The 55469-nt window shown below is 51.9% G+C and carries 50 protein-coding genes, 1 tRNA gene, 2 rRNA genes and 1 pseudogene (1 of these 54 only partly in view); 24 read left to right on the top strand and 30 right to left on the bottom strand.

Annotated features, from left to right (window positions below):
- Positions 1 to 103: 103 nt before the first annotated feature.
- The 7 genes and pseudogenes from GE278_21415 to mnmE all read left to right on the top strand — a co-directional run bounded on the left by GE278_21415 (position 104) and on the right by mnmE (position 4539).
- A complete protein-coding gene (locus GE278_21415) occupies positions 104 to 352 on the top strand; it encodes a hypothetical protein (protein ID QLK63152.1) in 249 nt (82 codons plus the stop codon).
- Positions 349 to 651, top strand: a pseudogene (locus GE278_21410) (hypothetical protein). The gene GE278_21415 and the pseudogene GE278_21410 overlap by 4 nt, the downstream one beginning before the upstream one ends.
- A 33-nt stretch (positions 652 to 684) precedes the next feature.
- Positions 685 to 828: a 50S ribosomal protein L34 gene (gene rpmH / locus GE278_21405; GenBank protein ID QLK63151.1), complete on the top strand. Its 144-nt coding sequence runs from the start codon at positions 685 to 687 to the stop codon at positions 826 to 828.
- A 17-nt stretch (positions 829 to 845) separates the two neighbouring features.
- Positions 846 to 1205, top strand: a complete 360-nt coding sequence (gene rnpA / locus GE278_21400; GenBank protein QLK63150.1) for a ribonuclease P protein component — start codon at positions 846 to 848, stop codon at positions 1203 to 1205.
- A complete protein-coding gene (gene yidD, locus GE278_21395; protein QLK63149.1) occupies positions 1169 to 1426 on the top strand; it encodes a membrane protein insertion efficiency factor YidD in 258 nt (85 codons plus the stop codon). Before rnpA ends, yidD begins: the two co-directional genes overlap by 37 nt.
- A 2-nt stretch (positions 1427 to 1428) precedes the next feature.
- Positions 1429 to 3063 (top strand): membrane protein insertase YidC, encoded by a 1635-nt coding sequence (gene yidC, locus GE278_21390; GenBank protein ID QLK63148.1) that lies wholly within the window; start codon positions 1429 to 1431, stop codon positions 3061 to 3063.
- A gap of 111 nt (positions 3064 to 3174) precedes the next feature.
- Positions 3175 to 4539 carry a tRNA uridine-5-carboxymethylaminomethyl(34) synthesis GTPase MnmE gene (gene mnmE, locus GE278_21385; GenBank protein QLK63147.1) on the top strand — a complete coding sequence of 455 codons (1365 nt, stop codon included), beginning with the start codon at positions 3175 to 3177 and terminating at the stop codon, positions 4537 to 4539.
- A 70-nt stretch (positions 4540 to 4609) separates the two neighbouring features.
- Here mnmE and GE278_21380 read toward each other — a convergent pair whose 3' ends face one another.
- On the bottom strand, positions 4610 to 5209 hold the full coding sequence (locus GE278_21380; GenBank protein ID QLK63371.1) for a short chain dehydrogenase: 600 nt from the start codon (positions 5207 to 5209) through the stop codon (positions 4610 to 4612).
- A gap of 98 nt (positions 5210 to 5307) precedes the next feature.
- Here GE278_21380 and GE278_21375 point away from each other — a divergent pair, with 98 nt between their 5' ends.
- Complete coding sequence (locus GE278_21375; protein QLK63146.1) at positions 5308 to 6195, top strand: LysR family transcriptional regulator; 888 nt, start codon at positions 5308 to 5310, stop codon at positions 6193 to 6195.
- Between the two features lie 65 nt (positions 6196 to 6260).
- Here the strand turns inward: GE278_21375 and GE278_21370 are convergent, their stop codons facing one another.
- Positions 6261 to 8156, bottom strand: coding sequence for a methyl-accepting chemotaxis protein (locus GE278_21370; GenBank protein QLK63145.1), 1896 nt, complete (start codon positions 8154 to 8156; stop codon positions 6261 to 6263).
- Between the two features lie 323 nt (positions 8157 to 8479).
- Between GE278_21370 and GE278_21365 the strand changes: the two genes are divergently transcribed.
- Positions 8480 to 9205: a hypothetical protein gene (locus tag GE278_21365; protein QLK63144.1), complete on the top strand. Its 726-nt coding sequence runs from the start codon at positions 8480 to 8482 to the stop codon at positions 9203 to 9205.
- Between the two features lie 91 nt (positions 9206 to 9296).
- Positions 9297 to 9866, top strand: a complete 570-nt coding sequence (locus GE278_21360) for a hypothetical protein (protein ID QLK63143.1) — start codon at positions 9297 to 9299, stop codon at positions 9864 to 9866.
- Between the two features lie 86 nt (positions 9867 to 9952).
- Here GE278_21360 and GE278_21355 read toward each other — a convergent pair whose 3' ends face one another.
- The gene (locus GE278_21355) at positions 9953 to 11290 is read right to left on the bottom strand and encodes an NCS2 family permease (GenBank protein ID QLK63142.1); all 1338 of its coding nucleotides are present in this window, start codon (positions 11288 to 11290) and stop codon (positions 9953 to 9955) included.
- A gap of 125 nt (positions 11291 to 11415) precedes the next feature.
- Positions 11416 to 12249, bottom strand: a complete 834-nt coding sequence (locus tag GE278_21350; GenBank protein ID QLK63141.1) for a TIM barrel protein — start codon at positions 12247 to 12249, stop codon at positions 11416 to 11418.
- Between the two features lie 124 nt (positions 12250 to 12373).
- Here GE278_21350 and GE278_21345 point away from each other — a divergent pair, with 124 nt between their 5' ends.
- Entirely contained in the window at positions 12374 to 13066 is a 693-nt protein-coding gene (locus tag GE278_21345; GenBank protein QLK63140.1) for a TetR family transcriptional regulator, read from the top strand.
- Positions 13067 to 13131: 65 nt separating this feature from the next.
- Here the strand turns inward: GE278_21345 and phoU are convergent, their stop codons facing one another.
- From phoU to GE278_21315, 6 genes are all read right to left on the bottom strand, one after another.
- Complete coding sequence (phoU, locus tag GE278_21340; GenBank protein ID QLK63139.1) at positions 13132 to 13860, bottom strand: phosphate signaling complex protein PhoU; 729 nt, start codon at positions 13858 to 13860, stop codon at positions 13132 to 13134.
- Between the two features lie 10 nt (positions 13861 to 13870).
- The gene (pstB, locus tag GE278_21335; GenBank protein QLK63138.1) at positions 13871 to 14638 is read right to left on the bottom strand and encodes a phosphate ABC transporter ATP-binding protein PstB; all 768 of its coding nucleotides are present in this window, start codon (positions 14636 to 14638) and stop codon (positions 13871 to 13873) included.
- A gap of 87 nt (positions 14639 to 14725) precedes the next feature.
- Positions 14726 to 15613 (bottom strand): phosphate ABC transporter permease PstA, encoded by an 888-nt coding sequence (gene pstA, locus GE278_21330; protein QLK63137.1) that lies wholly within the window; start codon positions 15611 to 15613, stop codon positions 14726 to 14728.
- 1 nt (position 15614) lies between these two features.
- Positions 15615 to 16571, bottom strand: a complete 957-nt coding sequence (gene pstC / locus GE278_21325) for a phosphate ABC transporter permease PstC (protein QLK63136.1) — start codon at positions 16569 to 16571, stop codon at positions 15615 to 15617.
- Between the two features lie 192 nt (positions 16572 to 16763).
- Complete coding sequence (gene pstS / locus GE278_21320) at positions 16764 to 17804, bottom strand: phosphate ABC transporter substrate-binding protein PstS (protein ID QLK63135.1); 1041 nt, start codon at positions 17802 to 17804, stop codon at positions 16764 to 16766.
- 146 nt (positions 17805 to 17950) lie between these two features.
- Positions 17951 to 19423, bottom strand: a complete 1473-nt coding sequence (locus GE278_21315) for an aminotransferase class I/II-fold pyridoxal phosphate-dependent enzyme (GenBank protein QLK63134.1) — start codon at positions 19421 to 19423, stop codon at positions 17951 to 17953.
- A 138-nt stretch (positions 19424 to 19561) separates the two neighbouring features.
- On the opposite strand from GE278_21315, the gene GE278_21310 reads away from it, so the two are divergent.
- The 3 genes from GE278_21310 to GE278_21300 all read left to right on the top strand — a co-directional run bounded on the left by GE278_21310 (position 19562) and on the right by GE278_21300 (position 24749).
- Positions 19562 to 21211, top strand: coding sequence for an amidohydrolase family protein (locus GE278_21310; GenBank protein ID QLK63133.1), 1650 nt, complete (start codon positions 19562 to 19564; stop codon positions 21209 to 21211).
- Positions 21212 to 21339: 128 nt separating this feature from the next.
- Positions 21340 to 23010 (top strand): MFS transporter, encoded by a 1671-nt coding sequence (locus tag GE278_21305; protein ID QLK63132.1) that lies wholly within the window; start codon positions 21340 to 21342, stop codon positions 23008 to 23010.
- A gap of 107 nt (positions 23011 to 23117) precedes the next feature.
- A complete protein-coding gene (locus tag GE278_21300) occupies positions 23118 to 24749 on the top strand; it encodes an MFS transporter (protein QLK63131.1) in 1632 nt (543 codons plus the stop codon).
- A 10-nt stretch (positions 24750 to 24759) separates the two neighbouring features.
- On the opposite strand, the gene rluF is transcribed toward GE278_21300, so the two are convergent.
- The 19 genes from rluF to ravA form a co-directional block, all read right to left on the bottom strand.
- Positions 24760 to 25488 (bottom strand): 23S rRNA pseudouridine(2604) synthase RluF, encoded by a 729-nt coding sequence (gene rluF, locus GE278_21295; GenBank protein ID QLK63130.1) that lies wholly within the window; start codon positions 25486 to 25488, stop codon positions 24760 to 24762.
- A 99-nt stretch (positions 25489 to 25587) separates the two neighbouring features.
- Complete coding sequence (gene glmS, locus GE278_21290) at positions 25588 to 27417, bottom strand: glutamine--fructose-6-phosphate transaminase (isomerizing) (protein ID QLK63129.1); 1830 nt, start codon at positions 27415 to 27417, stop codon at positions 25588 to 25590.
- 133 nt (positions 27418 to 27550) lie between these two features.
- On the bottom strand, positions 27551 to 28918 hold the full coding sequence (gene glmU / locus GE278_21285; protein ID QLK63128.1) for a bifunctional UDP-N-acetylglucosamine diphosphorylase/glucosamine-1-phosphate N-acetyltransferase GlmU: 1368 nt from the start codon (positions 28916 to 28918) through the stop codon (positions 27551 to 27553).
- Positions 28919 to 29189: 271 nt separating this feature from the next.
- Complete coding sequence (atpC, locus tag GE278_21280) at positions 29190 to 29612, bottom strand: F0F1 ATP synthase subunit epsilon (protein ID QLK63127.1); 423 nt, start codon at positions 29610 to 29612, stop codon at positions 29190 to 29192.
- A gap of 33 nt (positions 29613 to 29645) precedes the next feature.
- Positions 29646 to 31028 carry a F0F1 ATP synthase subunit beta gene (gene atpD, locus GE278_21275; protein QLK63126.1) on the bottom strand — a complete coding sequence of 461 codons (1383 nt, stop codon included), beginning with the start codon at positions 31026 to 31028 and terminating at the stop codon, positions 29646 to 29648.
- A 32-nt stretch (positions 31029 to 31060) separates the two neighbouring features.
- Positions 31061 to 31924 (bottom strand): F0F1 ATP synthase subunit gamma, encoded by an 864-nt coding sequence (gene atpG / locus GE278_21270; protein ID QLK63125.1) that lies wholly within the window; start codon positions 31922 to 31924, stop codon positions 31061 to 31063.
- A 71-nt stretch (positions 31925 to 31995) separates the two neighbouring features.
- Entirely contained in the window at positions 31996 to 33537 is a 1542-nt protein-coding gene (gene atpA / locus GE278_21265) for a F0F1 ATP synthase subunit alpha (GenBank protein QLK63124.1), read from the bottom strand.
- Positions 33538 to 33549: 12 nt separating this feature from the next.
- On the bottom strand, positions 33550 to 34083 hold the full coding sequence (gene atpH, locus GE278_21260) for a F0F1 ATP synthase subunit delta (protein ID QLK63123.1): 534 nt from the start codon (positions 34081 to 34083) through the stop codon (positions 33550 to 33552).
- A gap of 14 nt (positions 34084 to 34097) precedes the next feature.
- Positions 34098 to 34568 (bottom strand): F0F1 ATP synthase subunit B, encoded by a 471-nt coding sequence (gene atpF, locus GE278_21255; protein QLK63122.1) that lies wholly within the window; start codon positions 34566 to 34568, stop codon positions 34098 to 34100.
- A gap of 65 nt (positions 34569 to 34633) precedes the next feature.
- Positions 34634 to 34873: a F0F1 ATP synthase subunit C gene (gene atpE / locus GE278_21250; GenBank protein ID QLK63121.1), complete on the bottom strand. Its 240-nt coding sequence runs from the start codon at positions 34871 to 34873 to the stop codon at positions 34634 to 34636.
- 50 nt (positions 34874 to 34923) lie between these two features.
- Positions 34924 to 35706: a F0F1 ATP synthase subunit A gene (gene atpB / locus GE278_21245; GenBank protein ID QLK63120.1), complete on the bottom strand. Its 783-nt coding sequence runs from the start codon at positions 35704 to 35706 to the stop codon at positions 34924 to 34926.
- 22 nt (positions 35707 to 35728) lie between these two features.
- A complete protein-coding gene (gene atpI / locus GE278_21240; GenBank protein ID QLK63119.1) occupies positions 35729 to 36127 on the bottom strand; it encodes a F0F1 ATP synthase subunit I in 399 nt (132 codons plus the stop codon).
- Positions 36128 to 36774: 647 nt separating this feature from the next.
- A complete protein-coding gene (rsmG, locus tag GE278_21235; GenBank protein ID QLK63118.1) occupies positions 36775 to 37395 on the bottom strand; it encodes a 16S rRNA (guanine(527)-N(7))-methyltransferase RsmG in 621 nt (206 codons plus the stop codon).
- Positions 37396 to 37526: 131 nt separating this feature from the next.
- On the bottom strand, positions 37527 to 39416 hold the full coding sequence (gene mnmG / locus GE278_21230) for a tRNA uridine-5-carboxymethylaminomethyl(34) synthesis enzyme MnmG (GenBank protein ID QLK63117.1): 1890 nt from the start codon (positions 39414 to 39416) through the stop codon (positions 37527 to 37529).
- A 197-nt stretch (positions 39417 to 39613) separates the two neighbouring features.
- Positions 39614 to 39799 carry a hypothetical protein gene (locus GE278_21225; GenBank protein ID QLK63370.1) on the bottom strand — a complete coding sequence of 62 codons (186 nt, stop codon included), beginning with the start codon at positions 39797 to 39799 and terminating at the stop codon, positions 39614 to 39616.
- A complete protein-coding gene (gene mioC, locus GE278_21220; protein QLK63116.1) occupies positions 39796 to 40239 on the bottom strand; it encodes an FMN-binding protein MioC in 444 nt (147 codons plus the stop codon). Before mioC ends, GE278_21225 begins: the two co-directional genes overlap by 4 nt.
- Positions 40240 to 40327: 88 nt before the next feature.
- Positions 40328 to 40789 (bottom strand): transcriptional regulator AsnC, encoded by a 462-nt coding sequence (gene asnC / locus GE278_21215; GenBank protein QLK63115.1) that lies wholly within the window; start codon positions 40787 to 40789, stop codon positions 40328 to 40330.
- A gap of 20 nt (positions 40790 to 40809) precedes the next feature.
- On the bottom strand, positions 40810 to 42279 hold the full coding sequence (gene viaA / locus GE278_21210) for an ATPase RavA stimulator ViaA (protein ID QLK63114.1): 1470 nt from the start codon (positions 42277 to 42279) through the stop codon (positions 40810 to 40812).
- A gap of 2 nt (positions 42280 to 42281) precedes the next feature.
- A complete protein-coding gene (gene ravA / locus GE278_21205) occupies positions 42282 to 43790 on the bottom strand; it encodes an ATPase RavA (GenBank protein QLK63113.1) in 1509 nt (502 codons plus the stop codon).
- A 267-nt stretch (positions 43791 to 44057) separates the two neighbouring features.
- On the opposite strand from ravA, the gene GE278_21200 reads away from it, so the two are divergent.
- The 7 genes from GE278_21200 (at position 44058) to rbsR (ending at position 51974) form a co-directional block, all read left to right on the top strand.
- Positions 44058 to 45926, top strand: a complete 1869-nt coding sequence (locus GE278_21200) for a low affinity potassium transporter Kup (GenBank protein ID QLK63112.1) — start codon at positions 44058 to 44060, stop codon at positions 45924 to 45926.
- 214 nt (positions 45927 to 46140) lie between these two features.
- The gene (gene rbsD, locus GE278_21195; protein QLK63111.1) at positions 46141 to 46560 is read left to right on the top strand and encodes a D-ribose pyranase; all 420 of its coding nucleotides are present in this window, start codon (positions 46141 to 46143) and stop codon (positions 46558 to 46560) included.
- Between the two features lie 7 nt (positions 46561 to 46567).
- Positions 46568 to 48073, top strand: coding sequence for a ribose ABC transporter ATP-binding protein RbsA (gene rbsA / locus GE278_21190; protein QLK63110.1), 1506 nt, complete (start codon positions 46568 to 46570; stop codon positions 48071 to 48073).
- Positions 48074 to 48079: 6 nt separating this feature from the next.
- Positions 48080 to 49051, top strand: a complete 972-nt coding sequence (gene rbsC / locus GE278_21185; GenBank protein QLK63109.1) for a ribose ABC transporter permease — start codon at positions 48080 to 48082, stop codon at positions 49049 to 49051.
- Between the two features lie 23 nt (positions 49052 to 49074).
- Positions 49075 to 49965, top strand: a complete 891-nt coding sequence (rbsB, locus tag GE278_21180) for a ribose ABC transporter substrate-binding protein RbsB (GenBank protein QLK63108.1) — start codon at positions 49075 to 49077, stop codon at positions 49963 to 49965.
- Positions 49966 to 50033: 68 nt separating this feature from the next.
- The gene (gene rbsK / locus GE278_21175) at positions 50034 to 50963 is read left to right on the top strand and encodes a ribokinase (protein ID QLK63107.1); all 930 of its coding nucleotides are present in this window, start codon (positions 50034 to 50036) and stop codon (positions 50961 to 50963) included.
- Positions 50964 to 51974, top strand: a complete 1011-nt coding sequence (rbsR, locus tag GE278_21170) for a ribose operon transcriptional repressor RbsR (GenBank protein ID QLK63106.1) — start codon at positions 50964 to 50966, stop codon at positions 51972 to 51974.
- Here rbsR and GE278_21165 read toward each other — a convergent pair.
- Positions 51957 to 52646: an FCD domain-containing protein gene (locus GE278_21165; protein QLK63105.1), complete on the bottom strand. Its 690-nt coding sequence runs from the start codon at positions 52644 to 52646 to the stop codon at positions 51957 to 51959. The two genes, rbsR and GE278_21165, sit on opposite strands and share 18 nt — an antisense overlap.
- A 531-nt stretch (positions 52647 to 53177) precedes the next feature.
- Between GE278_21165 and GE278_21160 the strand changes: the two genes are divergently transcribed.
- The 3 genes from GE278_21160 to GE278_21150 form a co-directional block, all read left to right on the top strand.
- Positions 53178 to 54729 (top strand): 16S ribosomal RNA (locus GE278_21160).
- A 135-nt stretch (positions 54730 to 54864) separates the two neighbouring features.
- Positions 54865 to 54940 (top strand) — tRNA-Glu (locus tag GE278_21155).
- Positions 54941 to 55155: 215 nt separating this feature from the next.
- Positions 55156 to 55469 (top strand): 23S ribosomal RNA (locus tag GE278_21150) (it continues 2622 nt past the right edge of the window).
- Together the 16S and 23S rRNA genes with 1 tRNA gene alongside form the textbook arrangement of a ribosomal RNA operon.

Here is a 55469-nt window from a genome sequence, read left to right as displayed (position 1 = left end):
GGCGGACTCCACTCGAACAAGATCAAAAAAGAAAAGGATCAGGATATTTTTTAAATCATGATTTTTGACACACGTCCCGCCCGGTGAATGGGGGAAATTTCTTTTGCCACCCTGTCAGCGGCATAAAGTCACGTGCGAACCGCTTTTTGCGATTTTTGTCGACAGCATCCCGGCTGGGATCGCGATCGGAATGGCGGATCATAACGCAATCCGGCACAGAGATCCTCCCCTTCCTGACAGTTTAGATCCTTTTTATCCACAGGCAGTAGTCGGCAAGTGGGTAAGCTTAGCCGATCCTTTTAAAATTAGGCGATGTAATCATCACTCTGGTGAAAAAATAGGACTCCGCTGAGACATTTTTCAGCAGATCGCACACAAGATCTCAGGCCTGTGGATAAGGATCAGACAAGGATCCTTGCGATTTGCCTCAGAGTCCGTATAATTCTCAGCCCTATGTGTCAAGCCTGTGTTCCTGATGGTCATAACCAGATGGATTTGCGGTGTGACCACGGGCCATTCTGGTAAACATTTGGACCCTTTCTGGCAATGTAAATTGACTCAGGACTGTACAGTTATTACAATCCCGCTTCTTTATATGTTGCGACAAGGGCATCGGTCGTATTTTCGCCGAAATGTCTTCGCGTTTACTGATCAGTAATAATTTAAGTTTAGGTAGAAATCGCTATGAAACGCACTTTCCAACCGTCCGTATTGAAGCGCAACCGCACCCACGGTTTCCGTGCTCGTATGGCAACCAAAAATGGTCGTCTGGTTCTGGCCCGCCGTCGTGCGAAAGGCCGTACTCGTCTGTCAGCTGCTTCCAAGTAATAAAGCTAATCGAATTAGTGGTTAAGCTCGCTTTTCCCAGGGAGTTACGTTTGTTAACTCCCCGTCATTTCACTTTCGTCTTCCAGCAGCCACAACGGGCTGGCACGCCGCAAATTACGATACTCGGCCGCCTGAACGAGCTGGGGCATCCCCGCATCGGTCTTACCGTCGCTAAAAAACACGTCAAACGCGCTCATGAACGCAATCGGATCAAACGCCTTACCCGCGAAAGTTTCCGACTGAATCAGCACACGCTGCCGGCGATGGATTTTGTAGTGGTAGCCAAAAAGGGTGTCGCCGATTTAGATAATCGCGCGCTGACGGAAGCGTTGGAGAAATTATGGCGTCGACATTGCCGACAGGCACCCGCATCCTGATTAAACTGATACGTGGTTATCAGTTGTTCATCAGTCCCTTGCTCGGGCCGCATTGCCGCTTTCGACCAACCTGCTCTCAATACGGTATTGAAGCAATTGGTCGTTTTGGCGTGTTAAAAGGCAGTTGGTTGACTTTGAAACGCGTATTAAAATGCCATCCTTTGAACCCAGGTGGTGATGACCCCGTACCGCCGAAAACCGACAATAACAGAGAACTCTAACGATGGATTCGCAACGCAATCTTTTCCTCATCGCTCTGCTGTTCGTGTCTTTCATGATCTGGCAGGCATGGCAAACGGACCACGCTCCGCAACCGGCCAACCAGACCACGCAACAGACTGCGAATACCGCAAACGGTGATGCTGCTAACCAGGCTGTTCCTGGCAGCGGTCAGGGTAAATTAATTACAGTTAACAGTGATGTTCTGTCATTAACTATCAACACTCGTGGTGGCGACATTGAGCAGGCTCTGCTGACTGCTTACCCTACGACTCTGGGTTCTAACCAGCCATTCCAGTTACTGGAAACCACTCCTAATTTCGTCTATCAGGCGCAAAGCGGTCTGACAGGCAAAAATGGTCCAGACAATCCGGCGAACGGCGAACGTCCTCTATTCCAGGCAAGCTCGGATACTTTCACATTGGCTGAAGGCCAGTCTGAACTGCGCATCCCGATGACCTATACGGCTCAGAACGGTGCGGTCTACACCAAAACCTTCGTGATCAAACGTGGTTCTTACGCGGTGAACGTTGAATACAACATCAACAACACCTCGCCAGCTCCGCTTGAACTGACCTTATTTGGCCAGTTGAAACAAACCACCGATTTACCTAAGCACCGTGATACTGGCAGCAATAATTTTGCTCTGCACACGTTCCGCGGCGCAGCATACTCCTCAAGCGATGACAAATATCAGAAGTACGCGTTCGATAAGAGCGAAGCGCTGAATGTCACCACGCAGGGCGGCTGGGTTGCGATGTTGCAGCAGTACTTTGCGACAGCGTGGATCCCGTCTGCGAAAGACACCAACACCTTCTTCACCACCACCAACAACGGTATCTCAACGATTGGCTTTAAAGGCACACCGTTTACCGTGGCACAGGGCGCACAGCAACAAGTTGCGTCCACCCTGTGGGTTGGCCCTGAAATTCAGGACAAGATGGCCGCTATCGCGCCTCACCTTGACCTGACAGTGGATTACGGTTGGTTATGGTTCATCTCTCAGCCACTGTTCAAACTGTTGAAATTCATTCACGGTTTTGTCGGCAACTGGGGCTTCTCGATCATCGTTATCACCTTTATTGTCCGCGGTATCATGTATCCCCTGACCCGCGCTCAGTACACATCGATGGCGAAAATGCGTATGTTGCAGCCGAAACTGGCGGCCATGCGTGAACGTATCGGTGATGACAAACAGCGCATGAGTCAGGAAATGATGGCGCTGTACAAGTCGGAGAAAGTGAATCCATTGGGTGGCTGTCTGCCGCTGGTCATTCAGATGCCAATCTTCCTGGCACTGTATTACATGCTGTCTGGCTCCATTGAATTGCGCCATGCGCCATTCATCCTGTGGATCCATGACTTGTCAGCGCAAGACCCGTACTACATTCTGCCGGTTCTGATGGGTATCACGATGTTCTTCATTCAGAAGATGTCGCCGACTACCGTGACCGACCCAATGCAGCAGAAGATCATGACCTTCATGCCGGTCATTTTCACCGTGTTCTTCCTGTGGTTCCCGTCCGGTCTGGTGGTGTACTACATCGTCAGTAACCTGGTGACCATTCTCCAGCAGCAGCTGATTTATCGCGGGCTGGAAAAACGTGGCCTGCACAGCCGCGACAAGAAAAAGTCATAAGTGATTGTCAGGGCGGCTTCCGTCCTGACAGCTAAACTTGATGATAAAAAGACAAAGGCGGTCATTTGACCGCCTTTTGCACATCCATAATTACCCGTTGGGAAAAACGCTATGAGTACCTCAGATACCATCATTGCCCAGGCAACACCTCCCGGTCGGGGGGGCGTTGGCATTTTGCGCATTTCAGGCCGTGCGGCACGGGATGTGGCACTGGCTGTCTTAGGTAAGCTGCCCAAACCACGTTATGCCGATTATCTGCCGTTTCAGGATGCAGACGGTAGCACGCTGGATCAGGGCATCGCGCTGTGGTTCCCCGGCCCGAACTCCTTTACCGGTGAAGACGTGCTGGAGCTGCAGGGACACGGCGGCCCGGTGATCCTCGATTTACTGCTCCGTCGCATCATCGCGCTGGAAAATGTGCGCATCGCGCGTCCCGGCGAATTCTCTGAACGAGCCTTCCTTAACGATAAACTCGACCTGGCGCAGGCAGAAGCGATCGCCGATCTCATCGATGCCAGCTCCGAACAGGCCGCGCGTTCGGCAGTCAACTCCTTGCAGGGCGCGTTCTCTCAGCGGATCCATCATCTGGTGGAAGCACTCACTCACCTGCGGATCTTTGTAGAAGCAGCGATTGATTTCCCGGATGAGGAAATCGACTTCCTGTCCGATGGTAAAATCGAAGCGAAACTTAATACCGTGATGGGCGATCTCGACGCCGTGCGTGCCGAAGCACGTCAGGGCAGCCTGCTACGCGAAGGGATGAAAGTGGTGATTGCCGGACGCCCTAACGCCGGTAAATCCAGCTTGCTCAACGCCTTAGCGGGGCGCGAAGCGGCAATCGTCACAGATATCGCCGGTACCACCCGCGACGTACTGCGTGAACATATTCATCTTGATGGCATGCCTCTTCATATCATCGATACTGCCGGTCTTCGCGAAGCCAGTGACGAAGTTGAGCGCATCGGTATCGAACGTGCATGGAATGAGATTGAACAGGCTGACTTAGTACTGTTTATGGTGGACGGCACGACAACCACCGCCACAGAGCCTGCTGACATCTGGCCAGAGTTTATGGCGCGCCTGCCAGCAACGTTGCCTATTGTCGTTGTACGTAACAAAGCTGATATAACCGGCGAAGCACTGGGTCAAAGAGAAGTGAATGGTCACTCACTTATCCGTCTTTCCGCCCGTACCGGCGACGGCGTCGATTTGCTGCGCGATCATCTTAAACAGGTCATGGGCTTCAACCACAATATGGAAGGCGGATTCCTCGCCCGACGCCGCCACCTGCATGCGCTGGAAGACGCAGCACAGCATCTGGTTCAGGGTAAAGACCAGCTGTTAGGTGCCTGGGCGGGTGAATTACTGGCAGAAGAGTTACGTCTGGCGCAGCAGTCGCTGAGCGAAATCACCGGTGAATTCACATCCGATGATTTGCTGGGACGTATTTTCTCAAGTTTCTGTATTGGTAAGTGATTTAGCCGCCTCAAAGCAAAAACCCACATCGTGAAATGTGGGTTTTTTATTATCTTACGCTCACCACGCCTTACCACACCTTATAAACACGCCCGGTCTGCGAGCCTTCGACGCTACGGCGGTAAGCTTTCGCCACGCGGGCGGCGGGTGCGGCTTCGAACCCTGGGAAGAACGGACCGTAACTTTGCAGCGATTCCTCAACCACCGTCGGGCTGACGACGTTGATGCGGATCCCACGCGGTAATTCGATGGCAGCTCCGCGAACAAAACCTTCGACGGCCGCATTCACCGTGGTGGCGTTAGCGCCCTGGCGAATAGGCTCTTCAGCGATAATGCCGCTGGTCAGAGTGATCGAACCATTATCATTGAGAAATTTCTGGCCGATCAGCGCAATGCGCACCTGACCAAGCAGTTTATCCTGCAAGCCGGTATTGAATTGTTCTGAAGTCATCTCTTCTAACGGACCAAAATGCAGACTGCCTGTCGTCGCGATGATCGCATCAATTTTCCCAGTGCGTTGAAAAAGCGCCTTTACGCTGCTTTCGTCGGTGATATTTACCTGAAAATCGCCATGGGTCTTACCCGCAGTGATCACCTCATGATTTCCCGTAAACTCGCTGACGACTGCTTTACCTAAAGTGCCTGTCCCGCCAATCACTAAAATTTTCATCATTTACTCCTCAGTTGCTGACCGTAACATCATTGACCAAACTTCAGGTTAGATATATAGAACAGTTATTCGCTCTGAACTAACCACAGGTTAGCAATATGGATAAGTTACGGAATATGGCAGTCTTTGTGGCCGTTGTTGAAACCGGGAATTTCAGCACGGCGGCAGAGAAACTAGGCATTTCCGCCGTTATGGTCGGCAAACATATACAGCAACTGGAGCAGCATCTGAGTACGCGCCTGGTGCAGAGAACCACGCGTAAACAGAATCTGACCGAGGCAGGCGCAGTTTTCTACGAAAACAGCAAACGCGTGCTGGAGCAGGTGAAATGGGCAGAAAGTACCGTAGAGGGTCTGCAAACGACGCCGAGCGGACTGCTGCGCATAAGCGCACCGGTGTCGCTCGGCGCAAACGTGGTATCACCTTTACTTGCCCGCTATTTAGACGCTTTTCCGCAGGTTCAGGTGGAGCTGACGCTCAGTAATACCCGTGTGGATTTCATCGAGGAAGGTTATGACGCGGCGATCCGTATCGGCCCCATCGGTGATGATCGGCTGGTCGCCCGGCCAATGAAACCCTATGAAATGGTGATTTGCGCCACGCCGGCGTACTTACAAAAATACGGCACACCTAAATCGCCGGAGGATTTGAAAACGCATTCGTGCCTGATCCATGCAGTGTGGAATCACAGTGATGGCTGGAAGCTGACCAACGCCGACGGAAGCACCTCGAAATGGCCGCTGTCTGGCCGTTATATCTCCAACGATGGCAACGCCCTGCGCTGCGCGGCTTTGCAGGATGCAGGGCTGCTACTGCAACCGAAAGTTTTGCTGGCTGACGATCTGGCTGCCGGGCGAATGATATCCGTGATGGAGGAATTTGTTCCCGTGCCAAGGCCGATTAATCTGGTGTATTTACCCGATTTCCGACCACGACCGAAGCTCAGCAGTCTGATTAACTTCTTTGTGGAAAATGCGGATTACTGACCATGCAAAAAACGGCAAGTGATCGCTCACTTACCGCTCAATATTATATAGACTCAATTGATGAATCAGAGCTTGAAGCCCGCTACCACGGTTTCCAGCTGAACGGTTTGATCCTGCATCGCCTGCGCGGCAGCAGAAACCTGTTCCACCAGCGCGGCGTTTTGCTGCGTGGCGTTATCAAGCTGGGTGATGGCTATATTGACCTGCTCAATGCCGAGACTTTGTTCCTGACTGGAGGACATGATCTCGTTCATCAGAGTCGCCACGTTATTCACGCCGCCCATCACTTCATCCATCGTGGTGCCCGCCGTAGCCACCAGCTGGCTGCCGGTGGCAATATCCGCCACAGAGTCTTCGATGAGTTTTTTGATCTCGCGGGCAGACGTGGCCGAACGCTGCGCCAGACTACGAACTTCTGAGGCTACCACCGCAAAACCTCGCCCCTGTTCACCTGCGCGCGCTGCTTCTACAGCGGCATTGAGCGCCAGAATATTGGTCTGGAAGGCGATACCGTCGATCACGCTGATGATATCGACAATCTTATGGGATGAACGGGTGATCGATCCCATGGTCGTTACCACCTGTTTGACTACTTCAGATCCTTTCTCAGCAACGGCCGACGCATCGCGCGCCAGCTGATTTGCTCCTTCGGCATTAGCGGCGTTCTGTTTAACCGTACTGGTAAGTTCTTCCATCGAGGCGGCAGTTTGCACAATTGAGCTGGCCTGTTCTTCAGTTCGCGCAGAGAGATCAAGATTTCCGCTGGCTATCTGCCGCGACGCCGAAGTGATTGCCATACTGCTGTCACCGACCTGCCGCAGGATAGATTGCAGGAACGCCAGGAAGCTGTTGAAGCTCTGATTGACTGCGTTGAACTCAGGGCTGCGGCTATCCGGTAAACGACGGGTGAGATCCGCACCACCGGCAGAAAGCTGGCTGATGTTTTTTTGCAGCGCAGCCAGCTGGCGCATGAAAATTTTAATGGCGACGATCAGTACGATTAACAACAGTAATACCATCGGGATTTGCACCATGCCAAGGCTGGCAAGAATACTGTGCGTGCGCGCCAGCAACTGGCTGGTCGGCATATCCGTGACGATATACCACGGCCCCTGAATGTTGCTCATAAACATTGTGTGGGATGTGCCATTGTTATCGTAATCCGCGACCAGATTCGCCTTACCATCAATCTGATCGAGACTGGTGCGGATTTGCGCCGCAAGCGCTGACTGTTCACCTAATGACGCCAGTTTTGGCAGCTTTTCATCGCTGGCGTGGCTGGTGCCGACAATCGTGCCGTCTTTCTCCACGATATAAATCGTCGCATTGACCTTTTTCTCCATCCCGGTCACCAGCTGGTTAAAGAAGCCCAGCGTGACATCGATGGTGGCTACGCCCCACTGTTTGTCGCCTTTGTAAATCGGCATCGCACAGTTAGTTCGCGGCTGCGTGCTGGCGTCGTCGAAATAGGCCGGAGCCCAGACGCACTGTCCTTTTTCACCTTTTGACGCAGCCAGATACCATGACTGATCAAAGTAGTTTGGCGATTCAGCGCTGTTCCAGAAGGTGTTGACCGTCAGTTCATTATTATTATTACGGGCAAAGAAAGTGCTGAATTTGATTTTTGCGGGATCGCGCTGGTTTGGCAGTGGCCAGATACCACCGCCAAAGACGGCGGTATCACCATACTGATCGACCAGCGCAGGCAGCAGGCGATCAATGCTGTCGCTGTCCATCTGTGCCACGGTTTGTGTGATGGTACGCACCTGTGATTCTACTTTATTCAGACGATCGTTGATGGCGACCGCCACATCATCTACCTGATTGGCAACCAGATTACTTTCTGTTTGCTTCAGCTGGGGTGCGATAAAGACCTGGATAACAATGAGTGTAACGATGACCAGCACAATAAAAAACAAGCTGATCAATGCGATAAAGCGAGACTGTGTTGTTTTTAACATATTAGGGTACTCACCGGCAAAGCAGCGAGATCGCTGCTTAACTACTAACGGCATTTTCTGGTGTTTCTTTATGTTGCTATAGTAGATATATCTGGTGGTCAGATCATCTGGGTGAAAAGCCAGAACATCATGCGGATGATATTCTTTCTCATTACGAAGCTAACAACGTAATAGCGTTCACTAAAACGTTATGAAAAACTTTCTGAAACGTAAAAAAACTGTGGTGTATAGCGGGTCTTAAGCGGTTTTTAATGATTTCTCTTAATGTTATTCTTATCGCATGTTGAGAAAATATGGTCGAACCATTAATCATGGAGTGAACAATGGCGTGCCATTTTGCAAGATGGGCAGTAACGGATGCCGAACCTGATACACACCGGGTGCCCAGAGACATCGTATTATCCTCACGAAACCTTTCCGAAAAACAGTGCCGACGCTTTCTGAATGGTCGCGTTCTGCTGGCAGAAATGATTTTCTATTTGTACGGCATTCCCGAGTTGCCCAATGTCATCACCTTACCCAGCGGTCGTCCAAGCTTTGAATCCCCCGATTTGCCCGATTTCAGTCTGGCCTATGCTGGCAGTACGGTCGGCGTTTTGATCAGCAGCGAAGGTAAAGTCGGGCTTGATCTTGAGATCATTCACGCCCGCAGCGCGCTGGTGAATCCTCAACAGCAGGTGCAACTGTCCGCCGTCGAGAAAACCTGGATTGCCATGCAGTCCGATCCGATCGAGTCTTCCCTGCAATTGTGGTGCATCCGCCAGAGCATGCTGAAGATGTCTGGCATCAATGAGCAAAATCCACTGACGCTCAGCTTAAATCCGGCCTCCGGACGTTTACGTTCAACCGTCACGCCGGAGGCGCAGGTAATGAGCGACATAGAAGGCTCTATCACCTGGGCGTGCGCACAGTCACCGTCGATTATCCGTTTACAGTGCTGGCGCTATGAACCGGAAAATGGGTTTACCCGCACGCAAACTCTGTCAGTGGACCAGCAATCTGAATCGCCGCACTACATGAAATTCATCAGCCTGCCGCCCGCCAAATAAAACTTCACTTATGTTTTCATTAACGTTGTATATCGTGGCACAGCTTTTCGTTTATGGTAGAACCCTAAGTTAACCAAAGCAGGAGAAAGCCATGTCAGGTCAGCCACTGAAGTTTGTCACTCTGTTAGGTAGTCTTCGTAAAGGATCTTACAACGCAATGGTGGCCCGCTCGCTGCCGAAAGTCGCGCCAGCCGGTGTCACCATTGAGGCGCTGCCCTCCATCGGCTCAGTGCCACTATACGACGCCGACGTTCAACAGGAAGAAGGGTTCCCGGCAGATATCGAGGCCATTGCGGAACAAATTCGTCAGGCCGATGGCGTGATCATCGTGACGCCGGAATATAACTACTCGGTGCCGGGTGGCCTGAAGAATGCCATCGACTGGATTTCCCGTCTGCCAAACCAGCCACTGGCCGGGAAACCGGTGCTGATCCAGACCAGTTCGATGGGGCCGGTTGGCGGTGCGCGCTGCCAGTATCATCTGCGCCAGATTCTGGTGTTCCTCGATGCAATGGTCATGAACAAACCTGAGTTCATGGGCGGCGTGATCCAAAGTAAAGTCGATGAACAAACCGGCGAGGTGATCGACCAGGGCACGCTGGATTTTCTAAAGGGCCAGCTCACCGCCTTTGCTGATTACACGCATCGCGTCAGCCAATAATTTCGGTATTCCCGGATGCAAAAAGCCCGTTCACTGTTTAAAAGTGAACGGGCTTTTTTAACGCCTGAAAGCGGGTTTCTTACGAATTAATGCCCGTCAACGAACGCGATTTTCAGTACGAACAGCAATGCCACGACGACTACGCATGGGCTGATTTCTCTCCAGCGGCCTGTGCCCAGTTTCATCACAACGTATGAGATGAAGCCCAGCGCGATACCTTCGGTAATGGAGAAACTAAACGGCATCATCACTGCTGTCACAAACGCAGGAACGGCTTCGGTCAGGTCATCCCACGACACGCGTGCCAGACTTGAGGTCATCAGAACCCCGACATAAATCAGCGCGCCGGCTGCGGCGTATTCAGGAACCATGCCCGCCAGAGGTGAAATGAAGATCACCAGCAGGAACAGTAAACCAGTTACTACTGCGGTAAGGCCGGTACGGCCACCCACAGAGACGCCAGAGGTGCTTTCGATGTAAGCGCCTACTGACGATGTCCCGATGAACGCGCCTGCCACAGAGGCCACGCTGTCGACGTACAGCGCCTGCTTCATTTGCGGGAATTTACCCTGCGCATCCGCCAGCCCGGCTTTGTCGGTCACGCCAATCAGCGTGCCCGAGGAGTCAAACAGGTTGACCAGCATGAAGGAGAAAATCACGCCCGCCAGACCGATGTTCAGTGCACCCTTCAGATCCACCTGACCGACTACGGTGGTGATGCTCGGCGGCATCGACCAGAAACCAGTGTAATGCACATCCCCAATCGCCAGACCAATGAGCGTCGTAACGACGATAGACACCAGCACCGAGGCATGGAAATTACGCGACGCCAGCACGGCAATAATGAAAAAGCCCAGTACGCCAAGCAGTACGTTGTGCGAGGTCAGATTGCCGATGGTCACGATGGTGTCAGGATTCGCAACGATGATCCCGGCGTTTTTCAGCCCCATCATACCGATGAACAGTCCGATACCCGCGGTGATCCCCACGCGCAGGCTGATGGGAATATTGGCTATCATCCAGTAGCGGATGCGGAAGATGGTCAGCAGCAGTAAACCGACAGCGCCCCAGAAAATGGCGCCCATCCCGACCTGCCACGAGACCCCCATCGCACCCACGACCACAAACGCAAAGAACGCGTTCAGACCCATCGCAGGCGCCAGCGCTACCGGCAGATTAGCAATCACACCCATCAGGATGCTGCCGAAGGCGGCGATCAGGCAGGTGGTCACAAAGACAGCCTGCTTATCCATTCCCGCGACGCCCAGGATTTGCGGGTTAACAAAAACGATATAGACCATGGTCAGGAAAGTGGTTAAACCGGCGATAGTTTCAGTGCGAACCGTGGTGCCGTGCTGCGTCAGTTTAAACAGACGTTCAGCCAGCCCTTTTCCAGCGGTCGCGTTGCTGTGTGGTGTGCTCATGTGTGAGTTCCAAATGGGGGAAAAACAATCGGGGGGTATCCTAAGGATTTTAGCCGGAAAGCGCCAGCAATGGATGGAGGCAGGAAGACTGACCGCAGTAGCAGTCAGTCTACATGAGCAATAAATCAGTCTTTAAGCACCGCGAGTTCATGCGCAAGCATTCGTTTTTCCAACTCCACCAGCGAGCGCAGGCCGTCGGCCAGCGGCAAGGTTTTGTCATTAAAGATTTCCAGCGACCATGGACCGCTGAACCCTTTTTGATTCAGCGTACTGACGAAATCAACCAGCGGTAAATCACCCTGTCCGGGATAGCAGCGATAACTGCGACTCCATTGCTGGACGTTCATGTCTTTGTAGGGCGCATCGGCCAGTTGCAGGAAGCTGATTTTATCCACTGGCACTTCGTCCAGCCGGTCGAGATTATCGCCGACAGCAAGGATGTGAAAGCTGTCGAGCACGATACCGAGCGCCGGATGATTCACTTCCCGCACGCGATCCCACGCCTGCAGATAGCGGTTAACGTGTTTCCCCCACGCCAGAGCTTCATAGCCGATGCGGATGTCGTACGGCTGCGCCATATCAGCCAGTGCAGCGAGGTCAGCAATCTGCACGTCGCGATCGGCCGAGCTGTCGGTATTGGTATTGCTGCATACCAGCAGATGATCGCAGCCCAGCTCGCTCATCAGATCAAACTGTCGTCGCGCGCTGGCGAGTTTCTCCGGCCTTTTTTCCGGCGCAACACCTTCGAAGTCGCGAAAAGGTTGCAGCAGGAACAGCCGCAATCCCAGAGAATCGGCCAGATTGCGGATAGCGGCCGGTTTTAGCGGATTTTTCAGCAAGTCATCTTCGAAGATTTCCACGCCATCAAACCCCGCCGCGGCAATCGCCTTAAGTTTTTCAGGCATGGTTCCGGGTACAGAAACCGTCGCAATGGAGCGTAATCGTGAAGTGGCAGGCAAAATAGCGTCCTTTTTTTCAGGTTTCGGTCTTACAGTAGTGGACCCTGATCCCCGGTTCGTCAAGTATCACAGGCGCGTGTGAATGCACGGATTGTCGCCCGGCGGATTGTAACTGAGCGGATCAATGGTTAATCTTTGGGGCGTGAATGTGGTTAATGATGAGGGTAAGACGCTGAGCAGCCAAAGTTCCCCGGCGCCGGGACGTAAAAATGATCCGATAGGCCTGAAGCAGCGTATTTTCGACAGCGCGCTGGCTGAATTCGCCGAGTCTGGCCTGATGGGCGCACGTATGGAGAATATCGCCTCCAACGCCAACACCACAAAACGTATGGTGGTCTATCACTATAAGACCAAAGAAGCGCTGTATCTGCTGGTGCTGGAGCACGTGTATCGGGAGATCCGCCAGCATGAGCTCGATCTGGATTTATCAGCCTTTCCACCGGCAGAAGCGATCGTCAGACTGGTAGAAGCCAGTTTTGATTTCCACGTCTCACACCCGGAATTTATTCGTATTGTTTCGACCGAAAACATGCTGCGCGGGCGCTTCATCCGCCAGTCCACCAGTATCCGTGAAATCAATAAATCGGCCTTAACGTTACTGGAAGATATTCTCGAGCGAGGAAAACAGAGCCATCTGTTTAAAGACGATGCGCAGGCGCGTGATGTCCACAGGCTGATCAGCAGTCTGTGTGTGCATCAGGTCGCTAACCAGTACACCTTCGGTGCCTTGTTTGAAAATCCTGACGAAGTGGATTTTCAGGTCGCGCATTATCGCCAGCTGGCGGTGATGGTGGCGCTGCGCTATGTGATGAAATAACCGCTGATCGGACAGCAAAAAGGCCTCGTATGAGGCCTTTTCTGTTTTTACATTTCGCAGGCAGATCAGTCTTTCTTTTCTTTGCTGTCTGTCAGCAACTTGTCTAATGCGTCACCGCCAACGTGACGGAAATCCTGACCTTTCACGAAGTAGAAGATGAATTCGCAAATGTTCTGACAACGGTCACCGATACGTTCGATAGAGCGGGCGCAGAACAGCGCAGTAAGAACGCTTGGAATGGTGCGTGGATCTTCCATCATGTAGGTCATCAGTTGGCGCACTATGCCTTCATATTCCTGATCCACTTTCTTGTCTTCCCGGTAAATCCGCACCGCTTCGTCGAGATCCATGCGCGCGAACGCATCCAGCACGTCATGCAGCATCTGCACGGTGTGGCGGCCCAGCGATTCCAGACTGACCAGCAATGGCTGATGCAAATGCGAGAATTTCTCCAGCGCGGTACGGCAGATTTTATCCGCCACATCGCCGATACGCTCCAGCTCGGAAATAGTTTTGATGATCGCCATGACTAAACGCAGGTCACTGGCGGTCGGCTGGCGTTTGGCAATAATGCGCACGCAGGCTTCGTCGATCGCCACTTCCATCATGTTTACTTTGTCATCGCCTTTGATGACCTGCTGCGCCAGCTCCGCGTCCTGATTGTGCATCGCGGTGATGGCGTCCGTCAGCTGTTGTTCAACCAGCCCGCCCATCGCCAGTACCTGAGTACGGATATGCTCAAGCTCTGCGTTGAACTGGCCGGAAATATGTTTGTTTAAGTTCAGGTTATCCATTTTTCTTACCTCAACCGTAGCGGCCAGTAATGTAATCTTCAGTCTGTTTACGCGCTGGCGAAGTGAACAGCGAATCGGTGTCGCTGTATTCGATCAGTTCGCCCAGATACATAAACGCAGTGCGGTCCGAACAACGCGCAGCCTGCTGCATGTTGTGCGTCACAATCACTACCGTGTAATCAGATTTCAGTTCGGTGATCAGCTCTTCGATACGGCCGGTGGAAATCGGATCCAGCGCCGAGCAGGGTTCGTCGAGCAGCAGCACGTCAGGGCGGATCGCGATACCGCGCGCGATACACAAACGCTGTTGCTGGCCGCCGGAGAGGCTGTAACCGCTCTGATGTAATTTGTCTTTGGACTCATTCCACAGCGCCGCTTTGGTCAGCGCCCACTGCACGCGCTCGTCCATGTCGGTACGGGAAAGCTTTTCAAACAAACGCACGCCAAACGCGATGTTGTCGTATATCGACATCGGGAACGGCGTCGGCTTCTGGAAAACCATGCCGACTTTGGCGCGCAGCAGGGCGATATCTTGCTTATCGACCAGAATGTTTTCGCCGTCGAGCAGGATTTCGCCTTCCGCGTGCTGCTCAGGATACAGCTGATACATTTTGTTGAACGTGCGCAGCAGCGTGGATTTCCCACAGCCCGACGGGCCGATAAACGCGGTTACTTCATTCTTAGCAATATCCAGGGAGATATTTTTCAGCGCGTGGAATTTGCCGTAATAAAAGTTCAGATCGCGAACCTGAATCTTGCTGTTGGATGCGTCAGTCATTCTCAGACATCTCTCTTATTCGCGCGCCGCATTGCGACGCCGGGAAAACAGTGACGGCAGCCGTTATCGCCTGCCATTCATCATGAATTATTGTTTCTTCTGCGCGAAAATCACACGCGCCAGAATGTTCAGCAGCAGCACACACAGCGTTATCAGCAGCACGCCCGCCCAGGCCAGTTGTTGCCATTCGCCAAACGGGCTCATCGCAAATTTGAAGATGGTCACCGGCAGGTTGGCAATCGGCTGCATCATGTCCGTGCTCCAGAACTGGTTGGAGAGTGACGTGAACAGCAGCGGCGCAGTTTCACCGGCGATACGGGCAATCGCCAGCAAGATACCGGTGATAATGCCGGACACCGACGCTTTGAGCGTGATGGCGGAAATCATCTTCCACTTTGGTGTACCCAGTGCATAAGCCGCTTCACGCAGGCTGTCAGGCACCAGTTTGAGCATGTTCTCAGTGGTGCGGATAACGATAGGAATTTGCAGCAGCGCCAGCGCCAGAACGCCCGCCCAGCCGGAGAAGTGCCCCATTTTCGCTACCATAATGGTGTACACGAAAAGGCCGACAACGATGGAAGGCGCGGAAAGCAGAATGTCATTGATGAAACGAATGAACTCCGCCAGCCAGGATTTTCGGCCATATTCAGCCAGATAAATCCCCGCCATCACGCCCAGTGGCGTACCGATTACGGTCGCCCACAAAATCAGCAATCCGCTGCCCGCGATGGCGTTCGCCAGACCACCGCCCGCCGTATTCGGTGGCGGGGTGTTTTCGGTGAACAGCGCCAGCGACATACCGTCGACGCCTTTCACAACGGTAGTGAACAGGATCCACACCAGCCAGAACAAACCGAACGCCATCGTCATCATCGAGACCAGCAGCGCCAGACGATTTTTCTGACGACGCCATGCCTGACGTTTACGGCGCGACTCCAGCAGTTCAGGAGTGCTTTGCATTTCGAGTGTCGTCATCTTAACGGCCCTCTTTCTTAGCCAGACGCATAATCATCACTTTCGACAGCGCCAGAACGATAAAGGTAATCACGAACAGAATCAGGCCCAGTTCCATCAGCGCGGCAGTGTGCAGACCGGCTTCGGCCTCGGCGAATTCGTTGGCCAGCGCAGAGGTAATACTGTTGCCCGGCATGTACAGCGAGACGCTGTCGAGCTGGTAGGTATTCCCGATGATAAAGGTCACAGCCATGGTTTCACCCAACGCGCGGCCGAGACCTAACATCACACCGCCAATCACACCGTTTTTGGTGAACGGCAGTACGATGCGCCAGATCACTTCCCACGTCGTACAACCGATGCCGTAAGCGGACTCTTTCATCATCACCGGCGTTTGCTCGAACACATCGCGCATCACCGAGGCGATGTAAGGGATGATCATGATAGCGAGAATCACACCTGCGGCCAGAATACCGATACCAAAACCGGGGCCTGCAAACAGGGCGCCAACAATCGGGATACCGGAAAGTACGTCACCGACCGGCGTCTGGAAGTACTGCGCAAACAGTGGTGCAAAAACGAATAAACCCCACATGCCGTAAACAATGCTGGGGATAGCCGCCAGCAGTTCGATGGCAATACCCAGCGGACGTTTCAGCCAGTTGGGTGCCAGTTCGGTGAGGAATAATGCGATACCAAAGCTGACAGGTACGGCAATCAGCAAGGCGATAATCGAGGTCACGACGGTACCGTAAATAGGTACCAATGCGCCGAACTGCTCGTTCGGAGCGTCCCAGGTTTTATTCCAGAGGAAGGATAAACCGAACTTTTCGATGCTCGGTAAGGAAGCAATAAACAGCGAGACGATAATACCGCCCAGCATTAATAACACGATCAGCGCAGCCAGTTTGACCAGCGCGCCGAAGATGATGTCACCGTTTTTGCCTGGTGCCTTGATAGCCGGCTTGTATTCAGCCATACCACTCTCTTTTAATTCAGATTTAATTCCCTCCCCGGCCGGAGAGGGAATGAAGCAGAGTTACTATACCCAAAATAATTGGAGTTGCACCAAGGCAGCAAGCAAGTGAATCCCGAATCACTTACTCAATTAAGTGATTCGGGTGAACGAGCGTAGCTAACGCCGGTACAGCTTCAAGTATGACGGGTATTCCTAGTACAGTGCTTTGCCGCTGGAGTCTTTAACATTGGTTTTCCACGCTGCGCGGATCTGCTCAACCACAGAATCAGGCAGTGCGGCGTAATCCAGATCGGTCGTCAGCTTGTTACCGTTTTTGTAAGCCCAGTCGAAGAACTTCAGCACTTCAGTACCTTTGGCTGCATCTTGCTGGTCTTTATAAATCAGGATGAAGGTGGTGGAGCTGATTGGCCACGCATTGTCACCTTTCTGATTGGTCAGGTCCTGAGCGAAGGTTTTCGTCCAGTCAGCGCCTTTCGCCGCTGCGCTGAAGGATTCTTCAGTCGGGGAAATCGCTTTACCGTCGGCATCCACCAGTTTGGTGTAAGCCAGGTTGTTTTGTTTAGCGTAAGCGTATTCTACGTAACCGATTGAGCCTGGCAGACGCTGCACGAATGCCGCCACGCCGTCGTTACCTTTACCGCCCAGACCCGTAGGCCAGTTAACGGTAGAACCGGAACCGATTTTCTCTTTCCACTCGTTGTTCACTTTCGCCAGATAGCTGGTGAACACGAAAGAGGTACCGGAACCGTCAGCACGGCGAACAACCGCGATGTTGGTGTCTGGCAGTTTCACGCCCGGATTCAGCTTAGTGATCGCCGCGTCGTTCCACTTTTTGATTTTGCCGAGGTAGATATCACCCAGCGTCGCGCCGTCCAGCGTCAGCTGACCGGATTTGATGCCAGGGATGTTAACAGCCAGTACCACGCCACCGATCACGGTCGGGAACTGGAACAGGCCGTTTTTGTTCAGATCTTCTTCTTTCATCGGGGCGTCGGACGCACCGAAATCAACGGTTTTGGCGATGATTTGTTTCACGCCGCCGGAAGAACCGATGCCCTGATAGTTAACCTGATTGCCCGTGGCTTTTTGATAAGCATCAGCCCACTTAGCGTAAACAGGTGCAGGGAAGGTACCGCCAGCGCCAGTCAGGTTAGTGGCAGCGAAAGCAGACATTGCTGTGAGGGAAAAAGTCGCTGCTACAAGACCGGCGACGGTGTTACGCATCAATTTCATGTTCCACTCCTGGTGGTTTTAAACTTCCCGACTAATGTCGACGTTAATTAAAGTGTTTGGCACAGGAGGAAAATAGGACAGTTTAGTGACAGTAAAATGTACTTAATATGACAATTTTATGACAGAGGTCGCAATTTAGACAGCCGCTAATCCCAGGCGCGCTTTAGGGCTTCGACGGCCAGCACAATATCGGGGACTTTTACACAAGCAAAACCCAGCACCAACCCATAGCGACCTGTTTGTTCCTCTGAGCTATCCGGCAGCCACGAAGCGCTAAGTGGTGTGATTTCAATCCCCACAGACAGGGCTTGTGCAATTAAACGCTGTTCTGTTTCAAGATTCGCTAAACGAATGGTGACATGCAGACCGGAGGAGACCTGCGGCATGTGACCAATGTGGCTGAGATGCTGGTTCCAGGCGTCGAGCAGGGCATCACGCCGGGCCAGTGCTGCGCGCCGCATACGACGGCTGTGCTGTTGGAAATGCCCTTCGCTAAGGAAAAGTGCCATCGCCATCTGGTCATTCATCGGCGGCTGACGGCTGGCCATCGTGCGCACCAGCAAAAATTGTTCCACCAGCTGCTTCGGGGCCACCAGATAACCTAAACGCAACCCCGGATACATTACCTTAGAAAAAGAACCGATATACAGCACCCTGTTACTCTGATCGATGGCCGCCAGTGGAGTAAGAGGCGTGCCGCTGTAACGGTATTCTCCATCGTAATCATCTTCAATAATCCAGGCTTTGTTCTGTTCTGCCCATTGCAGAATCTCCATCCGGCGTGCCATAGAGAGCGTCGCCCCCGTCGGATACTGGCAAGACGGGCTGACATAGGCCATACGCGCTTTAGGGATATGTTGTAACTGCCCGGTCAGTAGCCCCTCATCATCGACGCCAATCCCATGCATTTTGACACCCAGGCAGGAGAACGCCCCGGCAGCAGCCCAGTAGCAAGGGTTTTCAATGACGACTTCATCTTCGGGACGTAACAATAGTGCCGAGCAGATCATAATCGCCTGTTGTGCGCCCAGCGTAATGACGATTTGTGAGGGATCACACTTTAAACCACGGGCATGTCGCAAATATTGCGCAATCAACTCCCGCAACTGCGGCTCGCCTGCCGGATGCCCGTAACCCATATGCGAGAGCGGTTCGCTGCGCCAGAAACGGGTTTGTAACCGGCTCCAGATATCAAAAGGAAAAAGGTCTATTGCCGGCATACCGATGCGAAACGCTTTGGGCACGCCTTCGTGGATGCGGTGCTGGTTGAACAACGACGCCATAGGCAGGCGGCAACCAATATGTAGCTGCGGTTCAGCCACCATGGTATCGCCGGGCTGCGGGGCTTTCGGCGGCGAGTGCAATTGCGCGACGTAGGTGCCATCACCCACCCGCGTTTCTATAAAACCTTCAGCGAACAGGCGTTCATAGACGTTAACCACCGTGTTACGGGAAATATCCAGCAGCTCCGCCAGCTCGCGGCTGGCCGGAAGCTTAGCTCCGCTACTCTGAGGATTCCCTATAATCAGTTCACGCAACGCATCATAGAGCTGAGCGGAAAGCTTGCGTCCAGGCTTAAGACTAAGACCTGTGAGTTCAAAAGGCAGCTTTGAAGGCAAAATTGGCACCTTTATAGAGGGTGGTTTTGGCTCTTTTATACATCCAATATCAGGAATAGCATAGCCCCATAATGTCAGCCCCTATGGATGTGCATGTTTTGCGAAACCACAGGGACTCAATCTCTGCGAGGATTATTTATGTCTGCTCCAAATACTGTGATTTACTCCGCCAAAAAAATCATCACCATGTGTCCTTCCCAACCGGTAGCCAGTCATGTGGCAGTCAAAGACGGACGGATCCTGGGTGTGGGTTCACTGGATGAGCTTAAAGAATGGGGCGACTGTGTAGTTGATGACACATTTGCCGAAAAAATCATCATTCCGGGGCTTATCGAAGCTCACTCACATGCTACCGGCGGCGGTATGTGGCAGTTCCCCTACGTCGGTTTTTATGACCGCCCCGACTATACCGGCAAAGTCTGGAAAGGTTGCCGTTCATTCGATGAAGTCGTGGAAGCGTTGCAGAAAGTCGAAAAAACCATGACTGATCCGCATGCACCACTGATTGCCTGGGGCGTTGACCCTATCTATTTCGGTAGCGAGAAACTGGGTCGTCAGCATCTGGACCGCGTTTCAACCACCCGTCCGGTGGCGGTTATCCACATGAGCATTCACCTGATGGGTGCCAACACGGCAGCGCTTAACGATTGCGGCATTTTTGCCGACAGCAAGATTGAAGGCGTCGTTAAAAACGAAGACGGCTCACTGCACGGCGAGCTGGTGGAATTCGCCGCTATGGGGCCGGTATTGCAGAAATATGGTTTCTGGGACGCATTAACTACCGAGCAGGCCATTCGCAATTTTGGCCAGGAAGCTTTTCGTGCAGGTTGCACCTCAGCGGCCGATATGGGTTTAACCGACTTTGATAATCCAGAGCTGGCGGCTAACTATATTCGTACGACGCGTGCCGAAGAGTTTCCAATCCGGCTGCTGGTGGCTTACGGCCCTCCGTTTGTGAAAAAACCTTTTATTGAAGCGGTAGAGTTTGCTGCAGATGTGATGAAACACGGCCACGATAAGATGATGTTCGGCCCGATGAAAATTTTCCTCGACGGTTCGATTCAGGGAGGATCCGGCCGGATGCTGGCGCCGGGTTATTTCAAAACAGGCCATAATGGCGCCTGGAATGCCACGCCAGCTGAAATTGATACCCAAGTGTATGAAATCATGAAGCGCGGTTATCAGGTTCATTGCCATTGTAACGGCGATGAAGCTTCAGAAGCTTTTATCCAGGCGGTAGAGAAAACCCTGAACCGCATTCCGGCAGTAAATCACCGTGCAGGCATGCAACATGCGCAAATGCTGCGCGAAGATCAATTCAAGCGCATTAAAACGCTTGGTATGTGCGTTAACTTCTTCAGTAACCACATCTACTACTGGGGCGATCAGCATTACAGCAAAACGATGGGACCGGAACGCGCCAACCGTATGAATGCCTGCGGCAGTGCCGTTCGTCATGGAATTCCTTTCGCTTTCCACAGCGACTGCGGCATAACACCCATTAACCCACTGTTCACCGGCTGGTGCGCAGTAAACCGTGTGACAGCTTTAGGCCGTGTACTTGGCGAACATGAAAAGATCAGCGTAGCAGAGGCCTTGCATGCCATGACCGTCGGCGCGGCATACACCATGAAGCTCGATCATCTGATTGGCAGCATTGAGTGCGGAAAACTGGCCGACTTCACTATTCTGGAAGAAAACCCGCTAACCGTTGAACCCATGCACCTGAAAGATATTCCGGTGTGGGGAACGGTTCTTGGCGGAAAGGTACAGCCGCTGTCCCGGTAACCTGATACCCAATCCCTGCTCGTTCAGATCAGGGATTATCCCTTTCTAAACAGGATTCTTATCCGGTGAACTTAAACCGGAGGGTTTTCTGCTGCTCATTTTCTACAAACTTTGTTGAGGTAATTTATATGGCAACTCATGCCACCCTGCCTTCTGGTGCATCATCCCCCGCCGTTTCGGTATCAGGATGGGCAAAATGGATCCCACTGCTGGTACTTTGTCTGGCCCAGCTTTCTACATCAGGTGATAACGCGACACTGAGTATTGCCACTGGTGCACTGGTTAAAGACCTGCACGCATCCATGGATTTAATCAGCATTGCTAACGCTATGTATTCTCTCGCTGCGGGCTCTCTGATGGTTGCAGCGGGTATGGTCGGGCTGATCATTGGTTGGAAGAAAACCTTCCGCATTGGTTGTGCGCTACTATTCTGCGCCGAACTGACCGCATTCTTTTCCCCCAATATGCAAATCTTCACCTACGGTGCCCGTCTGCTTTCCGGTATCGGCGGTAGCTTTATGATCCCGTCAGTTCTGGGTTTGATTGCCAGTAACTTTAAAGGCCGCGATCAGGCCGTGGCATTTGGTGCTATCGGCGCTGCCAGCGGAGTATCTTTCGCCGCCGGGCCACTTATCTGCGGCACGCTGGTCGACCAGTTTGGCTGGCGCTATGCTTTTGCGGCAATCGCCTGCCTGTGCGTGGTGATTTTCGTCGGATCCTTCATCATCCCGACACCTGCGAAACCAGAACGCAAAGTGCGTTTCGACTTACCAGGCGTTCTGCTGACTGTCATCGGTCTGTTTAGCGTCATTCTGGGTTTTTTGAAGGTTTCCAGTTGGGGTTTGCTCACGCCGTTCGCTGCACCTTTCACTGTGTTTGGTTTAAGCCCGGCACCTTTCCTGGTGCTATTTGGTTTAGTGGTTCTGGCGCTGATGCTGAAATGGGAACGTCATCGTGAAGCTTCAGTCGGCAGCGCGTTGATCCCGATGTCCTTCCTCTCTACGCCACAGGTACGTAACGGCTTATATCTGACAGCATTTATCTTCCTGGCTTATGGCTCAGGTATTTTTGTGACGGTGAGTTTTGTACAAGTTGTGGCTGGATTAAATGGTATTCAGACTGGCCTGATGATTTTACCTTTCGCTTTAGGCGTGGTGATCTTCTCGCTGGGGCTGCCCGTAGTTTGGAAAAATGCTAATCCGAAACGTATGTGTCAGTCAGCGTTATTGATAGGCACACTCGGCTCAGTACTGTGTATATTCGGTTTCGGCCCTTCCAGCTTCTCTGCGATCGTGCCTGTCGGTATGTGTTTGATCGGCGTGAGTATGGGTATCGTTTCCGCCTATTCCAGCTATATTGTAACCAGCGGATTACCCTCAAGGGATGCACAACAATCGGGTGGCGTACAGGCCACATCACGCAATGTCGGTCAGGCAATTGGCGTTGCTGTATGCGGTATGGTGATGCTGACGGCGGTAACAATGGGTGTTCAGGGCGCTGCGCGTAGCGATCCGGCGTTAAGTCCCGATACTCAGACCAAAGTGTCTGAAATGACAGTGATCCCCTACCTGAGTGATACAGGATTCTCGACCCTGATGCTCGAACACGGCATCGTTCAAAAAGACGTGCCAGCCCTGACGCAGGTGTATCAAACCTCAAGGCTTAATGCGACGCGCGCCGGGATGATTGCTACCGCGCTGATGACAGTTCTGTTCCTGTTTGGGACAAGAAACCTGCCTACAAAAACCAAAGGTGCGCAGTCAGATAAAGACTCCGACGAACGCAAGAAGAAAAATTAACATTATATTTCGGGTAATAACCGATTAATTATTATTCCGATATTTTTAGCGCGCGCCCTTTTGCAGGGTGCGCGCTTTTGCGTAGCTGAAATCATCAGGAAAATATTATGACTGAGAAAAAAAGCCTTAACAGACAGGCCATTGGCTTGCCCCTTTTGGTTCTGTGCCTCGCTCAGTTTCTGGCATCAGCAGATAACGTTACGCTGAGTATCGCCACCAGCGCACTGATACGCGATCTCGGCGCTTCGATGTCTCAAATCAGCACCGCTAACACCATGTATCCGCTGGTCGCAGGTACTTTTATGATTGCTGGAGGAATGCTCGGGCTGATTATCGGCTGGCGTAAAACTTTTCGTACCGGCTGCATTCTCTATTTTCTGGCTGAAATTATCGCGGTCTTCTCGCCGTCGATCACCGTATTTATCTGGGCAGCAAGGATCCTGGCCGGGATTGGCGGGAGTCTGATGATACCGGCGGTGTTTGGCATTATTACTGGCAGCTTTCAGGGGCGTGAGCAAGCAATTGCCTTTGGCGCGCTCGGCGCCGCCAGCGGTTTCTCTTTTGCAATGGGCCCGGTGTTGTGCGGTTTGCTGCTCGATACACTGGGCTGGCGCTGGGCTTTTGGCGTTCTGGCCGGGCTGGCGATTATAATACTGGTTTGCTCAGGCAGGGTACCCTCCCCGGCAAAGCCTGAAAGACGCGTTAACTTTGATTTTGCGGGTTTTATTCTCTCAACACTCGGCCTGTTTTTAGTCGTGTTTGGCATTTTGCAAATATCAACCTGGGGACTATTCACTCCGTTCAGACCACCTTTTACCCTTTTCGGCTTCAGCCCGGCGTTGGTATTGGTCGCAGCTGGCCTGCTAATACTCATGTTGATGCTACGCTGGGAAAAATTACGCGAAATGTCTTCAGGCTGTGCCATGATCCCGCAGTCTTTTTTACGCACGCCACAGGTCCGGGCGGGTTTATATCTGACTATGTACATTTTCTTCGCCTACAGCTCAGGGATATTTGTGGTAGTAAGCTTTGTACAAGTGGTCACCGGACTAAATGCCGTTCATACCGGTTTACTCATCATTCCCTTTGCGCTTTGCCTGGCCGTCTCATCGATGGGACTCCCCTTAATTTTCCTGAAACGAAATCCACAGCGCCAATGCAGAGTCGGTTTATTTCTCGGAATGATAGGATCAGCGCTCACTGCATTTGGGATAGAAGGAGTGAGTTTCGATATTACGATCATCACTCTGGGATTGTGTTTAATCGGGGCCAGCATGGGAACGGTCGCGGCTAATGCGCCCTTTTTAATCACCAGCGCCTTGCCAGAACGCGATGCGCAACAATCAGGCGGAATACAAGCCGCCGCAAGAGACGTCGGGCAGGCATTGGGCGTCGCGTTAGTCAGTATGGTGATGCTGACAGCCATGACATTCAGCATGAAGAAATTTACAGCCGAAGTTTCAACAATGAGTCCGCAAACTTTTCAGACGGTAAAAAATTTAACGGTTATTCCTTATCTCAGCGATGCAGGCTTTGAGTTGATGATGGTAAAAGAGGGTGCTAATCCACAGGATCTCGTCGCACTGACGTCGATTTATCAGCGTTCCCGGGCAAGGGTTACCCGCGCGGGGCTGTTTTCGATGACGATAATGACGCTGCTTTTTCTGATGGGAACAGGGAAAATTCCGGTGACGCTGGAAGGTTCTGATCTGAAAGGTGGAAGGGCACGAAATAGTTAACTACTGGTTACTATTCAGATACTGAACCTTCAAGCTGTTTAAATAATACGGTCAGTTCATCACGGGTCAGTTCCCGCGACTCACCCAACGGCAGCTTATCCAGATGAATATTCATGATCCGCACACGTTCAAGGCGGGTTACTTCATAACCAAAATACTTCGACATACGGCGGATCTGGCGATTAAGCCCTTGCACCAGGGTGATTCGAAAGACATATTCCGACTCTTTCACTACTTTGCAGGCTTTGGTTACGGTGCCAAGTATCGGAACGCCCTCGCTCAGGCCAACAATAAACGCATCGGTCACTGGCTTATTGACGGTCACTACGTACTCTTTTTCATGATCGTTACCGGCGCGCAAAATTTTGTTCACTACGTCGCCGTGATTGGTCAATAAAATCAGTCCCTGCGAGTCTTTATCAAGACGTCCGATTGGGAAGATGCGCTTGCTGTGATGGATGAGCGTAGCGATATTATCGACCAGACTTTCATCCATCGAGGTAATAATACCCACCGGTTTATTCAGCGCGAGCAACACCAGACCGTCTTCATCACGCAACCCAACCAACTGACCATCCACGGTCACTACATCGCCGGCAAAGACCTTTGCGCCAAATCCGGCCTGAGTATCGTTAATCAATACCTGCCCGTTCTCGACATAACGATCAGCATCACGCCGCGAACACATGCCGCTGTCGCTGATATATTTATTAATCCGTATGGAAGAAGGGACAGGCATTGCGCAGAGAACCTCTGTAAAAGGCGGACTATACCTTGTTGCGCCGCAGAAATAAAAAAGCGCCCACGTGGGGCGCTCGGAAGCAGAAATCTTAATGACTCATTCTACTGTCACAGACTTCGCCAGGTTACGCGGCTGATCTACGTCAGTGCCTTTAATAAGGGCGACATAATAGGACAGCAACTGGAGCGGAACGGTGTAGAAAATCGGTGCGACGATTTCTTCAACGTGTGGCAACTGAATGATCTTCATACCATCGCTGTCGGTAAAACCGGCATTCTGATCGGCGAAGACATACAGCAGGCCGCCACGGGCGCGCACTTCTTCGATGTTCGACTTCAGCTTTTCCAGCAGTTCGTTATTTGGCGCAATTACGATCACCGGCATATCGGCATCAATCAGCGCCAGCGGGCCGTGTTTCAGCTCGCCTGCTGCATAGGCTTCGGCATGAATATAAGAGATCTCTTTGAGCTTCAGCGCACCTTCCATCGCAATCGGGTATTGATCACCGCGACCGAGGAACAGAGCGTGATGCTTGTCAGAGAAACCTTCTGCCAGAGCCTCGATAGTTTTATCCAGCGACAGCATCTGTTCGATACGCGCAGGCAAGGCTTGAAGCGCATGAACGATGTCGTGCTCAACCTGCGGCGCTACACCTTTCAGACGGCCCATACGTGCCACCAGCATCAACAGAACGGTAAGCTGAGTGGTAAACGCTTTCGTTGATGCCACGCCGATTTCAGTGCCCGCTTTGGTCATCAGCGCCAGATCGGACTCACGCACCAGAGAAGAACCGGCAACGTTACACACGGCCAGAGAACCGAGATATCCCAGCTCTTTGGACAGACGCAGCGCGGCCAGCGTATCAGCAGTTTCGCCGGACTGGGACAGCGTGATGATCAGGCTGCCAGGACGTACGGCGGATTTGCGATAACGGAATTCAGAAGCAATTTCCACATCACAAGGCATACCGGCCAGTGATTCAAACCAGTAACGCGCGACCATACCGGAGTTATACGACGTACCGCAGGCTATGATCTGGATATGCTGAACGCGTGACAAAATATCATCAGCCTTTTCGCCCAGTTCGCTCAGATTCACTTCACCGTGGCTGAAACGGCCTTCCAGGGTGTTTTTGATCGCCAGAGGCTGTTCGTAGATCTCTTTTTGCATGTAGTGACGGTAAACGCCTTTATCACCCGCGTCGTACTGCACTTTGGATTCGATTTCTTCACGCTCAACCGCATGACCGTTTTTGTCATACACGCTGACCGAGCGACGTTTCACTTCCGCTACATCGCCTTCTTCCAGGAACAGGAAGCGGCGGGTGACTGGCAACAACGCCAGTTGGTCAGAAGCAATGAAGTTTTCACCCACGCCACGACCGATAACCAGCGGGCTGCCGGAACGGGCGGCGACCAGAACGGACGGATCACGGCTGTCCATCACGACGGTACCGTATGCACCACGCAGTTGCGGGATAACACGCTGAACCACTTCCAGCAGCGTGCCGCCCTGAAGTTGTTCCCAATGCACCAGATGCGCGATCACTTCGGTATCCGTTTCAGAATCAAAACGATAGCCGCGTTCGATCAATAGTTCACGCAGAGGTTCGTGGTTTTCAATGATGCCGTTATGCACCACCGCGATATAATCGGACACATGCGGGTGGGCATTCGCTTCAGAAGGTTCACCGTGAGTTGCCCAGCGGGTGTGCGCAATACCGGTACCGCCGTGCAGTGGATGTTGATCCAGCGCGTCAGCCAGCATCTGGACTTTGCCCAAACGACGCAAACGCCCCATTTTCCCTTGCGCATCAATCACAGCCAGACCGGCTGAGTCATAACCGCGGTATTCAAGACGGCGTAAACCTTCTAACAGAATTTCAGCAATATCGCGTTGCGCTACTGCGCCTACAATTCCACACATCAGTTTTATTCCTATTGAAGGTCTTTCGGGACCTTTTTTGATGCCTGACCTGATTTATCCGCGAGCCCCGTTTTCCGGTGTACTTACGGTTCCCCGAGCCTTGTAGAAGTTGGGGATTATTATGTAATGCTTATTATTTCTTCACCGGTTTTTGCCAGTCAGGTTTATGCACCTGAGGCACCCGGCTTAACAGTAAACCGTTGTCAGGAACATCGCGCGTGACGGTGGTGCCCGCCGCGATGGTCACATTGTTGCCGACGGTAACCGGCGCAATCAGCTGAGTATCGGAGCCGACAAACACGTCGTTGCCGATAATCGTTTTACTTTTGTTCACGCCATCATAGTTACAGGTGATGGTGCCCGCGCCGATATTCACATTGTCACCAATCTCAGCGTCACCGAGATAAGAAAGGTGACCCGCTTTGGAGCCTTTACCCAGACGGGATTTTTTAATTTCGACGAAGTTGCCTACGTGCGCGCCTTCGGCCAGCTCAGCGCCAGGGCGAAGACGGGCGAATGGCCCGACCGTACAACCACTTTCAAGCACAGCATCTTCGAAGACGCTGTAAGGACTGATTTCACAGTTATCGCCAATCACACAGTTTTTCAGCACACAACCCGCACCGATTTTCACGCGATCGCCCAGTTTGACCTGGCCTTCGATAATCACATTAGAGTCGATCATCACGTCAATGCCGTGAGACAGTTCGCCGCGGAGATCAAAGCGCGCCGGGTCCATCAGCATCACACCTTCCAGCAGCAGGCGTTCTGCCTGTTCGCTCTGATACACACGCTCAAGGCGGGAAAGTTGCAGGCGATTGTTCACGCCATCCACTTCACTGTTACGCGCCGGATGCACGGTGGCAATCTGGTGCCCTTCGGCATGCGCCATCGCAATGATATCGGTGATGTAGTATTCACCCTGCGCGTTGTTGTTATTCAGTTTACTCAGCCAGCGTTTGAAGGAAGCACCGTTGGCGACCAGAATGCCGGTGTTAATTTCCTGAATTTTAAGTTGTTCTTCGCTGGCATCTTTTTGTTCGATAATACCGGTGACCGCGCCATTTTCGCGTACGATGCGGCCATAGCCGGTAGGGTCGTCTAGCACGACAGTCAATAATCCGATGCCACCTTCCGGTTTGGCTTTCAGCAGCTTTTCCAGCGTATCGACGGAGATCAACGGAACGTCTCCGTACAGCATCAGCACATCTTCATCATCAGCGAAGAAAGGCGCAGCCTGCTGCATAGCATGGCCGGTACCCAGTTGCTCTGCCTGTAATACCCAGTTCAGATCACTGCCCGCCAGATTTTTCTTCAGCAAGTCCCCACCGTGGCCATAAACCAGGTGCACGTTCTTCGCACCCACTTGCGTGGCGGCATCAATGACGTGTTGCACCATTGGCTTACCCGCCAGTGAATGAAGAACTTTAGGAAGATTGGAGTACATGCGTGTTCCCTTGCCCGCGGCAAGGATCACCACACTCAGTGTGCTGTTCGACATAGGTAACCTGACAAATCCAATTTGAGTGACAAAAGTAACCCGTTCAGTGTCCGGATTACTACATATTTCGCTTCAAAAACCACCTACAGGCCGCAGCCTGTAAGGGTTGAGCACTGCATAGACTACAGCAAAAAATCTGAGGGTAAAACGTCCACTTATCTCGCAAGTATTCCATTAAAAGCGAAATTACGCCTTCGGATAAACGCTGAAAAGTGTCTTATTTAAAGGTAAAAAAAAAGCGACCCGAAGGTCGCCTTTTACACTGATGTTGTTACATCGCTTTCCTGGTCAGTTCGATAACGCGAAGTTTCGCGATCGCCTTGGCCAGTTCTGCTGACGCCTGAGCGTAGTCAACGTCGCCGTGAGAACTATTAATATGTTCTTCCGCTTTGCGCTTAGCTTCAAGCGCGCGCGCTTCGTCGAGGTCTTGCCCACGGATTGCAGTATCAGCCAACACGGTTGTTGCATTCGGCTGCACCTCAAGGATGCCGCCGGAAAGATAGATATACTCTTCTTCCCCGTGTTCTTTAACAATGCGCACCATGCCAGGCTTGATGGCGGTGAGCAGCGGAGCATGCCCCGGGAAAATACCCAGTTCGCCTTCGCTACCCGTCACCTGGATCTTTTGTACCATGCCGGAAAACATTCTCTTTTCCGCACTGACTACATCCAGATGGTAAGCTTTTTCAGCCATGTCATCCTCTCTCAATACCACAACAAACTAGCGTTACAGTTTCTTGGCTTTTTCCACTGCTTCTTCAATGGTGCCAACCATGTAGAACGCTTGTTCCGGCAGGTGATCGTAGTCGCCGTCCATAATGCCTTTGAAACCACGAATGGTATCTTTCAGCGAAACGAACTTGCCCGGAGAACCGGTGAAGACTTCGGCCACGAAGAATGGCTGGGACAGGAAACGCTGAATCTTACGCGCACGGGATACAACCAGTTTGTCATCTTCTGACAACTCGTCCATACCCAGGATCGCGATGATGTCTTTCAGTTCCTGGTAACGTTGCAGAATAGACTGCACGCCACGAGCCACATCATAGTGTTCCTGACCAACAACCAGTGGATCCAGCTGACGGCTGGTGGAATCCAGTGGGTCAACCGCCGGGTAGATACCCAGTGACGCGATCTGACGGCTCAGTACCACGGTCGCATCTAAGTGAGCGAAGGTGGTGGCTGGAGATGGGTCAGTCAAGTCATCCGCAGGGACGTAAACGGCCTGTACGGAGGTGATAGAACCACTTTTGGTCGAGGTGATACGTTCTTGCAGAACGCCCATCTCTTCCGCCAGCGTTGGCTGATAACCTACCGCAGAAGGCATACGACCCAGAAGTGCAGACACTTCGGTACCGGCCAGGGTATAACGGTAAATGTTATCGATGAACAGCAGGACGTCACGACCTTCATCACGGAATTTCTCCGCCATGGTCAGGCCGGTCAGTGCTACACGCAGACGGTTGCCTGGTGGCTCATTCATCTGGCCATAGACCAGGGAAACTTTGTCGATAACGTTGGAGTCGGTCATTTCGTGGTAGAAGTCGTTACCCTCACGAGTACGTTCACCCACGCCCGCAAACACAGAATAACCGGAGTGTTCGATCGCGATGTTACGGATCAGCTCCATCATGTTTACAGTTTTACCTACACCCGCACCACCGAACAGACCGACTTTACCGCCCTTAGCGAACGGGCACATCAGGTCCATAACTTTGATACCGGTTTCCAGCAATTCCTGGGAGTTCGCCAGCTCTTCGTAAGAAGGAGCAGGGCGGTGAATTGAACGACGTTCTTCTTCGCCGATTTCACCTTTCATGTCGATTGGTTCACCCAATACGTTCATGATGCGACCCAGAGTCGCTACACCAACCGGAACTTCAATTGGGTGTTCCAGGTTGTTCACTTTCAGATTGCGACGCAGGCCATCTGATGTACCCATTGCGATACAACGAACAACGCCGCCACCTAACTGTTGCTGTACTTCCAGCACCAGTTTGGAGGTACCGTTTTCTACCTCAAGAGCATTGTACACGTTCGGTACTGCATCCTGAGGGAACTCGACGTCCACCACGGCGCCGATTACCTGGATAATCTTTCCAGTAGCCATCTTGAATCCTCTACGTAATTCGTAAACCTAGCTTAAACCGCGGAGGCTCCCCCGACGATCTCGGTGAGTTCCTGAGTGATGCTGGCCTGACGAGCTTTGTTGTATACCAACTGCAGCTCTTTGATCAGGCTGCCGCCGTTATCGGTTGCGGCTTTCATCGCTACCATTCGCGCGGCCTGTTCGCTGGCCAGGTTTTCTACGACGCCCTGATAAACCTGAGATTCCACATAACGACGCAGGAGAGTATCCAGCAGCGCTTTAGGGTCCGGCTCATACAGGTAATCCCAGGATTTCTTCGCCAGCGCGCCGTCTTCTGCCGGAGGCAGAGGCAACAGCTGCACGATGCGTGGTTCCTGAGACATGGTATTGACGAATTTATTGCTAACAACGCATAACTTGTCTAAACGACCTTCGTCGAAAGCCTGCAACATCACTTTCACCGGTCCGATCAGTTCTGACAGAGAAGGGTTATCTCCCATGCCAGTGACTTGAGCAACAACGTTGCCACCCACGGAGCCGAAGAAAGAGGCCGCTTTGGAACCGATCAGTGCGAGATCAACTTCAACACCCTTTTCGGACCAGCCTTTCATCTCTGCCAGCAGTCTTTTGAACAAGTTAATGTTCAGACCACCACAAAGACCACGGTCGGTAGACACCACCAGATACCCGACGCGCTTAATGTCACGCTCATCCAGGTAAGGGTGCTTATATTCCAGATTACCTAACGCAAGGTGACCAATCACTTCACGAATGGTTTCTGCATAAGGACGGCTGGCCGCCATACGTTCCTGCGTTTTACGCATTTTGGAGGCGGCGACCATTTCCATCGCTTTAGTGATCTTTTGCGTGTTTTGCACGCTGCTGATCTTACTACGTATCTCTTTTCCGCCGGCCATCTCTGCTTCTCCTCATGACCAAACGGCCCGCTGCTTATCTGCCAAAAGCAGGACAGCAAGGCCGCTTAGTGTTACCAGGACTGGGTTGCTTTGAAGGTATCGAGGATATTTTTGAATTTACCCTCGATCTCATCGTTATACGCACCAGTTTGGTTGATTTGCTGCAGAAGCTCGCCGTGTTCACGGTCGGCAAACGCCAACAGTGCCGCTTCGAAGCTACCGACTTTGGACAACTCAACGTCTTCCAGATAACCACGTTCTGCTGCGAAGATGATCAGAGACTGCGCCACAATTGACATCGGAGCGTATTGTTTCTGTTTCAGCAGCTCAGTCACTTTCTGACCGTGGTTCAGCTGTTTACGGGTTGCCTCATCCAGATCGGAAGCGAACTGGGAGAACGCAGCCAGTTCACGATACTGTGCCAGCGCGGTACGAATACCACCGGACAGTTTTTTCATGATCTTGGTCTGAGCAGCACCACCAACACGGGATACCGAGATACCCGGGTTAACCGCAGGACGAATACCGGCGTTAAACAGGTTAGATTCCAGGAAGATCTGACCATCAGTAATCGAGATTACGTTGGTCGGAACAAACGCGGAAACGTCGCCCGCTTGCGTTTCGATGATCGGAAGCGCAGTCAGGGAACCCGTTTTGCCTTTCACTTCACCCTTAGTGAATGCTTCAACGTACTCGGCGTTTACACGCGCAGCACGTTCAAGCAGACGGGAGTGGAGATAGAAAACGTCGCCTGGGTAAGCTTCACGACCTGGTGGACGACGAAGCAGCAGGGAAATCTGACGGTAAGCAACAGCCTGTTTAGACAGGTCATCATAAACGATCAGTGCGTCTTCACCGCGGTCACGGAAGTATTCACCCATCGCGCAGCCGGAGTACGGTGCCAGGTATTGCAGTGCAGCAGATTCTGATGCAGTCGCAACAACAACGATGGTGTTTTCCAGTGCGCCGTGCTCTTCCAGTTTACGAACCACGTTAGAAATGGTGGACGCTTTCTGGCCGATAGCCACATAGATACATTTGATGCCGGAATCGCGCTGGTTGATGATCGCATCGATCGCCAGAGCAGTTTTACCGGTTTGACGGTCACCGATGACCAGTTCACGCTGACCACGACCGATTGGGATCATGGCATCAACGGATTTGTAACCTGTCTGCACAGGCTGGTCTACGGATTGACGTTCGATAACGCCAGGTGCGATTGCTTCGACAGCTGAGAAGCCGTCATGCTCTACCGGACCTTTACCGTCGATTGGCGCACCCAGGGTGTTAACAACGCGACCTAACAGGCCACGGCCAACTGGGACTTCCAGGATACGGCCAGTACATTTTACTTTCATCCCTTCGGCGAGGTCAGCGTAAGGGCCCATAACAACAGCACCTACGGAGTCGCGCTCCAGGTTCAGGGCGATAGCGTAACGGTTACCCGGCAACGCAATCATTTCCCCTTGCATGACATCGGCTAAGCCGTGCACGCGGATGATCCCGTCACTGACGGAAACGATAGTACCTTCATTGTGAGCTTCGCTCACTACATTGAACTGAGCAATGCGCTGCTTTATCAGTTCGCTGATTTCGGTGGAATTCAGTTGCATGCTCCAGTCCCCTTAAGACTGCAAGACGTCTGCCAGGCGTTCAAGACGACTGCGAACGCTGCCATCAATCACCATATCACCTGCACGGATAATGACACCGGCAAGAACAGACTTGTCAATTTTGCAATTCAGCTTAACTTTGCGAGACAAACGTTTTTCCATAGCAGCAGCAATTTTTGCCTGCTGTTCTTCCGTCAGTGGACTTGCTGAAGTGACTTCAACCTCAGCACTAGCCTCCAGTGAGGCGCGCAGTTCGATGAACTGCTGCAACACTTCCGGAAGAACGCGTAAACGTCCATTTTCAGCCATTACCCTAATCAGGTTCTGGCCTGCGTCGTCGAGTTGTTCACCACATACGGCAATAAACGTCTTAGAGAGCGTTTCTGGTGCAGTTGCACCGGAAAGCAGTTCTTCAATCATTTCATTGCGCGTGACTTCAGCCGTGAACGCTAACATAGACTGCCAGCGATCTAAGCTTTGGTGCTCAACGGCAAAGTCAAAAGCTGCTTTGGCGTAGGGGCGAGCTACAGTTACAAATTCAGACATCAGCCCCTCCCTCCTTACAGTTCAGCGACCAGTTTATCAACGATGTCGCTGTTAGCAGCTTCATCCACGGAACGTTCGATGATCTTCTCGGCGCCAGCAATGGCCAAAATCCCGACCTGTTTACGCAACTCTTCACGTGCACGTTGGCGTTCGGCGTCAATCTCTGCCTTAGCTTGCGCTACGATCTTGTTACGTTCCTGCTCGGCTTCGGTCTTCGCTTCGTCGACGATCTGTGCTTTACGCTTGTTCGCCTGGTCGATGATTACCTGAGCTTCAGCTTTGGCTTTCTTCAGTTGGTCGGTCGCATCGGCTTGCGCTAAGTCCAGCTCTTTTTTGGCACGTTCTGCGGAAGATAAACCTTCAGAAATCTCTTTCTGACGTTTTTCGATGGCTGCCATAATCGGCGGCCATACGTACTTCATGCAGAACAGGACAAACAGGACAAACGCGATAGCCTGGCCGAGGATTGTTGCGTTAAGATTCACAGCACAATGCCTCTTTCAAAGTGAAATATTTGATGTAGTTCGTTTAACCGTGAGCAAGCTCAGTGTTAAGCGACAGCAAACATCACGTACAGACCCAGACCAACAGCAATCATTGGGATTGCATCGACCAGACCCATAACGATAAAGAACTGTGTACGCAACAGAGGGATCAGGTCAGGCTGACGTGCAGCACCTTCCAAAAATTTACCACCCAAGATGCCGATACCGATTGCAGCACCGATTGCCGCCAGGCCCATCATCACAGCGGCAGCCATGTACAGCAGATCCATACTCAGGTTTTCCATGACAGTCTCCAGTTTGTTTCAGTTAAAACGCAGTAGTGTTGAAAGAAAAATCAGTGTTTTTCAGATGCCATCGAGAGATAGACAATCGTCAGAACCATGAAGATAAAAGCTTGCAGCGTAATGATCAGGATGTGGAAAATGGCCCATGGCACACTCAGGATCCACTGTGACCACCACGGCAGCAGGCCAGCAATAAGGATGAAGATCAACTCACCCGCATACATATTGCCAAACAGTCGCAGACCCAGTGAAACTGGTTTAGACAGCAGGCTGACACCCTCAAGAATCAGGTTAATCGGAATGAAAACCGGATGATTGAATGGCTGCATTGTCAGTTCTTTAACGAAACCGCCAATGCCTTTCATCTTAATGCTATAGAAAAGAATCAGAATGAATACGCCGAGCGCCATGGACAACGTGATATTCACGTCAGCCGTGGGTACAACACGCAGAGCAGGCAGACCAAGCCATTTTTCACCGATAGTCGGCAGCAAATCGATTGGCAGCAAATCCATCATGTTCATCATGAACACCCAGACGAAGACAGTCAGAGCCAAAGGCGCTATGACTTTGCTTTTGCCGTGATACATGTCACGCACGTTGCTATCGACGAAGCCCACAACCAGCTCGATGGCCGTTTGCAGTTTCCCCGGAACACCACTGGTGGCGTTTTTAGCGACGCGATGGAAGATAACCAGAAAGAGTACTCCGAGGAACACGGAGAAAAACATCGAATCGATGTTAATCGACCAGAATCCCGTCCCTATCTGAAGCTGAGTCAGATGGTGACCGATATACTCTTGTGGAGTAGAGATTTCTCCTGATGCAGACATGATGCCTCTTACCCTTTAGTAGTTAAGTACGGTAACTGTTAATGACGGCCGGTGCCAAAATCTGAGTCATCAACACCGATAAATAGGCCAACCCCAACGGAGCGAACGCCGCCTTAAACAGGCCAAGTGCGATAATCATTAAGATTATCGTAACCAGCACCTTCAGCGCCTCTCCGATAGCAAAGGACCAGGCAACCCGTCCAGAGACCGTTGTTTGCGCCTGATGGCGCCATGCAAACAGCATGAACAGTACATTTGGCAGCCAGGCGGCCAAACCACCCATAAGAGCTGAAGTGGTCCATTCCAGGCTTTTAAAGCCAAAGACTGCACTGAGCAGAACAAAGGTCAATAACTGCAGTAGTAACAGCTTTCTGGCAACCTTCACACTATGCGTACTGTGTAAAATACCGGATACAGACATGACGTTTGTTCTCTCCGTATCGAGTACCTAGCTGGAGGTATGCTGAATGCCGTATATCACTGCCTTTACTGTTTTGAGTCAAGCAGCAAAAACCGAGCAAATTATACGGTGCACAGGAACGAATTCAATGGATAAGTAGCGAAAAGGTGAACAATTATTTAAATTTTCCTCTTCATCGCTATTTTGATAACGAAACTATAGCTGAATTTTCCCTTTTTACTTTGCTGCGGTTATTTCATCACCTGACAAAGAATCGTGCACTGGATCACATAATTAACGCGACCCTATTTATATACCCTGCATGTCTCGAATGTCTTTAGCTAAACCGGCCTTTTAAAAACTATATAAATCATATTATTAAGAAAATACGGTGGGGAAAACATCTTATTTAAAAATAGACATCACCAGGTGATACAATTTACCAACAAATATCAACATTTTCATTACAAGTTGAATATCTGCAGTCTGAAGCCGATTAAATTTCACAAGTGACTATCTCGGTGCGGATTAAAAATAAACGTCATCTAATTGCTAACAGTGTGTAAAAAAGAGGTGATTGGTCGAAAGTTATCGCTATTTAATTAGCCTGCTCATTTTAACCATGTTAACACACATATTTTTTAAGGATTATTTGATAATTCTCAACTTTAGTTTGCACCAAGAATTATCAGATGACGTTCTCCGTCAAGTTCCGGAACCTGTAGTTTCACCACACTTTCCAGAATGATACCGTCAGGTAACGCCTTCAGCTCATCCTCGGGACATACGCCCTTAAGCGCGTAGAAGCGTCCCTGCCCTTTCTTCGGCAGATGATGGCACCAGGACAACATGTCTTGTAGCGAGGCGAACGCACGGCTAATCACACCATCAAACGGTGGCTCAGGCTCAAACTCTTCAACTCGGCTCTGAACAGGCTCGATATTCTGCAGTCCCAGCTCATGCTGAACCTGACGCAGAAAGCGTACGCGCTTGCCCAGACTATCCAGCAACGTGAAATGCGAGTCAGGGCGGACGATAGCCAGTGGAATGCCAGGTAAGCCCGGTCCAGTACCCACATCAATGAAACGGCTGCCCTGCAAATGCTCATTCACCACGATGCTGTCCAGAATATGGCGCACCAGCATTTGCATCGGATCGCGCACCGATGTCAGGTTGTAGGCTTTGTTCCACTTATGCAGCAGTTCAACATAGGCAATCAGTTGGTGTTTTTGCTGATCGGGTAACGCTATCCCTGCCGCAGCAAGCAGCGAGTCCAGTTTCTTTTGCACAGTGAAATCCTCTGACAGAGTCGATATTCCGGGAACAGCCCGGTGGGAGAATGATAAAGCAGCCAGAAAGGCGGGAAAAGTGAGAATTGACCGCCGCCTTGTGATCAAAGGGCGGTCATCAGAGATATGTCTCAGGCGCTGCGGCGCAGCAAGCCTTGTTTTTTAAGCCAGATCAGCAGAATTGAGATAGCAGCCGGTGTGATACCGGAGATCCGTGAAGCCTGACCGATCGACGTCGGCTTATGATCGTTTAACTTGGCGATCACTTCGTTCGAAAGACTGTTCACCTGACGGTAATCCAGATCTGCTGGCAGTAAGGTATTTTCATTGCGCAGTTGTTTGTCGATCTCTTCCTGCTGACGTGCAATGTAGCCTTCATACTTGATTTGAATCTCAACCTGTTCTGCGGCCTGTATATCTGGCACACCCGGCGCAAATGGAGACAATGTGGTGATCAGCGCATACGTCATTTCGGGACGACGTAGTAACTCTTCAGCATTGGCCTCTTTGGAGAGCGGCGCGGAAAGGTGTGCGTTGATTTCGCTGACCTGTGCGTGATGAGGATTGACCCAAATCCCGCGCAGGCGCTGACGTTCCTGCTCGATCATTTCCAGCTTCTGGTTGAAACGAGCCCAGCGGGCATCGTCGACCAGACCTAATTCACGCCCTTTTTCCGTCAGACGTAAATCGGCGTTATCCTCACGCAGCATCAGACGGTATTCAGCACGCGAAGTAAACATGCGGTACGGTTCTTTGGTGCCCAGCGTACACAAGTCGTCTACCAGTACACCCAGATAAGCCTGATCGCGACGTGGCGCCCAGCCTTCATCGTCGGTTGCACTGCGTGCGGCGTTCATGCCAGCCAGCAGGCCTTGTGCAGCGGCTTCTTCATAGCCGGTTGTGCCGTTGATTTGGCCGGCAAAGAACAGACCTGCAATAAATTTACTTTCCAGCGTCGTTTTCAAATCACGTGGATCAAAGAAATCATATTCGATGGCATAACCCGGACGAACGATCACTGCGTTTTCCATCCCCTGCATGGAACGTACGATTTGCATCTGTACGTCAAAAGGCAGGCTGGTTGAAATTCCGTTTGGATAGACTTCGTTGCTGGTCAGGCCTTCCGGTTCAAGGAAGATCTGATGAGAATTACGATCGGCAAACCGCATGACTTTATCTTCGATCGACGGACAGTAACGCGGGCCGATCCCTTCGATGATCCCGGCGTACATCGGGCTGCGATCCAGATTGTTGCGGATTACGTCATGAGTTTTTTCGTTGGTATAGGTCATGTAACACGGGATTTGTCGCGGATGTTGCGACGCATTACCCATGAAGGAGAATACCGGGGCCGGGTTATCACCGTGCTGTTGAGCCAGTACGCTGAAATCAATGGAGCGGGCATCGATACGGGGTGGCGTGCCGGTTTTAAGACGGTTCACACGTAACGGTAATTCACGCAGACGTTGTGAAAGGGAGATCGCAGGAGGATCCCCTGCACGACCGCCGCTGTAGTTTTCCAGGCCGATGTGTATTTTGCCATCCAGGAATGTCCCGACGGTCAGTACCACCGTTTTAGCGCGGAATTTCAGCCCCATCTTGGTCACAGCACCGACGACGCGATCGTTTTCCACGATGAGATCTTCGACTGATTGCTGGAAGATCATCAGGTTTGGCTGATTCTCCAAGGCTGTGCGAACGGCCTGACGGTAAAGCACACGGTCAGCCTGAGCACGAGTTGCCCGTACGGCAGGGCCTTTGCTTGCGTTTAGTATCCTAAACTGAATGCCCGCATGGTCAATAGCTGTGGCCATCAAACCGCCGAGAGCGTCCACTTCTTTTACCAGATGTCCCTTCCCGATCCCGCCAATCGCCGGGTTACACGACATCTGTCCCAGCGTGTCGATATTGTGGGTTAATAATAAGGTCTGACGTCCCATGCGTGCAGATGCCATGGCAGCTTCAGTACCTGCATGACCTCCACCGATGATAATGACGTCAAATTGATCCGGATAAAACATGCGACTGCACCTCAGCGTTCAAGCGAACTTTCTTTGTATGGCGTTGGGAGGAGGGATTCTACTCAAGTTTAGATCTTCCACAAGTCCCGGAGGATCTTCCCTAATTAAAAGAAGATCTTTTTTATTTAAAGATCTCTTATTAATACTTCTATTAGGATCGCGATCCTCTGTGCATAAGTCATTTTTGTTTATGAAGATCAATATGCTAAGAAGGATCGAATGCTGTGAATGATCGGTGATCCTGGACAGTATAAGCTGGGATCAGAATTGAGAGTTATGCACAGCCTGAAAAGCGTACAGGAGTTGTTAGAGGGATAACTACGGGTTTTACACTGCTTTAAAGCATAGTTATCCACATCTGATCGCCTGAAATTTACACTTATTTGAGTAAATTAATCCAGTTGATCACCCAAACCTCTGCCGGATCCTCAGGAATTTCATGCTGAGTCACGTCGATCTCAAGCCGATCGCCGATCCGTTTTGCCCCTAATGACGTCAGTTTCTGATCCAGTGAATTGATCGCCCCACAGAAGGTGTCATATTCGCTGCTGCCCAAACCTAAGGCACCAAAACGCACTTTTGACAGATCCGGTTGCTGATCTTCCAGTTGTTCCATAAAGGGTTGCAGATTATCAGGCAACTCTCCGGCACCGTGTGTAGAACACACCACCAGCCAGATCCCTTCTAAAGGGACTTCATACAGTTCCGGGCCATGAAACATCTGTGTGGAAAAACCGGCTTCTTCCAGCTTCTCTGCCACGTGTTCAGCAACATATTCTGCGCTGCCAAGCGTACTTCCACTGATCAGGGTTACGTCAGACATAGAACTCTCACCCGAGAAAAGGAAGACATTGTACGCTGTGAATGAGCTGGGATCTACCTGTGGATAATAGGGGTATAGAAATTAGTGCTCAGGGCTGAATGGTGCGTGTAATGGGGTTCTGCAGGGAGATCAGAGTCTCTGTTGACTGGATCTCGTCAATGGTCTGGATTTTGTTGATAAGTACGTGTTGCAGAGAATCAATAGAGCGGCACATGATCTTAATGAAGATGCTGTAATGACCGGTGGTGTAATAGGCTTCGACCACTTCTTCGATGCTTTCCAGCTTTTTAAGCGCTGACGGATAGTCCTTGGCGCTTTTCAGTATGATGCCAATAAAGCAGCAGACGTCATAACCGAGCTGCTTTGGGTTCACGGTGATATGGGCGCCGGTAATGATGCCCGCCTGCTTCATCTTCTCGACGCGAACGTGGATGGTTCCCGGGCTGACTGTGAAGACTTTAGCCAGTTCGGCGTAAGGCGTTCTGGCGTTGTCCATCAACGCATTAAGGATCCCGCGATCCAACTCGTCGAGCTGATAGATTTCAGACATGGTGTTCTTTCTCTTTAAGGTTAATTTCTTTGCAAGCGTCGTTGTACACGGCTTTTCACACCGGTATCAAAGCGCCAGATATGATCGAAAATACGCAGGATCCCGGGCTTGCCGTAATGTGACATCGCCAGCGCATGGAAGCGGTGTTGCTTCTCCCGCTGGAGCATTTTGACCTTCTTCTGTACCTCATCAGGCAGCCGTTGAGCAATGAAATCGGAGATCACCACTGCGTCGGCGTCATGCCATTCCGGTGAGGCCAATTTATCTAATGTGGCATTCAGACAGGCCGCCAGATCGGTACCGCCGCGAAAATGCTGCCCGAGAAAACGCAATGCCTGATCCAGTCCACCGGCGGACGTCAGTTCATAATGGATCACTTCACTGGCAAACAACATGATGTAGCAGCGACGGTTATCGGCAAGGGCGATCCTCAGCAGCGCCAGGCAAAAGGCTTTCGCACACTGTTCATTGAATCCCCCCATAGATCCTGATGTATCCACACACACCACAAACGGACCCCGTGGCTGAGGCTCCTGCTGCTGCCAGACCACCGGACGCCTCACCACTTTCTCTCGCCAGACATCGCCCTGCAGGCGGTAAGTCATCAGCCGTTTTTCCAGTAATCTGCGGTAAAATTCGTATTCGAGTTCAGGAATACCCAACGTACCGAGTTCGGTCGGCATCAGCCGCAAAATATCGTCGCTCTGGTGGATGCCGTTTACTTCCTCCGGAACTGTCGCAGGTTCGCGGACCATCAGCCGGTGCGTTTCCATTTTGGCATCTTCATTCGGGCTGGTTTTGACCGTCTGGCTGCGCCCCAACTGCTCTGCCAGATGAACCAGCTCAGGCTGCTGTTGCAGGAAGGCGCCAAAGCGGGCCAGCGACTGGATATCCCCGCGCAGACGCTTTCCTTTACTCATATCCCAAAGGCGTCCCGCCGCGGTATCGTTCTCTGCTAATAAAGGAGACAACTCGCTGCTGAGTTCAAGGCGTTGAAGCAACTCCTCCTGCAATTTCTCCTGTTCCTGCTCCAGTAACTGGTGATGAACGTTCACCGTCTGGAATGTCAGGTTCAGGCGCCAGCGCTGGAGAAAAAGTGTTTGAAAGCTGTTACCTGTGCGTGCTGTGCGCGATTCTTCATTGTTTTCGAACAGGGTTCGGGCTTCTGTGGTAAACGGAGAGTTCAGCCTGAACAGCTCATCGATCAGCGCCGGCAGCCCGGTCTGAAAGGTGGTGATATCGGTCTGCTGGCAGTGCTGGTAAAGGTAAAATTCCTTCGCCAGCTCGGGAGGTACCGGCGTTTCGTGGATCCTCTGACGCAGACGCAGCTTCCATTCGGGAAGATCTTTGGTCAGCGCACGTTTAAGGCGGGGAAATTTCTCAAAGAAAACCGCCAGCGCAGGCGCGGCCAGCAGTCCGACGATCAGTTCTTCGATCAGCTCGGTTTCGCTTATCGCCAGCAGCAGATCCAGAGATTCCAGGCTGAACATCGTTAGTGTCCGCTGAACGTCTGTTGCTGATGACGCAGTTGTTCAGTGACCTGCAGCAGACTCGCTTCGATCTTTGCCATCCATTGTGCTGGAACAAACAGGCAGTTTTGCTGCTGGCTGAATTCATGTCGTTGCTGGACAAGTTTGGCGGTCAGATCGCTCAGCGTATTTTTCATCTCGTCGGGAACGGCAATGTGCTCATTGCCCGGTAGCGTCAGCGGCGTACTCTGACGGCTGACGTCCAGCACCAGCAACTGCTGTTTATCATCAATCTCTGCGTCGATAGTTTGCGCAAAGCCGATGCCGTTGAGCTTCGCTTTCAGGCCCCCGCCTTTATTCAGCCATTCTTCCAGCGCCGTGCGGTCAAAGAGCAAATGCGTGACTTTGATTTCATGCAGGTGCAAAGGCGTTTGCAGTAATAACGTCAGGTGGGTGGCAGACAGGTTTTCCGGCAGACTGTGCTGCGGTTTTCGGCTGAACATCCCGGCTTTTTTGCCGAGCTTGATGGACTGACGCGAGCTTTGCTGCTGCTGATACTGCATCCATTGCTGATCTAACTGCTGGATTTTCATCAGTAACGTTTGCTGCTGATATGCCTGCTCGGTGATCAACTGCTCGATTTGAGTTTGCAACAGCTGATACGTATTGAGGTCATGCCACAGACAGTCTTTAAGCAGGATCAGATCAACAGGCGTGATGGTGTTTCTCCCGCTGAAGAAAGCGCAGGCCTGCAACAGACGCAGCGCTTTTTTCCAGCGGCGATCTGAAACATAAGGCGCGGTATCGAGTGCATCAAGACGCTGACGAAGCTGGAAAACCAGTTCAAAGCACGTATCCGGCAGAGCGACTTTATCGATCTCCGGCTGCCATTGTTGATACTCTTCGTCGCTGATACTCAGTGATTCGGCCACCGGATTGGCGCTTTCGTTGGTACGGCTGGTCAGCAGCGAGCGGAAATTCTGCTTATCCTGTACCTTATCCAGCCAAAGGCGGATCAACATGCGGTCGTATAACGCTTCCAGACTGCCGTCGGCTTCAGGCAGTTCGTTAGAAGCGCTGACCAGCAGGCGTAAAGGGATCGGCTCTTCGCGTTCGCCATTACGGAAACGGCGTTCGTTGATAGCGGTCAGCAAGGTATTGAGGATTGCGGGGCCTGCTTTCCAGATTTCATCAAGGAAGACGATTTCTGCTTCCGGTAAGTAACCTTCGGTCAGACGCAGATATCGGCCTTCATCTTTCAGGGCCTGAATTGAGAGCGGGCCAAAGACTTCTTCCGGCGTTGAAAATCGCGTCATCAGATATTCAAAGGCACGTGCATGACGGAAGGCGAATTTTAAACGGCGGGCGATCAGGCTCTTTGCAATGCCCGGCGGGCCGAGCAGAAAAACGCTTTCGCCGCACAGTGCGGCCAGCAGACATAAACGAATGGCGTCCTGTCGCTCGTACAAGCCATGTTCCAGTGCGTTAGCAAGACGGGCAATCCGTTCTGCCAGAAGGGGAGATTGCGCCATACTGTCTCTTCCGGTTTCCATTTAGATATTGAATAGTGTACTGGCTCGCAGCGATAAGCCATGATTATTTTTCACTGTATAGCTTGTTGATTACTAAAAATTTTCTATTATCAGATTTGTGACCTCGTTCGTCTGAACGCCGGTTTAGCTGCACATTTAAGGGTAGGCAATCTGATTTATTCGTGCATACTGTGCGCCTTTTAGTGGGCATCATTGGACTGAGCGCACGCATCGCTTACGGATGTTCGAGCAAAAAAGAAACGAAATATGAGCACTGAACATAAACGGTCACTCCCAGCAGTAACCCTGGCCGCCATTGGTGTGGTCTATGGCGACATTGGTACCAGTCCTCTCTATACCTTAAGAGAGTGTTTTTCCGGACACTATGGTTTCAATGTTGAGCCTAGCGTCGTATTTGGTTTTCTCTCTCTGATTTTCTGGATGCTAATCCTTATTGTGTCGCTCAAGTACCTCACGTACGTGATGCGGGCGGACAATGCGGGCGAAGGCGGTATTCTGACGCTGATGTCTTTGGCGGGCAGAAACACATCATCGCGCACCACGGCGGTGCTGGTGATACTTGGCCTGATCGGTGGCAGCTTCTTCTATGGCGAAGTGGTGATAACCCCTGCAATTTCTGTGCTTTCTGCGATGGAAGGTCTGGAGATAGCAGCGCCGTCACTCGATCCTTATATCGTTCCCCTTTCTATTACGGTCCTGACGCTGCTTTTCATTATTCAGAAACACGGTACTGGTATCGTGGGCAAACTTTTTGCCCCGGTGATGCTGGTCTGGTTCCTGACGCTCGCCGTCCTTGGCGTAAACAGCATCATGCAGAACCCTGAAGTTTTACGCGCCATGAACCCGATGTGGGCGGTTAACTTCTTCATCGAACATAAATCCTTCTCCTTCCTGGCACTCGGCGCTGTCGTTCTGTCGATTACTGGCGTGGAAGCGTTGTATGCCGATATGGGGCACTTCGGGAAATTCCCGATCCGTCTGGCTTGGTTCACGGTGGTATTGCCGTCTCTGGTGCTGAACTATTTCGGTCAGGGCGCGTTATTGCTGAAAAATCCGGAAGCGATCAAAAACCCCTTCTTCCTGCTGGCTCCTGACTGGGCATTAATTCCGTTACTGGTATTAGCCACATTAGCGACCATCATTGCTTCACAGGCCGTGATCTCCGGTGTGTTCTCTCTGACGCGTCAGGCGGTGCGACTGGGCTATTTACCGCCGATGCGCATCATTCACACCTCGGAAATGGAAGCGGGTCAGATTTATATCCCGGCCATTAACTGGTTGCTGTATTTCGCGGTGGTGATTGTGATCGCCAGCTTTGAGCACTCCAGTAATCTGGCGGCGGCGTACGGTATTGCCGTGACCGGTACGATGGTACTGACCAGTATTCTCTCTTGTACGGTGGCGCTGAAAAACTGGCACTGGAAACCGTTCCTGGTAGGCATTTTGCTGATCGGTCTGCTGTTTATGGATATCCCGCTGTTTGCCGCGAACGCCACCAAGTTGTTCTCCGGCGGCTGGCTGCCGCTGACACTCGGCCTGTGCATGTTTATCGTCATGACCACCTGGAAAAGTGAGCGCTTCCGTCTTATGCGTCGCATGAATGAACACGGGAATTCGCTGGAGGCAATGATTGCCTCGCTTGAGAAATCCCCGCCGGTTCGTGTTCCGGGAACGGCGGTGTATATGTCGCGCGCTATTAACGTCATTCCGTTTGCGTTGCTGCATAACCTCAAGCACAACAAAGTGTTGCATGAGCGCGTGGTGCTGCTTACGTTGCGAACAGAAGATGCACCTTATGTGCATAACGTCCGGCGTGTCACCATCGAGCAGCTGTCGCCGACGTTCTGGCGCGTGGTGGCAAGCTACGGGTTTAAAGAAACGCCGAACGTGGAAGAGATTTTCCACCGCTGCGGTTTGGAAGGGTTGCCGTGCCGGATGATGGAAACGTCGTTCTTTATGTCGCACGAATCGCTGATCCTCACCAAGCGACCGTGGTATCTCTACTTCCGCGGCAAACTGTTTATGGCGCTCAGCCGTAACGCCTTGCGCGCACCGGATCAGTTTGAGATCCCGCCGAACCGCGTTATCGAACTGGGTACGCAGGTGGAAATTTAGTCCTGCGTTTTGCCGCTGACAGGGTACCTTCGGGTACCCTGTTTTGTTTGTGTCTTCTCCTTCCTTAAATGACTAACTCAAATTGCCTTCCGATTTCTGAATCATCCAGCGAAACGTTTCGACGGCGATCACAATTCCATCACATCTTCGTTGCCTTGTGCGGCCAGTTTCATAAACTCATTGGTGAGCGAAACGTTTCGCTGTAGGAGTCAAAATGAAGAAGTCACCGCTGTTAAATGCCGAAATCTCAACTGTTATTGCCCGGTTAGGTCATACCGATCAGCTGGTTATTGGCGATGCCGGACTTCCGGTGCCAGCAGCTTGCCAGCGCATCGATCTGGCGCTGACCCAGGGAGTTCCCACCTTTTTACAAGTTCTAGAGGTAGTGACACACGAGATGCAGGTTGAGCGGGCTATCCTCGCAGAGGAAATCCTCACCAAAAATCCTCAACTCCATGAAGCGTTACTCGCCCGATTGACACAACTCGAACAACACCAGGGAAACACCATTGCTTTGGATTACGTCAGTCATGAGGCATTCAAAGCGCAAACCGAAAAAAGTCGGGCTGTCATTCGCAGCGGGGAATGTTCGCCGTACGCGAATGTGATCCTGTGTGCCGGCGTAACCTTCTGAGGCCTTTATGCAACCTTTGCTGCAACTGACAGGGATTGATAAAGCCTTTCCCGGCGTAAAAGCACTTTCCGGCGCGGCGCTCAGCGTTTATCCGGGACGTGTGATGGCGCTGGTGGGTGAAAACGGCGCGGGTAAATCCACGATGATGAAAGTGCTGACCGGCATCTACCAAAAAGATGCCGGCTCAGTATATTTCCTCGGCAAGGAAACCGCGTTCAGTGGCCCGAAAGCTTCGCAGGAAGCGGGCATCGGCATTATCCATCAGGAACTTAACCTGATCCCTCAGCTGACTATCGCTGAAAACATTTTTCTCGGCCGTGAGTTTGTAAACGGTTTTGGCCGCATCAACTGGAAAAAGATGTATGCCGAAGCGGACAAACTCCTGGCCCGCCTGAATCTGCGCTATAAAAGCGATCGTCTGGTCGGTGAATTATCGATTGGCGATCAGCAGATGGTCGAAATCGCCAAAGTGCTGAGCTTCGAATCCAAAGTCATCATTATGGATGAACCGACGGATGCGCTGACCGACACCGAAACAGCCTCCCTGTTTAACGTTATTCGCGAACTAAAAGCGGCTGGCTGCGGCGTGGTGTACATCTCTCACCGCATGAAAGAAATTTTTGAGATCTGCGATGACGTCACCGTATTCCGTGACGGGCAGTTTATCGCAGAGCGTCCGGTCAGTGAGCTGGAAGAAGATACGTTGATCGAAATGATGGTTGGCCGTCGTCTGGAAGAGCAATACCCACGCATCAACCACGAACGCGGCGCGCTGCGCTTGCAGGTTCGTGATGTCTGCGGACCGGGCGTGGATAACGTCAGCTTTGAGTTGTACAGCGGCGAAATCCTCGGTGTCTCGGGGCTGATGGGCGCTGGCCGCACCGAGCTGATGAAAATCCTCTACGGCGCGCTGCCGCGTAAGAGCGGGTACGTATCCCTCGATGGCCGCGAAGTGGTTACTCACTCGCCGCAGGATGGACTGGCGAACGGTATCGTCTATATCTCCGAAGATCGTAAACGCGATGGTTTAGTGCTCGGTATGTCAGTGAAGGAAAACATGTCGCTGACCGCGCTGCGCTATTTCAGCCACGGCGGTGGACGCCTCAAGCATGCCGATGAACAGCAGGCCGTTGGCGACTTCATTCGTCTCTTTAATATTAAAACGCCATCGATGATGCAGCCGATTGGTTTGCTCTCTGGCGGAAATCAGCAAAAAGTGGCGATTGCCCGCGGGTTAATGACGCGGCCAAAAGTCCTGATCCTCGACGAACCGACGCGCGGCGTTGACGTCGGTGCCAAAAAAGAAATTTACCAGCTTATTAACCAGTTCAAGCGCGAAGGGCTGAGCATCATTTTGGTTTCCTCAGAAATGCCGGAAGTGATCGGTATGAGCGACCGGGTTCTTGTGATGCATGAAGGTCATTTAAGCGGTGAATTCCCGATAGAACAGGCTACGCAAGAAGTGTTGATGGCAGCCGCTGTCGGCAAGCAATACCGCGTGACGCAGGAGTAATCAGATATGAGTTCTCAGACATTATCAGCCAAAAAACGCTGGATTAGTAAAGAGTGGTTGTTGGAGCAGAAGTCTCTGATTGCACTGCTGGTGTTGATTGCCGTGGTCTCTTCTATGAGCCCGAATTTCTTCACCGTGAATAACCTGTTTAACATTCTTCAGCAAACGTCCGTCAACGCCATTATGGCGGTGGGCATGACACTGGTGATCCTGACGTCAGGTATTGATTTATCCGTCGGTTCGTTGCTGGCGCTGACCGGTGCGGTTGCGGCCTCTATCGTCGGGCTGGAAGTGAATGCGCTGGTTGCCGTGGCGGGCGCGCTGGCGTTGGGCGCAGGTATCGGTGCCGTCACTGGCATGATTGTCGCCAAAGGTAAGGTGCAGGCGTTTATCGCCACGCTGGTCATGATGTTGCTGCTGCGCGGTATCACCATGGTGTACACCAACGGCAGCCCGATCAGCACCGGCTTTAATGATGTGGCAGATGTGTTTGGCTGGTTTGGTATCGGTCGCCCGCTGGGTATCCCGACGCCGGTCTGGCTGATGGCCGTGGTGTTTATCGCAGCCTGGTACATGCTGCATCACACCCGGTTAGGACGTTATATCTACGCGCTGGGCGGCAATGAATCCGCCACGCGTCTGTCAGGTATCAGCGTTGATAAAGTCAAAATTATCGTCTACTCCCTGTGTGGTTTGTTAGCCGCTCTGGCCAGTATCATTGAAGTGGCGCGTTTATCTTCTGCGCAGCCTAACGCGGGTACGGGTTACGAGCTGGATGCGATTGCCGCTGTTGTTTTAGGGGGAACCAGCCTGTCCGGGGGTAAGGGACGCATTGTGGGAACGCTGATCGGTGCATTGATCCTTGGTTTCCTGAATAACGGTTTGAACTTATTAGGTGTTTCTTCCTACTACCAGATGATCGTGAAAGCAGTTGTCATTCTGCTGGCGGTTCTGGTGGATAACAAAAGCAACAAATAACCTCTCCTACAGGACTTATGACCATGAATATGAAAAAACTGGCTGTCTGGGTTTCCGCCGCTGCGATCACCGCCTCTTTCAGTGCTAACGTAATGGCGAAAGACACTATCGCGCTGGTCGTTTCCACGCTGAATAACCCGTTCTTTGTTTCTATGAAAGACGGTGCGCAAAAAGAAGCCGACAAACTGGGCTACAACCTGATTGTTCTCGATTCGCAGAATAACCCGGCGAAAGAGCTGGCGAACGTGCAGGACCTGACAGTTCGCGGCACCAAGCTGATGCTGATCAACCCAACCGATTCTGATGCAGTAGGCAACGCTGTCGCGATGGCTAACCAGGCGAAAATCCCGGTGATCACCCTTGACCGTCAGGCGACCAAAGGTGTCGTTGCCAGCCACGTGGCGTCCGATAACGCTTTCGGCGGCAAAATGGCCGGCGACTACATCGCGAAGAAATTAGGCGAAAACGCCAAAGTGATCGAACTGGAAGGGATCGCCGGGACTTCCGTTGCCCGTGAGCGTGGTAAAGGTTTCGCTCAGGCCGCTGAAAAACACCATTTCCAGATCCTCGCCAGCCAGCCTGCTGACTTCGATCGCACGAAAGGCCTGAACGTTATGCAGAACCTGCTGACCGCGCATCAGGACGTACAAGCCGTCTTCGCTCAGAACGACGAAATGGCGTTGGGCGCATTGCGTGCCCTGCAAACTGCCGGTAAAACTGACGTTCTGGTTGTCGGCTTCGATGGCACAGAAGACGGTATCAAAGCGGTAAACAGCGGTAAAATGGGCGCGACTGTGGCACAACGTCCGGAACAAATAGGCGTGATAGGTGTTCAGACTGCTGACAAAGTGCTGAAAGGCGAAAAAGTCCCGGCTGTTATCCCTGTTGATTTGAAACTGGTTGCTCAGCCGTAATACCCGCATGACCGATGCTGTAACCCGCGCCTCCTTTTGGGGGCGCTCTTTGACTCAGGGATCTCCACATGAAAACAGGCAAACTGGTGGTACTCGGCAGTATCAACGCTGACCACATTCTGAATATCAACCACTTCCCGCAGCCGGGTGAAACGGTAATCGGTAAGCAGTACACCGTGGCTTTCGGTGGCAAAGGTGCGAATCAGGCGGTCGCCGCCGGTCGCAGTGGCGCAGATATTTCTTTTATTGCCTGTGTGGGGGACGATGATATTGGTGAGCGCGTGCGCAAACAGCTTGCCAGCGACCACATTGATACACTACCCGTCGAAGCCATCAAAGAGATGACCACCGGCGTCGCGCTGATTTTCGTGAATTCAGAAGGTGAGAATGTCATTGGTATTGATGCGGGGGCGAACAGTGCGGTCACGCCGGAATACCTCAATCGTTATAAACAACAAATCATCGATGCCTCTGCTTTATTAATGCAGCTGGAATCGCCGTTAGAGACGGTGATTGCGGCGGCGAAATTAGCCAAAGAAAACGGCACGCAGGTCATTCTCAATCCTGCCCCGGCCTGTGAATTGCCGGATGAGCTGCTGTCGCGGGTGGATATCATCACCCCGAATGAAACCGAAGCTGAGAAGCTGACCGGGATTAAGGTCGAGAATAATGATGATGCGTCTCGTGCAGCCAAAGCCCTGCACGATAAAGGCATCGCGACGGTTATTATCACGCTGGGCAGTAAAGGTGTCTGGCTGAGCCAAAACGAAGAAGGCAAGCTGGTGGCCGGATTCCGCGTCAAAGCCGTGGATACTATCGCCGCCGGTGATACTTTTAATGGCGCCCTGGTTACTGCGTTGCTGGAAGGTAAGGCGATGGACAGTGCGGTACGTTTTGCTCACGCCGCTGCCGCTATTGCTGTGACGCGTCCTGGCGCTCAGCCTTCCGTACCATGGCGCAGAGAAATCGACGATTTCCTCACGCAGCAGGAGGCCTGATTGGCCACCATGAAAGATGTCGCCCGCCTCGCGGGCGTTTCAACTTCCACAGTCTCCCACGTCATCAACAAAAATCGCTTTGTCAGTGATGCTGTCGCTGACAAGGTGAACGCTGCCGTTGAACAGCTCAACTACGCGCCCTCCGCGCTGGCGCGCAGCCTGAAACTGAATCAAACCCGCACCATCGGCATGTTACTGACTGCCAGCAGTAACCCGTTTTATGCAGAAGTAGTCCGCGGCGTTGAACGCAGTTGCTATGAACGTGGGTACAGCCTGATCTTATGTAATACCGACGGCGATGCTGAGCGCATGAACCGTAGTCTGGAAACGTTGCTGCAAAAGCGTGTAGATGGCCTGCTATTAATGTGTACTGAGAATCATCGGCCATCGAAAGATGCCATCAGCCGCTATCCTTCCTTACCGATTGTGATGATGGACTGGTCTCCATTTGATGGCGCAAATGATGTGATTCAGGACAACGCGCTTCTGGGCGGAGAGATGGCGACGGAGTATTTAATCCGTCAGGGCTATTGCAAAATTGCCTGCATCACCGGGCCGCTGGATAAAACCACCGCGCAGGAGCGGCTGAATGGTTATCGTCAGGCCATGAATAAAGCCGGTCTGGCAATCCCTCCGGGCTATGAAGTCAGCGGCGATTTTGAATTTGAAGGAGGCGTACCGGCAATGGAAAAACTTCTGTCGTTACCCGAGCCGCCTCATGCGGTCTTTGCGGGAAATGATGCAATGGCGGTCGGTGCGTATCAGGCGTTGTATCAACGTGGACTACGTGTTCCGGATGATGTGGCGGTAATTGGTTACGATGATATCCAGCTGGCGCAATATATGATGCCGCCGCTGACGACGATCCATCAGCCGAAAGATTCGCTGGGCGAACTGGCGGTCGATGCATTGTTACATCGTCTGCAAGACCCACAAGCGGAGCCACAGATTCTGGTGCTCACGCCGGAACTGGTAGTGCGTCAGTCTGTGGGATCATTCGTCGCTAAGTAAAAGACGCTGGCAGGCCAGTAACGCCGCAGGAGCATCGCTGGTAAGAATGGCATCTGTCAGGCGCTGATGATGTTCCAGCTTGATAACCTCATTGCCCGTGATTGCCCGGAAGTAACTCTGATAGACCGAACTGAATAAATTCGAGAACGACGTAAGGAACGGATTTTTCCCCGCTTCATAAATCAGTTGATGAAAGTGGGTATCCACCGTAATCCACCGTTCCCGGTCAAAGCTTTTGTGCAGCTGGCGCATTTCGTTCATATAGAGAGAAAGCTGAAGCTTTTGTTCTTTGCTGGCTGAGACAGCGGCTAACGCACAGGCCTGCGGTTCAAGCGCTCTGCGCAGCACGATAAAGTGCGCCATGACCTGATCGAAGTTTTCGCGCGTCATCCACCAGGTCAGTAAATCCTGATCAAGAAAGTTCCAGCTCGACTGAGGCATGACCCGCGTGCCAATGCGCGGACGGGGTAAAAGCATACCCTTTGCCGCCAGCGTCTTGACCGCTTCACGCACGGCTGTCCGGCTGACGCCAAAAATCTCCCCCAACTCATTCTCACCGGGAAGTATTGAACCCTCGGGATAATCGCCAGACAAAACACGTTGTGCAATCTTCTCTGCCAGTAAATAGGAAAGATTACGCTGAGCAGCTTGTTGATGTGCATTAAGTAGCATGAAGGGTATTCCTGAATGTCTTTCTCTTATTATAAAGCGAGTTTACTCCAGCTTAGGACTTTACACTGACGCGTTTTGGGCTTGGTTTGTTCGTAAATTATTCGTTTCGGGCTTTTTTGTCGAATTTGTGAACGGTTGATAAAATAATTGAAATTAAGGGTTGCGGCCTTCTGAGAACTCCCTATAATGCGCCTCCACTGACCGGGAACAACGACTCCTCTAACGAGAAACAAGTAGTCGCCCAGCCAGGAAGAATCAACCCGGTGAAAACACCGCATCTCGATGAGAAAATGGTTGACTCTTCAGTGGGAAAGCGTATTATCTGCCTCCCACGTTGCTGAGTTAAGTCTCGCAACGAACGCTCTTTAACAATTTATCAGACAATCTGTGTGGGCACTCACAAGACGATATCAGCCACCTCGGTGGCAAAAAAATATCAAGTCTTAGAGTGACCAAGCAGTAATTCATTTAGTTGAATTATTACGAAGTAATCTTTGAGCACCGCTTAACGTGTTTAAGCAAATCGAACTTTTAATTGAAGAGTTTGATCATGGCTCAGATTGAACGCTGGCGGCAGGCCTAACACATGCAAGTCGAGCGGTAGCACGGGAGAGCTTGCTCTCTGGGTGACGAGCGGCGGACGGGTGAGTAATGTCTGGGAAACTGCCTGATGGAGGGGGATAACTACTGGAAACGGTAGCTAATACCGCATGACCTCGCAAGAGCAAAGTGGGGGACCTTCGGGCCTCACGCCATCGGATGTGCCCAGATGGGATTAGCTAGTAGGTGGGGTAATGGCTCACCTAGGCGACGATCCCTAGCTGGTCTGAGAGGATGACCAGCCACACTGGAACTGAGACACGGTCCAGACTCCTACGGGAGGCAGCAGTGGGGAATATTGCACAATGGGCGCAAGCCTGATGCAGCCATGCCGCGTGTGTGAAGAAGGCCTTAGGGTTGTAAAGCACTTTCAGCGAGGAGGAAGGCGCTGTAGTTAATAGCTGCAGCGATTGACGTTACTCGCAGAAGAAGCACCGGCTAACTCCGTGCCAGCAGCCGCGGTAATACGGAGGGTGCAAGCGTTAATCGGAATTACTGGGCGTAAAGCGCACGCAGGCGGTTTGTTAAGTCAGATGTGAAATCCCCGAGCTTAACTTGGGAACTGCATTTGAAACTGGCAAGCTAGAGTCTTGTAGAGGGGGGTAGAATTCCAGGTGTAGCGGTGAAATGCGTAGAGATCTGGAGGAATACCGGTGGCGAAGGCGGCCCCCTGGACAAAGACTGACGCTCAGGTGCGAAAGCGTGGGGAGCAAACAGGATTAGATACCCTGGTAGTCCACGCTGTAAACGATGTCGACTTGGAGGTTGTGCCCTTGAGGCGTGGCTTCCGGAGCTAACGCGTTAAGTCGACCGCCTGGGGAGTACGGCCGCAAGGTTAAAACTCAAATGAATTGACGGGGGCCCGCACAAGCGGTGGAGCATGTGGTTTAATTCGATGCAACGCGAAGAACCTTACCTACTCTTGACATCCACGGAATTCGCTAGAGATAGCTTAGTGCCTTCGGGAACCGTGAGACAGGTGCTGCATGGCTGTCGTCAGCTCGTGTTGTGAAATGTTGGGTTAAGTCCCGCAACGAGCGCAACCCTTATCCTTTGTTGCCAGCGAGTCATGTCGGGAACTCAAAGGAGACTGCCGGTGATAAACCGGAGGAAGGTGGGGATGACGTCAAGTCATCATGGCCCTTACGAGTAGGGCTACACACGTGCTACAATGGCATATACAAAGAGAAGCAAACTCGCGAGAGCAAGCGGACCTCATAAAGTATGTCGTAGTCCGGATTGGAGTCTGCAACTCGACTCCATGAAGTCGGAATCGCTAGTAATCGTAGATCAGAATGCTACGGTGAATACGTTCCCGGGCCTTGTACACACCGCCCGTCACACCATGGGAGTGGGTTGCAAAAGAAGTAGGTAGCTTAACCTTCGGGAGGGCGCTTACCACTTTGTGATTCATGACTGGGGTGAAGTCGTAACAAGGTAACCGTAGGGGAACCTGCGGTTGGATCACCTCCTTACCTAAAGATACGCATTGTGCAGTGTCCACACAGATTGTCTGATGAAATTAATGAGCAAGAGCACCTGTTGATGCGGTAAGGGAGACCTTACGCTGATGCGAAAAGTGCCAAGCCCTTTACGGGGTCTGGTGCGGATTTTTCGTGTCCCCATCGTCTAGAGGCCTAGGACACTGCCCTTTCACGGCTGTAACAGGGGTTCGAATCCCCTTGGGGACGCCACTCCGATAATGTGTGAAAGACATTATCACCTGAATATCTTAAAGATGACTTTAACGAGTCGTGTTTAAGATATTGCTCTTTAACAATCTGGAACAAGCTGAAAATTGAAAGATTACAGCTGAACATCACTCTCCGTAGAAGTACTGAGTGGTGCTTTTGTCTGTAATAGAGTCTCTCAAATAATCGCAGCGCGATGATGTCTTTAAGACACCTTCGGGTTGTGAGGTTAAGCGACTAAGCGTACACGGTGGATGCCTAGGCAGTCAGAGGCGATGAAGGGCGTGCTAATCTGCGAAAAGCGTCGGTAAGGTGATATGAACCGTTATAACCGACGATACCCGAATGGGGAAACCCAGTGTGTTTCGACACACTATTGCATGGTGAATACATAGCCATGCAAGGCGAACCGGGGGAACTGAAACATCTAAGTACCCCGAGGAAAAGAAATCAACCGAGATTCCCCCAGTAGCGGCGAGCGAACGGGGAAGAGCCCAGAACCTGAATCAGTTTGTGCATTAGTGGAAGCGTC

This window comes from Enterobacteriaceae bacterium Kacie_13 (assembly GCA_013457415.1).
Classification (GTDB): Bacteria; Pseudomonadota; Gammaproteobacteria; order Enterobacterales; family Enterobacteriaceae; genus Rahnella.
Note: the sequence above shows the minus strand (reverse complement) of the source record. Positions and strands in the feature narration are given on the sequence as shown.

Bases quoted from the DNA above. Each gene is read 5' to 3' on its own strand.
- rpmH (QLK63151.1), top strand. From the start codon at position 685: ATGAAACGCACTTTCCAACCGTCCGTATTGAAGCGCAACCGCACCCAC.
- yidD (QLK63149.1), top strand. From the start codon at position 1,169: ATGGCGTCGACATTGCCGACAGGCACCCGCATCCTGATTAAACTGATA.
- yidC (QLK63148.1), top strand. From the start codon at position 1,429: ATGGATTCGCAACGCAATCTTTTCCTCATCGCTCTGCTGTTCGTGTCT.
- mnmE (QLK63147.1), top strand. From the start codon at position 3,175: ATGAGTACCTCAGATACCATCATTGCCCAGGCAACACCTCCCGGTCGG.
- GE278_21380 (QLK63371.1), bottom strand. From the start codon at position 5,209: ATGAAAATTTTAGTGATTGGCGGGACAGGCACTTTAGGTAAAGCAGTC.
- GE278_21375 (QLK63146.1), top strand. From the start codon at position 5,308: ATGGATAAGTTACGGAATATGGCAGTCTTTGTGGCCGTTGTTGAAACC.
- GE278_21370 (QLK63145.1), bottom strand. From the start codon at position 8,156: ATGTTAAAAACAACACAGTCTCGCTTTATCGCATTGATCAGCTTGTTT.
- GE278_21365 (QLK63144.1), top strand. From the start codon at position 8,480: ATGGCGTGCCATTTTGCAAGATGGGCAGTAACGGATGCCGAACCTGAT.
- GE278_21360 (QLK63143.1), top strand. From the start codon at position 9,297: ATGTCAGGTCAGCCACTGAAGTTTGTCACTCTGTTAGGTAGTCTTCGT.
- GE278_21355 (QLK63142.1), bottom strand. From the start codon at position 11,290: ATGAGCACACCACACAGCAACGCGACCGCTGGAAAAGGGCTGGCTGAA.
- GE278_21345 (QLK63140.1), top strand. From the start codon at position 12,374: ATGGTTAATCTTTGGGGCGTGAATGTGGTTAATGATGAGGGTAAGACG.
- phoU (QLK63139.1), bottom strand. From the start codon at position 13,860: ATGGATAACCTGAACTTAAACAAACATATTTCCGGCCAGTTCAACGCA.
- pstB (QLK63138.1), bottom strand. From the start codon at position 14,638: ATGACTGACGCATCCAACAGCAAGATTCAGGTTCGCGATCTGAACTTT.
- pstA (QLK63137.1), bottom strand. From the start codon at position 15,613: ATGACGACACTCGAAATGCAAAGCACTCCTGAACTGCTGGAGTCGCGC.
- pstC (QLK63136.1), bottom strand. From the start codon at position 16,571: ATGGCTGAATACAAGCCGGCTATCAAGGCACCAGGCAAAAACGGTGAC.
- pstS (QLK63135.1), bottom strand. From the start codon at position 17,804: ATGAAATTGATGCGTAACACCGTCGCCGGTCTTGTAGCAGCGACTTTT.
- GE278_21310 (QLK63133.1), top strand. From the start codon at position 19,562: ATGTCTGCTCCAAATACTGTGATTTACTCCGCCAAAAAAATCATCACC.
- GE278_21305 (QLK63132.1), top strand. From the start codon at position 21,340: ATGGCAACTCATGCCACCCTGCCTTCTGGTGCATCATCCCCCGCCGTT.
- GE278_21300 (QLK63131.1), top strand. From the start codon at position 23,118: ATGACTGAGAAAAAAAGCCTTAACAGACAGGCCATTGGCTTGCCCCTT.
- rluF (QLK63130.1), bottom strand. From the start codon at position 25,488: ATGCCTGTCCCTTCTTCCATACGGATTAATAAATATATCAGCGACAGC.
- glmS (QLK63129.1), bottom strand. From the start codon at position 27,417: ATGTGTGGAATTGTAGGCGCAGTAGCGCAACGCGATATTGCTGAAATT.
- glmU (QLK63128.1), bottom strand. From the start codon at position 28,918: ATGTCGAACAGCACACTGAGTGTGGTGATCCTTGCCGCGGGCAAGGGA.
- atpC (QLK63127.1), bottom strand. From the start codon at position 29,612: ATGGCTGAAAAAGCTTACCATCTGGATGTAGTCAGTGCGGAAAAGAGA.
- atpD (QLK63126.1), bottom strand. From the start codon at position 31,028: ATGGCTACTGGAAAGATTATCCAGGTAATCGGCGCCGTGGTGGACGTC.
- atpG (QLK63125.1), bottom strand. From the start codon at position 31,924: ATGGCCGGCGGAAAAGAGATACGTAGTAAGATCAGCAGCGTGCAAAAC.
- atpA (QLK63124.1), bottom strand. From the start codon at position 33,537: ATGCAACTGAATTCCACCGAAATCAGCGAACTGATAAAGCAGCGCATT.
- atpH (QLK63123.1), bottom strand. From the start codon at position 34,083: ATGTCTGAATTTGTAACTGTAGCTCGCCCCTACGCCAAAGCAGCTTTT.
- atpE (QLK63121.1), bottom strand. From the start codon at position 34,873: ATGGAAAACCTGAGTATGGATCTGCTGTACATGGCTGCCGCTGTGATG.
- atpB (QLK63120.1), bottom strand. From the start codon at position 35,706: ATGTCTGCATCAGGAGAAATCTCTACTCCACAAGAGTATATCGGTCAC.
- atpI (QLK63119.1), bottom strand. From the start codon at position 36,127: ATGTCTGTATCCGGTATTTTACACAGTACGCATAGTGTGAAGGTTGCC.
- mnmG (QLK63117.1), bottom strand. From the start codon at position 39,416: ATGTTTTATCCGGATCAATTTGACGTCATTATCATCGGTGGAGGTCAT.
- mioC (QLK63116.1), bottom strand. From the start codon at position 40,239: ATGTCTGACGTAACCCTGATCAGTGGAAGTACGCTTGGCAGCGCAGAA.
- asnC (QLK63115.1), bottom strand. From the start codon at position 40,789: ATGTCTGAAATCTATCAGCTCGACGAGTTGGATCGCGGGATCCTTAAT.
- viaA (QLK63114.1), bottom strand. From the start codon at position 42,279: ATGTTCAGCCTGGAATCTCTGGATCTGCTGCTGGCGATAAGCGAAACC.
- ravA (QLK63113.1), bottom strand. From the start codon at position 43,790: ATGGCGCAATCTCCCCTTCTGGCAGAACGGATTGCCCGTCTTGCTAAC.
- GE278_21200 (QLK63112.1), top strand. From the start codon at position 44,058: ATGAGCACTGAACATAAACGGTCACTCCCAGCAGTAACCCTGGCCGCC.
- rbsD (QLK63111.1), top strand. From the start codon at position 46,141: ATGAAGAAGTCACCGCTGTTAAATGCCGAAATCTCAACTGTTATTGCC.
- rbsA (QLK63110.1), top strand. From the start codon at position 46,568: ATGCAACCTTTGCTGCAACTGACAGGGATTGATAAAGCCTTTCCCGGC.
- rbsC (QLK63109.1), top strand. From the start codon at position 48,080: ATGAGTTCTCAGACATTATCAGCCAAAAAACGCTGGATTAGTAAAGAG.
- rbsB (QLK63108.1), top strand. From the start codon at position 49,075: ATGAATATGAAAAAACTGGCTGTCTGGGTTTCCGCCGCTGCGATCACC.
- rbsK (QLK63107.1), top strand. From the start codon at position 50,034: ATGAAAACAGGCAAACTGGTGGTACTCGGCAGTATCAACGCTGACCAC.
- GE278_21165 (QLK63105.1), bottom strand. From the start codon at position 52,646: ATGCTACTTAATGCACATCAACAAGCTGCTCAGCGTAATCTTTCCTAT.